Genomic DNA, 57,671 nt, shown 5'->3' with positions numbered 1-57,671 from the left:
CCGACGTCCTCGACGTGCCGGTGGTGCGTCCGATGGTGGCGGAGACGGTCTCGCTCGGCGCGGCTTACGCGGCGGGGCTGTCCGTCGGGTACTGGCCGGATCTCGAAGGCTTGCGGCGCAACTGGCACCGGGCCGGCCAGTGGCTGCCGGCGATGGACCCGGCCCGCCGCGACTCCGAGTACGCGCACTGGCGCCAGGCGGTGGAGCTGACGTTCGGCTGGATGCGCCCGGCCCCGGCCGCGGCGGCGCCCGGTTCGGACCTGGTCGAGGTGCTGCTGGCCGACCACCGCCGGTTCGAGCAGCTGCTGCGCGACCTGCGCAACTCCGAAGCCGACCGGCCCGCGCTGGTGGCGGAGCTGGCGGCGTTGCTGGTCGCCCACACCACGGCGACCGAGCGGATCGTCCGCCCGGCCGCGCCGGGCGAACCGTTCGCCGACGACCTGCTGGCCGTCCTCGAGGGCGACGACTTCGAGAAGGCGTTGCTGCGCCTGGAGAACGCCGTGGACGCGCACGTCCGCGGCGAGGAACGCGGGCTGCTGAACGAACTGCGCCGGAGTATGTCCACTTCGGACCGGACGGGGCTGGGCCGGGCGTTCGTCGCCGAACGCCGCCGCCAGCTCGACCTGGACTGCGGTGCGGCGGAACACATCCGCGGCCTGGGCGCCCGGCTGAAGCTCTGACACTGCCATCCGGGTGAAGCCGGGCCCGAACCCTCCTCCGGCACGGGCGCCCGGGAGAAGACTGCGGGCACCGATTCGCCACTGGAGGGAGCACTCGTGTCCGCAGCCGCCGACCAGGCCTTGCTGTCCCTGTCCACCCCGGCCGGGCTCGCCGATCCGTACCCGGTCTACGCGCGGCTCCGGGCGGAGGCACCGGTCTTCCGCAGCGAAGTCTTCGACGGCTGGGTGCTCAGCCGGTTCGCGGACTGCCAGCAGGTGCTCGCCGACGGCGAGAACTTCCGGGTCCTCGACGCCCAGTGGCGCGACCGGCACCGGCCGGGCTGGCGCGACAATCCCGCGATGACGTTGCTGGCCGCGCTCCTGCCGTGGAAGAACCCGCCGGAGCACACGCGCGAGCGCCGCCTGCTCGTCCGCGACTTCACCGTCCGGCGCGTCCAGGAACTTGAGCCCGCCGTCCGCCGGGCCACCGACCGGGTGCTGGACGGCTTCGCCGACGCCACGGCGGACGGGGCCGCGGCGGAGTTCGTCGGCACGGTCCTCTACCCGCTCGGGATGGCCGTGATCGGTGACCTGGTCGGCGTGCCCGAAGCCGACCACGATCGGCTTCGCCGCCTCACCGACCTGATCGGCCGGCAGGTCAACCCCGCGATGCCGGCCGAGCTCCGCGCCGAGGTCGACGCCGCCGCCGTCGAATTCCGGGCTTACTTCACGGAGCTGATCGCGCTGCGGCGGAAGGAACCGCGTGCCGACCTGACGTCCGCGCTGCTGGCCCGGCCCACCGCCGAGGCGGAGCTGATGTCGGAGGAGGAGGTGCTCAACTCCCTCCTCGTGTTGTTCGGCGGCGGCTACGAGACCACCGCCGGCGCGCTGGGCAACGGCATCCACGCACTGCTGACCCACCCGGAGCAGTTCGCCCTGCTCGCCGGCGATCCCGGGCTGGCGGCCGGCGCGGCCGAGGAGGTGCTGCGGTGGGACGGCGCCGCCCAGATGAGCCAGCGCGCGGCCGCCCGCCCGGCGGTGCTCGACGGCCGCGAGATCCCGGCGGGGGACATGGTCGTGCTCCTCGCCGGCGCGGCGAACCGGGACCCCGCGCGCTTCGCGGACCCGGACCGCTTCGACATCACCCGCGACGGCGGCCGCGGCCTGTTCTTCGGGCACGGCCTGCACCTGTGCCTCGGCGCGGCCTTGGCGCGCCTCGAGATGACCGTGCTGCTCGAACAGCTGGGAAAGCGGTTTCCGGCGCTGCGGATCGAAGGCGAGGTGCGGCGCCGTCCCAACCCGGCACTCCGCGGGATGGCCGCCCTGCCGCTGACCCGGTGAGCACTGCCCTGTCATGCGCTACGGACGGACGTAAGGCCGGGTCATGACCTCCATGTTGTGGCCGTCCGGGTCGTCGAAGTAGGCGCCGCGCCCACCGAACAGATCGTTCACCCGGCCGGGTTCGGTGTGGCGAGGGTCCGCGTAGTAGGTGACCCCGACCGCCGCCAGACGGACGATCACGGCGTCGAACCGCTCGTCGGGCACGAGGAAGGCGTAGTGCTGCGCCTGGATCGGCTCGTCCCTCTTCTCGTAGTAGTCGAGCGTCACGCCGTTGCCGAGGTCGACCGGCAGGAACGGCCCGAACGGCGCGCCGACTTCCAGGCCCAGGATCGCGGCGATGAATTCGGCGGACAGGGAACGGTCGCTCGCGTAGACAGCCGTGTGGTTCAGCTGGACGCCGGCAGGGGGGTATGGCTGGTGGTAGGACATCAGGGGGTGTCTCCGGTCTTGGGATCCGTGTGAAAGACGCCGTACGCGGGCGCCGGGAGCTGAAGACGCGGAGAAGACGGCGGGCCTCTGGCCCGCCTCGGGCTCACGCCGAGGCCGGGAAACCCACTCGTGCATGGCTCGAGGCCGACCCGGCAGTCACGCGACCGACCTTAGTGATCACCGCGGGCGAGGGCAACATCGTTTCCCCGGCCGCAGATCGAACCGCTGTCCCTGGTGAGCACGCGCGCTAAACGCCCTTGAGGCAGCGGCTGCTCTCCCGCACCACCAGCTCGGCCTCGACCGTTCCCCACGCCGGCACCGCCACGCCGTCGATGCGCGCCGCCAGGGTGGCCAGCGTGTGGCGGCCCGCCGCCAGGTAATCCTGGCGGACCGTCGTCAACGGCGGGGCGAAGTACGCCGCCTCGGGGACGTCGTCGAAGCCGACCACGTGGGCGTCGCGCGGGACTCGCATACCCGCCTGCGCGAACGCCGCCACCAGCCCCAGTGCCATGTGGTCGTTCGCCGAAAACACCGCGCCCACCCCGGATTCGACCGCCAGGGACTGGCCGGCGCGGAAACCCGAACGGGCGGACCAGTCGCCGCGGACCACCGGCGGGACCTCCGCTCCGTGGCGTTCGAGGGTCTCGCGCCAGCCGCGTTCGCGGGCGCGGGCCACCGGTCCTTCCTCCGGGCCGCCGAGGTGCCAGACCGTCGGGTGGCCGAGTTGCAGGAGGTGCTCGGTGGCCTGGCGCGCCCCCGCGTACTGGTCGGTGGACGCCGCGGGCACCAGCGGGATGCCGGCGACCGGAGCCAGCTCGGCGAGGAGGTGCCCGTCGAGCACCACGATCCCGGCCACCCCCTGCAGCTGCAGGCCGGCCACCGCGGCCAGCACCGCCGCGCCGCTGTTGACCGAGACGCTGAAGACGCTCAGCACGTAGCCCTGCTCGCGGGCGGCCGCGCGCAGGCCGTGCAACACCGGGCCCGACGCCGACGCCCCGGTCGCGATCACCCCGAGCGTGCCCCGCCGCTGGAGAGCCCGCGCGCGGAGCGGGCCGTCGGGACCTGCGTCGTCCACGGGCATGCGTAGATGTTAGCGATCACACCGACAGACGTGAACTTCGTTCACCTTCCATAAATAACGAAACGGTAACGGCGGAATCGCCGCTTGAACCGGCCCCGTTCCGCGGCCGTTCCCCCCAATGCCGGAACCAGTGACACCGGGCGGGTCCCCCGATACCCGCGACCCGGTGCCACTCCCCGGGTTCCGCGCGTCTCCAGCCCGGACACGCAGGCTCTCTTCAGCGTGCCCGGAAAAACCGAACGAGGTGAACATGGCCCGGAATACTTCCCGCACCCCCGCCACGGGCAGACATCGCATCACCCGCCGCACGAAGATCGCGACCGGTGGCCTGGCGCTCGCGCTGGCCGTCGGCGGCATCGTCGTCGCGACCACCGCCGGCCGCACCGGCGAGGCCAGCGCCGACGAGGCCGACCCGTCGTTCTTCCTCGACATCGCGAAGGTCCCATCGGGGGTCAACGTGAACAAGGCGCTGCAGCAGAAGGGCGCCCGCGGCACGTTCACCGTGGACTGCGGCCGCAACGAGAACCAGCACTTCAACCCCGACAACTTCATCGCCCAGCCCGGCATCAAAAACGGTGCCCAGCACCTGCACGACTACGTCGGCAACCTCTCCACCAACGCCGACTCGAACAACAAGAGCCTGGTGAAGGCGGGCACCACCTGCAAGAACGGTGACAAGTCGGCCTACTTCTGGCCCGTCGTCCGCATCGACACCGGCGACGCCGAGAAGAACCCGCCCGCCACGCAGCCCGACCGGGCAGGCAGCGCCAAGGACAAGGCGAGCACCCAGGTCGACTGCCCCGACGTCGCGAGCAAGCTGCCCGACGTCCCGGACCAGGCGATGGACGAGGTCAACCGCAACCTCGACCTGCTCGACACGCAGATCGACGAGGCCAACAAGCGGATCGCGAACGGCGATCTCAAGACCCCGCAGGACATCCAGAACGCCGTGGTCGGGCCGCTCAAGGACAAGCGCGCGGCCACCATCGACCGGATCGCCATCGCGATCGGCCGCCGGGCCGCGAAGCCGACCAACCTCGGCGGGCTCGCGCAGTGCGCGCTCAAGCAGAACGGCAAGGGCGGGATCGACAACGGCGGCCAGAACAGCAACGGCCAGCCCGCGGAACTGCCCGGCGTCAACGACAAGAACGAGGTCGGCGACAACGACGGCGAGATCCAGCGCGTCCAGTCGGCGACGATCACGTTCACCAGCGGCGGCGCGAGCAAGGTCGTCGCGATGCCGCAGTTCCTCCGCATCCTCTACGGCGACGCCAAGCAGAGCACCAACGGCCCGGCCAACGCCCGGCCCAGCTGGACCTGCACCGGCTTCGAGGACCGGCTCACCGACCACTACCCGATCTGCCCGCAGAACAGCAAGGTCGAGCGCATCCACGCCTTCCCGAACTGCTGGGACGGCAAGAACATCGACAGCGCCAACCACCGCACGCACATCGTGTTCGCCGACCAGCAGGGCAAGTGCCCCAAGGGTTTCCAGAACGTGCCGCAGCTGGTGATCAAGCTGGTCTACAACATCCCGCACGACATCCAGGTCAAGGGCCAGTACAAAGTGGACGCGTTCGCGCAGGAGAAGCACAACCCCCGCTCGGACCACGACGACTTCGCCAACGTCATGGGCCAGCGCCTGATGAACCAGGTCGTCAACTGCATCAACACCGGCAAACGCTGTTCGCAGTGACCCGCTGGACGGCTCTTCGGGGAGCATTCCCCGAAGAGCCGTTCACGGCTGCCGGGTCCAGGTCACCGTGTCGGTGTGCGGGTGGCCGTCCTCGAAGGACACCGCCCGGACGACGTTGGGGCCCGGCCGCAGGGTGACGCCGGCCCAGACGGCGATGTGGCCGCTCGGCACCCGGGTGCCGAGCGGGACGCCGTTGACCGACAGGCTCACCGGCGCGGTGCCGGCGTAGACCTTGACGTCGGTGGTGGCGGTCGTCCGGACGGTGTCGCGGGCCGAAGTGATGTGCAAGACGGGCCGGTCCGACCAGTTGGCCTGGTACCAGTAGTAGGCGTCCTTCCGGGTCACCCGGTCGTCGGTGACCAGCCCCTTGTCGTTGATCCCGGGGCGATCACCCTCGTTGCGGCCGTCCGAGGCGAAGTCGAACATCACCCAGACGAAGCTCCCCCACAGGTAGGGCCGGGCCTCGATCGCCCGCCACGACGCCTCGGCCACCTCCGCCTGGTACTCCTCCGGGTGCCAATGCCCGCCGGGGACCGGCGGGACGGGGTGCTGCTCGTGCTGCCGGACGCTCGCACCGGCCCCGTACTCGGAGACCGAGATCCGGCGCGCCGGATCGGCCCGGTGCAGCTCGTCCGCCCACTTCCCCAGGTTGTCCGCGCCCGGCAGGTACCAGCCGTAGTAGCGGTTGTAGCCGGTCAGGTCCGCGTGCCCGGCCAGGGCGTCGGCGTCGGACAGGCAGCAGTGCGCGTAGGTCGTGAGCCGGTCCGGGTCGTCGGCGCGGAAGACGTCCTGGACCGCGGCGAGCACGGCGTTGGCGGCCGGGCTGGAGACGTACTGCTCGTTGCCCAGGCCCCACATCGCCACCGACGGGTGGTTCGCGTTCTGCCGGACCAGCTCGTGCGCCTGGGCCGAAGCGTTCGCCGTGAACGCCGGGGAATCGGTGACGAAGCCGACCAGCGGCACCTCCGTCCACACGACCAGGCCCAGCCGGTCGGCGAGCTCGTACTCGCGGGGCGAGTGCTGGTAGTGGGCCATCCGGAGGGCGTTCGCGCCCAGCTCGGCGATCAGGCGGTAGTCGGCGTCGATGTCGGCGTCCGGCACCGCGGCGCCGCGGTCCGGGCGGCTGGGCAGCTGGGTGTTCACCCCGTGCAGCGGGTACGGGACGCCGTTGAGGAAGAAGCCGCGGTCCGGATCGGCGGCGAAGGTGCGCAGTCCCAGCGGGACGGTCACCGCGTCCCCGCCCGCCTCCGCGGTGACCGAGTACAGGTAGGGGTCCCGCACGCCGTTCCACCGGTGCGGCCGGATGACGCGCAGCGCAGTGGTCACCGGGACCGTCCGGCCGGGCTCCACGGTCACCGCACCCGCCGAGACCGCCACCACGCGGCGCGCGGCGTCCCGGACCAGGGTCCGGACCGGAATCCGCCGGGTCACCGCGGTGTCGTTGCTGACCCGGGTGGTCACCGAGAGGTCGGCCGCCGCCGCGGTGAGCGCTTTCTGCCGCACGGTGACACCCGGCCCGCCGTAGTCGAGCGCGTCGACGTGCACCGGGTCCGTGGTGATCAGCCGGACATCGCGGTAGAGGCCGCCGAACAGGGTGAAGTCGCCGTCGAGCGGGGCCACGTCCGCGGTCTTCCGGTTGTCGACCGCCACCGCCACGGGAACGGTTTGCCCGGGGCGGGCGAGCCCGGTGATGTCGAACCGGAAGCCGGAGTAGCCGCCTTCGTGGCGGCCGGCGCGGCGGCCGCCGACGTAGACGTCGGTGACCAGGTTCGCGCCGTCGAACTGCAGGAACACCCGCCGGTCCCCGGCCGGGACGGCCACCCGGGTCCGGTACCACCCGACGTCGCGGCGGTAGTCGCCGCCGCCGTCGGAGCCGTCGGCCGCGTTCCAGGTGTGGGGCAGGGAAACCGGGGTCCAGGACGAGTCGTCGAAATCGGGAGCCGCGGCGCCCGCGACGTCGCCGAGGTGGAACCGCCAGCCGGTCGCCAGCACGGTCTCGGTGCGGGCGCGCCCGGGTGCCGCCACCGCGGCCGGAACGCAGAAGCCGCACAGCAGCAGGGCGATCAGGGCGAAGACGAGCCGGCGCATGCCCGGGACTGTCACAGCCCGCCCGGCCGCGGGTCAATGCGGTTCGAGGACTTCGAAAACGCCTTCCGACGAAGGTATTCACCCACACGAAGAGGGGGCCTCCCCCGCACCCGGGAAAGGCCCCCTCGAACGACACCGGCTCAGGAAGCCGCGCGCCGCTTCGTCCAGATGTCGTAGGCCACCGCGGCCAGCAGCACGACACCCTTGACCAGCATCACCCGCTCGCTCGGGGCGCCGATCAGGGACATGCCGTTGTTGATCACCGCCATGATCAGGCCACCGGTGATCGCGCCGACCACCTTGCCGACGCCGCCCTGGACGGCCGCGCCGCCGATGAACGCCGCCGCGATCGCGTCGAGCTCGAAGTTGACGCCCGCCGTCGGGCCCGCCTGGTTGAGCCGGCCGGCGAAGATGATGCCGGCCAGCGCGGCCAGCACGCCCATGTTGACGAAGATCCAGAAGGTCACCTGCTTGACCTTGACGCCCGAGAGCGTCGCGGCCTGCAGGTTGCCGCCCACGGCGTAGATGTGCCGGCCGAACACCGACTTCCCGGCCACCAGCGAGTAGCCGAGCACCAGCACCGCCAGCAGGATGAGCACCCACGGCAGGTTCTTGAACCGCGCCAGCTGCACGACCAGCGCGAGCACCAGCACCGCGATCCCGGCGATCTTGAGCACGAATACCGGGAACGGGTCGACGTCCTGGCCGTAGCCCATCCGCCCGGCCCGCTTCCGCCACTGCGTGAACACGATCCCGGCCACCGCGGCGACGCCGGCGAGCACCGACACCAGGTCGGCGCCGCCGAGCGGGCCGAGGCCGATGTTGCCCAGGTAGCCGGAGGTGAAGCCGTTCGACAGCGTGCGGATCGCGTCCGGGAACGGGCCGATGCCCTGGTTGCCCAGCACCGTCAGGGTCAGCGCCCGGAACGCCAGCATGCCGGCGAGCGTCACGATGAACGCCGGGATGCCGAAGTAGGCGACCCAGTAGCCCTGCCACGCGCCGATCGCCGCGCCGACGACGAGGGTGATCAGCACGGCCAGGAACCACGGCACGTGCGAGTTCACCATCAGCACCGCCGACACCGCGCCGGTCATCGCGACGACCGATCCGGCGGACAGGTCGATGTGCCCGGAGATGATCACCAGGATCATCCCGATCGCGAGGATCAGCACGTAGCTGTTCTGCACGATGATGTTGGAGATGTTCTGCGGCTCCAGCAGCGCGCCACCGGTGAGCACCTCGAACAGCACCACGATCAGCGCGAACGCGACGTAGATGCCGCTCTGGCGCGGGTTGATCGAGATCCTCCGCTTGGAGCGCTCAACCGGGGGCACGGCGGGCCGCGCTTCGGTCGTGGTCATTCCCGTTCCTTAGTCATGTACTGCATCAGCAGTTCCTGAGTGGCTTCTTCGCGCCTGGCCTCGCCGGTGATCCGGCCCGCCGACAGCGCGTAGATCCGGTCGCAGAGCCCGAGCAGCTCCGGCAGCTCGGAAGAGATGACCAGGACGGCCTTCCCCTGGGCGGCCAGCTCGTTGATGATCGTGTAGATCTCGAACTTCGCGCCCACGTCGATGCCGCGGGTCGGCTCGTCCAGGATCAGCACGTCCGGATCGGTGAAGATCCACTTCGCCAGCACGACCTTCTGCTGGTTGCCGCCGGAGAGCTTCCCGGTCACGCTCTGCACGCTCGGTGCCTTGATCCGCAGGTCACGGCGGTATCGGTTGGCGGTGTCGTGCTCGGCGTGCTCGTTGACCCAGCCGCGCTTGGCCAGCTTGCCCAGCCCGGCCGCGGACACGTTGCGCTGGATGTCCTCGATCAGGTTGAGCCCGTAGCGCTTCCGGTCCTCGGTGGCGTAGGCGATGCCGTGCCGGACGGCCTCCTGCACCGACCGGACCTCGATCTCCTGGCCGTGCTTGAGGATCCGGCCGGAGATGTCCTTGCCCCAGGACCGGCCGAACACGCTCATCGCGAGTTCGGTCCGGCCCGCGCCCATCAGCCCGGCGAGGCCGACGATCTCCCCGCGCCGCAGCGAAAGCGACGCGTGGTCGACGACGACCCGCCCGGCCTGGGTGGGGCTGTGCACGGTCCAGTCCTCGATCCGCAGCACCTCTTCGCCGATCTCCGGCTCCCGTGGCGGGAACCGGTGCTCGAGGTCACGGCCGACCATCCCGGTGATGATGCGCTCTTCCGTCAGCCCCGCCGCGTCGAGCGTTTCGATCGTCTTGCCGTCACGCAGGATCGTGACGGTGTCGGCGATCGCCGTCACCTCGCCGAGCTTGTGCGAGATGATCACGCACGTGACGCCCTCGTCCCGCAGCCCGCGCAGCAGCTCGAGCAGGTGGGCCGAGTCGTCGTCGTTGAGCGCCGCGGTGGGCTCGTCGAGGATCAGCAGCTTGACCTCTTTGGACAGTGCCTTGGCGATCTCGACGAGCTGCTGCTTGCCGACACCGAGTTCCTGCACCGCCCGCGTGGCGTTTTCGGCGAGGCCGACGCGCTTGAGCAGCGCGCCGGCCTCGTGGTTGGTGCGGTTCCAGTCGATCCAGCCCCGCTTCTGCTGTTCGTTGCCGAGGAAGATGTTCTCCGCGATCGACAACTGGCCGCACAGCGCGAGTTCCTGGTGGATGATCACGATCCCGCGCCGTTCGCTGTCGCGCACCGACCCGAACTCGCACCGCTGCCCGTCGAAGGTGATCTCGCCGTCGTACGTCCCGTGGGGGTAGACGCCCGAGAGCACCTTCATCAGGGTGGACTTCCCGGCGCCGTTCTCCCCGCAGATCGCGTGGATTTCCCCGCGGCGCACGGAAAGAGTGACGTCCGACAGCGCCTTGACCCCGGGGAAGGTCTTGGTGATCCCGCGCATGCCGAGCAGTTCGGTCATTTCAGCTGACCTGCCGTGTAGTAGCCCGACTCGACGAGTTCCTTCTCGTAGTTGGCCTTGTCCACGGTGACCGGCTGCAGCAGGTAGGACGGGACGACCTTCTTGCCGTTGTCGTAGTCCTTGGTGTTGTTGACCTCGGGCTTGCCGCCCTTGAGCACCGCGTCGGCCATCTTGACGGTGGTGTCGGCGAGCTTGCGGGTGTCCTTGAAGATCGTCGAGTACTGCTCACCGGCGATGATGGACTTGACCGAGGCGACCTCGGCGTCCTGCCCGGTCACGATCGGGTAGGCCTGGCCGCCGGTGCCGTAGCCGTTGCTCTTCAGCGCCGACAGGATGCCGATCGACAGGCCGTCGTACGGCGAGAGCACGCCCTGGACCTTCGCGCCACCGGTGTAGGTCTTGGTGAGCAGGTCTTCCATGCGCCGCTGCGCGGTGGCCGGGTCCCAGCGCAGGATGGCCGCGCGGGCGAAGTCGGTCTGGCCGCTCTTGACGACCAGCTTGCCGCTGTCCATCAGGGGCTTGAGGACGGACATCGCGCCGTTGAAGAAGAAGGTCGCGTTGTTGTCGTCCGGGGAACCGGCGAACAGCTCGATGTTGAACGGACCGGCGCCGTCACCCAGGCCCTTGACCAGCGAGTTCGCCTGCTCGACGCCGACCTTGAAGTTGTCGAAGGTGGCGTAGTAGTCGACGTTCGGTGAATTGCGGATCAGCCGGTCGTAGGCGATGACCGGGATCTTCTTGTCGGCCGCTTCCTGCAGCTGGGTGGTGATGGCGGTGCCGTCGATCGAGGCGATGACCAGGAGCTTGGCGCCCTTGGTGATCTGGTTCTCGATCTGGTTCACCTGGGTGGGGATGTCGTTCTCGGCGTACTGCAGGTCGACCTTGTAGCCGAGCTTCTCCAGCGCCGACTTGATGTTGTCGCCGTCGTGGATCCAGCGCTCCGACGACTTCGTCGGCATGGTGACGCCGACCAGGCTGCCCTCGGCGCTGGCGCCGGGCGCGGCCGTCTGGTCCGCGGTCTTCTGGCTCGAGCCGCACGCCGACAGCGTGAGCGTGAGCCCCGCGACAGCGATCGCCGCGATTCCTCTGGTGAACTTCATCGTTCTTTCTTCCTTTCTCAGAAGCTTGTGCCTCAGAAACCCTGGGCGAGCCGGTGGTAGGCCTGGTTCCACCGGATGCGGTCGGCGAAGTCGTGCGGGGTCGTGTCCTTGTCGATGACCAGGAGCTCGACGCCGAGCAGGTTCGCGAAGTCGCGCAGGGTCTCGGTGCCCACGGCCTGGGTGAGCACGGTGTGGTGCGGGCCGCCCGCGGTGATCCACGACTCCGCGGACGTCGCCAGCGACGGCGCCGGCTCCCAGACCGCCCGGGCGACCGGCAGGTTGGGCAGCGGCTCGTCCGGCGCGACGACGTCGATCTCGTTGGCCACCAGCCGGAACCGGTCGCCGAGGTCGACCAGGCCGAGGACGACACCGGGGCCGGGTGCGGCGTCGAACACGAGCCGGACCGGGTCCTCGCGGCCGCCGATGCCCAGCGCGTGGATCTCGCAGGACGGCTTGGCGGCGGCGATGGTCGGGCAGACCTCCAGCATGTGGGCGCCGAGGATCTTCGGCTTCCCGGGCCCGAAGTGGTAGGTGTAGTCCTCCATGAACGACGTGCCGAGGGTCTTCCCGACGCCCATCGCCTTGACCGCGGCCAGCAGCGCCGAGGTCTTCCAGTCGCCCTCGCCGCCGAAGCCGTAGCCGTCGGCCATCAGGCGCTGCACCGCGAGGCCGGGCAGCTGCCGCAGGCCGCCGAGGTCCTCGAAGTTCGTGGTGAACGCGCCGAACCCGCCGTCGGTGAGGAACTTGCGCATCCCGGCTTCGATGCGGGCGGCGTACTGCAGCGACTCGTGCCGCGCTCCCCCGGCCGCCAGCTCCGGCACAACGTTGTATTCCTCGGCGTACCGCTGCACCAGTGCGTCCACGGTGCCCTTTTCGGACACCGCGTCCACGAGTTCCACGAGGTCGTTGACGCCGTAGGTGTTGACCGAGACGCCGAACCGCAGTTCGGCCTCGACCTTGTCGCCTTCGGTGACGGCGACGTCGCGCATGTTGTCGCCGAACCGGGCCAGCCGCAGGTTCCGCAGGTGGTCGGCGCCGATCGCGGCCCGCGCCCACGCGTCGATCCGCGCGACGACGGCCGGGTCGGACACGTGCCCGGCCACCGTCTTGCGCGGCACGCCGAGGCGGGTCTGGATGAACCCGAACTCCCGGTCGCCGTGCGCGGCCTGGTTGAGGTTCATGAAGTCCATGTCGATGGTGGACCACGGGAGCGCCTCGTTGAGCTGCGTGTGCAGGTGCAGCAGCGGCTTGCGCAGGGCGTCGAGCCCGGTGATCCACATCTTCGCGGGCGAGAAGGTGTGCATCCACGCGATCACGCCGACGCAGGCGGCGTCGGCGTTGGCCTCCTGCAGCACGCGGCGGATCGAGGAGGCCTCGGTCAGCACCGGCTTGCCGACGATCTCGGCCGGGAGCGAGCCGGAGGAGGCGAGCAGTTGCTGGATGCGCAGCGACTGGCCGGCGACCTGCTCGAGGGTCTCCTCGCCGTAGAGGGCCTGGCTGCCGGTGAGGAACCAGAGCTGGGGTTTCGATGCCGAAGTCATCGTTCTCCTTGGGAAGATCAGTGCTGGCCGTAGACGTTCTGGTACCGGGCGTAGAGCCGGTCGACGTCCTCGGGCGGGAGGGGTTCGGGCGTGCCGAGCTCGAAGGCCTTGTGGACGGTGCGGGCCACCTCTTCGACCAGCACCGCGGCCTTGACCGCGGCGCGGGCGGTGCGGCCGACGGTGAACGGGCCGTGGTTGCGCATCAGCACCGCGCGCGAGCGGCTCGAGCGAAGCGTTTCGACGATGCCGCGGCCGATGGAGTCGTCGCCGATCAGGGCGAACGGCCCGACCGGGATCTCCCCGCCGAACTCGTCGGCGATCATCGTCAGCACGCACGGGATCGGCTCGCCGCGGGCCGCCCACGCCGTGGCGTAGGTCGAGTGGGTGTGCACGACGCCGCCGATCTCCGGCATGTGCCGGTAGACGTACGCGTGCGCGGCGGTGTCCGACGAGGGCGCGAGCTCGCCTTCGACGAGCTCGCCGTGCAGGTCGGTGACGACCATGGTGTCGGCGGACAGGTCGTCGTAGGACACCCCCGACGGCTTGATGACCAGCAGGTCCCGGTCGGGGACGCGCGCCGAGACGTTGCCCGCGGTCCAGACGACCAGCTCGTTGCGGGTCAGCTCGCCGTGCAGCTTCGCGACCGTCTCCCGGAGTTCGGTGACGGTGTCGAGCACTTCACCGGTCAGCGACATCAGGACTGTCCTTTCGCGACGGCCTTCGAAACGGCCCGGCGGCGGGCGGCCAGGCGGTGCATGACATCGTTGCCGCCCCGGCCGAAGTAGTCGTGCAGCTGCGTGTATTCGGCGTACAGCTCGTCGTAGGCGACGACGTGCGCGGGCACCGGCCGGTACACCGCGCGCTCGACCGAGCCCATCGCGGCGGCGGCCTCGCGGATGTCCGCGTGGGCCCCGGCGGCGACGGCCGCGTGGATGGCCGACCCGAGCGCGGGTCCCTGCGCCGAGCCGATGACCGACAGCGGGAGGTTGGTGACGTCGGCGTAGATCTGCATCAGCAGCGCGTTCTTCGTCAGCCCGCCCGCGATGATCAGCTCGGTGACCGGGACGCCGGCGGCGTTGAACGTCTCGATGATCTTCCGGGTGCCGAAGGCGGTGGCCTCCAGCAGGGCGCGGTAGGTGTCCTGGGGACGAGTGGCGAGCGTCTGCCCGACGATGACGCCGGAGAGCTCGTGGTCGACCAGCACCGACCGGTTGCCGCTGTGCCAGTCCAGCGCGATCAGGCCGTGTTCGCCGATCTCCTGCTGGGCGGCGAGGCGGGTGAGGTGCTCGTGCCCTTCGGAGGACGCCGGGACGCCGTGCTCGACGAACCAGCCGAAGATGTCGCCGACGCCGCTCTGGCCGGCCTCGTACCCCCAGAGCCCGGCCACGATGCCGCCTTCGACGACCCCGCACATGCCGGGGACCTCGCGCAGCTCGGCGCCGTTCATCACGTGGCAGGTCGAGGTGCCCATGATCGCCACCATCTGCCCGGGCTCGACGGCCTGGGCGGCGGGCGCGGTGACGTGCGCGTCGACGTTGCCGACGGCGACCGCGATGCCTTCGGGCAGCCCGGTCCAGGCCGCGGCTTCCGCGGTCAGCGATCCGGCGCGGGAGCCCAGCTGGCCCAGCGGGTGCTCCAGCTTGTCGGCCACGAAGGACTCGAAGCCGGGGGCGAGCTCGCGGAGGAAGTCGCGGCTGGGGTACTGGCCGTCCTGCAGGATGCCCTTGTAGCCGGCCGTGCAGGCGTTGCGGACGTAGGTGCCGGCGAGCTGCCAGACGATCCAGTCGGCCGCCTCCACCCAGTGCCGCATCGCGGCGTAGACCTCGGGCGCCTCTTCGAACAGCTCCAGGGCCTTGGCGAACTCCCACTCCGAGGAGATCAGCCCGCCGTAGCGCGGGAGCCACTTCTCGCCGCGGGCGCGGGCCAGGTCGTTGATCCGCACGGCCTGCGGCTGCGCCGAGTGGTGCTTCCAGAGCTTCACGTACGCGTGCGGGTTGCCCTCGAACTCGGGCAGTTCGCACAGCGGCGTCCCGTCCGCGGTCGTCGGCACCATCGTGCACGCGGTGAAGTCGGTGGCGATGCCGACGACGTCGGCCGCGTCGACGCCGGCGTCCCGCAGCGCCGCCGGGACGGCGTTGCGCAGCACCCCGACGTAGTCCGCCGGCACCTGCAGCGCCCATTCCGGCGGCAACTCGCGGCCCGTGGCGGGCAGCGTCTCGTCGAGCACCCCGTGCGGGTACTCGAAGACGCCGGAGCCGAGTTCGGCCCCGTCAGCCACGCGCACGACCACCGCGCGGCCCGACAGCGTGCCGAAGTCGACGCCGACGGTGAGTGGTTCTCCCACGGTGTCTTCCCTCCTGGTTGGTGACCGGGACGCGGCGCGGGCGGCGGTGAACGCGCCGCGTCCCGGGGTCTTAGCGGCCGGTGAGGACCAGCGTCGTCACGGAGTTGGCCGGCAACGTCAGCTTCGACGTCGCGGCCAGGCCGGTGATCTCCCTGGTCTGCGGCACGATGGCGGTCGGCGCGGCGAGGCTGTTGCGCCCCGCCGGATCGCCGGTGAGCGTGGTGAGCGTGCCGGTGCCGTCGACGGCGGTGACGCCGGTGAGCGCCAGCCGTGCGGTCTGCACCTGCGGAGTCGGGTTGACGAGTTTGACCGTGAAGGTCTTCCTTCCGCTCTTCGTGGTCACGTTGACCACCTGCCGCAGGGGGCTGCCCTGGTTGAGGCGGCTGGTGACGATCTGCTTGCCGAGGGTGCTGGAGAACATCTGCTGCACCCAGTACGACGGCGAACCGTAGCTGCTGCCGGCGTCGAGCCCGATCAGGTTGACCGGCCAGTTGGGCTGGTTCTCGTGCACCAGCACCGGCGCGTACATCGAGCCGATGACGACGTCGCTGTTGCGTTCGAGCCCGGTGAGGAACGCGGCCTCGCCGATGGCGGCGGCCAGGGTGCCGGTGGGCCGGCCGTCCTGGGCGCCGTACTCGCCGACGAGGATGTCCGGGCCGCTGCGGTCGGCGGTGTCGTAGCGGGTCGAGTTGTCGGTGAACCACTGCGGCGACTGGTAGTAGTGGTCGTCCGCGGCGTCCGGGCGCACCCCGGTCGACGTGCTCGACGCGGCCCCGCCCTGCAGGCCGCCGGTGGTGGCGATGACGGTCAGCTGCGGGTACTTCGCCTTGATGGCGTTGTTCAGGTCGGTGAAGCGCCAGGCGTAGCTGCCGGAGGTGTCGAACCAGTCCTCGTTGCCGACCTCGACGTAGTGCAGGTCGAACGGCGCCGCGTGCCCGTCGGCGATCCGCTTGGCGCCCCAGGTCGTCGAGCTGTCGCCGATGGCGTACTCGATCTCGTCGAGGGCTTCCTGGACGTACTGCGGGTAGTCGGCCTGGCTGACGTGCTGGCCGTTGAGGGTGTAGCCGGCGAACAGCGCGAGCAGCGGCTGGGCGCCGATGTCCTCGGCGAGCTTGAGGTAGTCGAGGATGCCGAAGCCGTCGGTGGACCAGTAGCCCCACGCGGTGTTCTGGTGGCCGGGCCGCTGCTCGAGCGGGCCGATGGTGTTCTTCCACGCGAACCGGGTGTCGAGCGTGTTGCCCTCGAGGTAGTTGCCGCCGGGGACGCGGAACAGGCCGAGCTTCATCGCCGCGAGCTTCTGCCCGAGGTCGGCGCGGACGCCGTTGGGCCGGTTCTTGAAGGTCGGCGGGAACACCGACACCTGCTGGAACCAGGCGTCCCCGCTCAGCGCCTTCTTGCCCTTGTTGACCAGGGACACGACGATCCGGTTGTCGGTGGACGCGGTGATCGTCGACGGCGTGGTGAAGCTGAAGCTCTGCTGCGCCCAGGCCGGGCCGACCGGCTGGAGGTCCTTGCTCGCCAGCACGGTGCCGTCCGGCTTCTCCAGGCTGACCCGGACGCCGCCGGTCCACGTCCCCTTGGCGAAGAGGCTGCCGGTGTACTTGGTGGACGGCTTCGCGGCGACACCGTAGAAGCCGACGTTCGCGGCGGCCACCCGGCCCGCGGCCGGGACCGCGTCGGCGTGCAGCTTGAGCGAGCGGTCGAGCGCGGTGTTCAGCGGGTTCGCGGTGTCGGCCGAGTAGGCACCGGCCGCGCCCGCCGAGGTGACCAGCGACCAGTACGGCACCGGGGTGTCGCCCGCGCCGCTGCCGGGCTGGTAGCCCTCTTTGAAGGTGCGGTTGCGGACGAGCTCGGCGTAGAGGCCGCCTTCGACGGAGTGGCTGATGTCTTCGAGGATCGAGCCGTAGGTGGTCGGCCGGGTGTTGGCGCGGACGACGTTGGCGTCGACGGCGAGCTGGTTCGCCCCGGCGAGGGTGCCGATCCGGTCCGCGGTGAGCGGGAAGCGGCGCAGCTCGACCTCGTCGACGGCACCGGTGAACCCGGCGCCGACGGTGAACGGCGCCGCCGCGGTGCCCGAAGCCGGGCAGGCGGAGACGTCGAGGGTCGTGCCGGTGGGCGTGCCGCACGTGCTGGTGACCGCGGCCGCGTCGCCGTCGGCGTAGACGGTGAGCCGCTGGGAGGCGCGGTCGAGGACGAGGGCGGCGTGGTGCCAGTTCCCGTCGGCGAGCCCGCCGCCGTTCGTGGTCACCTGGATCGTGCCGACGCGGGCGGTGAGCTTGCCGCCGGTGACGCCGAGCGCGTAACCGTCGCCGTGGTCGGCCAGGGTGCCCGCCGCGGTGGTGCGGAACCACGCGGCCAGCGACAGCGAGCCGGTGCCGGTGTCGAACGCGGGCGAGGTGCCCATGTCCACAGTGGACTTGCCGTCGAGCTGGACGGCCTTGCCGGCCGCTCCGGCGGTCCAGGTGGCGCCCTTCAGCGTGCCGTCGGCGGCGTTCGCCGAGGCGTCGCGGGCGACCGTGCCGGTGCCCTCGTCGAAGTGCCACGAGCCGCTCGCGGCCAGCGCGGCGACGGCGGACGCGGTCAAGGGCGTCGGGTACGCGCGCACGTCGTCGACGCCGCCGGCGAACCAGTCGACCGGGTTCCCGGCCCACTTGCCGCGGCCGATCTCCAGGTGCCCGGCCGCGGTCCACGGCGTCGTGAACGGGACGCTCTGCTGGAGGGTTCCGTTGACGTAGAGGGAAAGCGTGCCGGCCGCCCGGTTGTAGACACCCACGAGGTGCTGCCACTGGCCGGCCTGCGCGGGCAGCGTGGACACCGCCGAGGACGCGGCGGAGTCACCGTCGGCCGCGCGGCGGGCGAAGGCGAACCGGCCGTCCGCGGCGCGCTGGAGGTAGAAGCCGCTGATCGTCGAGCCGTCGACGCTCACGGCGGTCCGGAAGCCGGCGGCCGCGGTGGGCTTGACCCACGCCGACACCGAGAAGCTCTGCGCGGTGTCCACGACCGGAGCCGGGACGTCGACCGCGGCGTCGGTGCCGTTCAGCGCGACGCCGTGCGGACCGACGACGCTGTCGCCCCAGGCCGCGCCGCCGGTGAGGGTGGCGGTGCGCGCGTCGAGGGAGTCGTCCGCCGTGGTCGTGCCGGTGCCCTCGTCGAGGCCCCAGTGCCCGGCGATGGCCAGGCGCGCCGCGGCGGCCGCGGTCAGGGCGCCCGAGTAGGCGCGGACGTCGTCGATCGTGCCGTCGACGAAGTCCACCGGGTTGCCGCCGTACTTGCCGCGGCCGATCACCAGGTGCCCGGTGCCCGCCCACGCGGTGGGCGCGGCGACGGTGGCCTGCCGGGTGCCGTCGACGTAGAGCGACAGCGTCGACGCGCTCGCGTCGTACACGCCGGCCAGCTGGTACCACTGGCCCGCGACGGGGTCGAAGTTCGCCGAGGCGACGACGCCGTCGGCCGGGGCGTCCCCGGCCAGGCGCGTGAAGGCGAACCGGCGGGAGTCGTCGCGGAACTGCAGGAAGAAGTTGCTCACCTGGGAGCCGTCGACGCTGACGAACGTCTGGAAGCCGGCCGTCTTGTCCAGCTTCACCCAGCTGCTCACGGAGAAGCTCTTGGTCGTGTCGAGCACCGGCGCCCCGGCGTCGGCGAAACCGTTCGCGCCATCGGTCGTCAGGGCGCCGCCGCGGATGCCCGGCCCCCAGCCCGCTCCCCCGGCCAGCGTCGCCGGGTGGCTGCCCGCCGTGTCGGCCGCGGTCGTGCCGCTGCCGTCGTCGAACGCCCAGTGCCCGGCCAGTGCCGGGTCGGCGTCCGCCGAGGCGGCCGGAGCCACCGCCACCGGAACGCCGGCGCACAGCGCCAGGGCGGCGAGCACGGCCATGGGCCGCCGCAGTCTGCGGAGCATTGCTCTCCCTTGAGTGTGAGCGCTCACATGGTCCACCCGGGCGGCGGACCGGGTGTCAGCGGGTCCGTCTGGTGACGAGGCGTTGCAGGACGATGAAGACGAACAGCAGGGCCCCGGTGATGATCGAGGTCCACCAGGAGTTGAGGGTGCCGTCGAAGGTGATCAGGGTCTGGATGATGCCGAGCACCATGATCCCCAGCACCGTCCCGAGCACGTAGCCGGAACCACCGGTGAGGATGGTGCCGCCGATGACGACCGCGGCGATCGCCGTCAGCTCCAGGCCGACGCCGTTGAGCGGGTCGCCCGAGGACTTGTAGAGCACCAGCAGCAGCCCGCCGAGCGCCGAGCAGACCCCGCTGATCGTGTAGACCGCGATCTTGGTGCGGCCGGTCTTGAGCCCCATCAGCATCGCGGACTGGGCGTTGCCCCCGATCGAGTACACCGTGCGCCCGAACCGGGTGAACGCCAGGACGTAGGCCGCGGCGGCGACGACCAGCAGGGAGACCACCACGCTGATCGAGATGTGCAGCTCGCCGCCGAGCGGGATCTGCGTCTGGGCCAGGGTGGCGATCGTCGCGTTGTCGATCGAGTAGGCCTCGGTGGTGATCGTGTAGCAGAGGCCGCGGGCGAAGAACATCCCGATCAGCGTCGCGATGAACGGCTGGATCTCGAAGAAGTGGATCAGCGCGCCCATCCCGGCGCCCAGCACCGCGCCGACGACCAGCACCACGGCGATCGCCGCGTACGCCGGCCAGCCGTGCTTCTGCATCAGGTCGCCGGAGATCACCGTGGACAGCGCGACCACCGACCCGACGGACAGGTCGATGCCGCCGGTGAGGATCACGAACGTCATGCCGACGGCGACCACGAGCAGGAAGGCGTTGTTGATGAACAGGTCGAGGATGACCTGCCCCGAGCCGAACGCCTCGTAGCTCGACGCGCCGAAGATGTACGCACCGATGAGCAGCGCCATCGTCGCGAGGATCGGCAGGTGCCGCTGCTGCGGCCGGTAGCCCTTGACGCGGGCGAGCGTGGTCATGCCGTGACCTCCACCTTCTCGGGAGCGGGCGTGGCGGCCGGCAGGCCCGGCCGGTGCGTCCGGCGGCGCCGGAGCTTCCGGCGGAAGGCCGGCGACTGCAGGAGGCACACCGCCAGCACGACCAGGGCCTTGAACAGCATGATCGCCTCGGGCGGGATGCCGAGGGCGTAGACGGTGGTGGTGAGCGTCTGGATGAGGAGCGCGCCGATCACCGAGCCGCCGAGGGAGAACCGGCCGCCGGTCAGCTGGGTGCCGCCGACCACGACGGCGAGGATCGCGTCGAGTTCGATGAACAGGCCGGCGTGGTTGCCGTCGGCGCTGTGCACGTTCGCGCTGATCATCAGCCCGGCGATGCCCGCGCACAGCGCGCAGAAGACGTAGACGAGCCAGGTCAGCCGCGCCGAGCGGAGCCCGGCCAGCCGGCTGGCTTCGGGGTTGCCGCCGACGGCCTCGACCAGCAGGCCGAGCGCGGACCGGCGGACGAGCACCGACGCGAGCACGAACACCGCCAGCGCGATGAGGATGGCGCCGGGCAGGGTGAACAGGAACCCGCTGCCGATCCACTCGAAGGAGTGGGAGTTGACGGTGATGATCTGGCCGTCGGTGATCAGCTGCGCGATGCCCCGGCCGGCGACCATGAGGATCAGCGTGGCGATGATCGGCTGGATGCCCAGTGCCGCGACGAGCCAGCCGTTCCACACCCCGAGCACCAGGGACAGGCCCAGCGCCAGGCCGAACGCGATCAGCGTGGTGCCGGCGCCGTCGGGGTTGTCGCTGACCCAGAGGCAGGCGAGCGCGCCGCTGATCGCCACGACCGAGCCGACCGACAGGTCGATGCCGCGGGTGGCGATCACCAGCGTCATGCCGATCGCGATGAGGATCAGCGGGGCGCCGTTCTTGAGGATGTCGACGAGGTTCCCGTAGAGGTGCCCGTCGCGCAGCTCGATCTTGAAGAACGACGGGCTCGCGATCAGGTCGCCCACCAGCAGTACCAGCAGGGCCACCACGGGCCAGAACAGCCGGTGTTTCGTCAATCCCTTCAAGGCAGTCACGCCTGCACCCCCTCGGCCATCGTGGCCATGATGTCGTCCGCGGTGAGGCCCTGGTTGTCCCGCTCGGCCACGACCTTGCGGTCCCGCAGCACCACGACCCGGTGGCTGAGCCGCAGGACCTCTTCGAGTTCGGCGGAGATGTACACGACGGCCATCCCGTCGCCCGAGAGCTGGGTGACCAGCCGCTGGATCTCCGTCTTGGCGCCGATGTCGATGCCGCGGGTGGGCTCGTCGAGGATCAGCAGCCGCGGTTCGGTGATGAGCCAGCGGCCCAGCAGCACCTTCTGCTGGTTGCCGCCGGAAAGGTTGCCCACCAGCGCTTCGGGGTTGGCGGGCCGGATGTCGAGCGCCTTGATGTACTTCTCGGCGATTTCGTCCTGGCGGCGGCGCGAAAGCGGCCGCGCCCAGCCGCGGGAGGCCTGGAGCGCGAGGACGATGTTCTCCCGGACGGTGAGCTCTTCGACGAGTCCCTCGGCCTTGCGGTTCTCCGAGAGGAACGCGATCTTGTGGTCGAGCCCGGCCCGCGGGGTGCGCAGCGCGGTCGTGGTGCCGTCGACCTGCACCGAGCCGCTGTCGGCGTGGTCGGCGCCGAAGAGCAGCCGGGCGAGTTCGGTGCGCCCGGAGCCGAGCAGGCCGGCCAGCCCGACGACCTCGCCGGCGTGGATGGCGAGGTCGAAGGGCGCGACCCCGCCCTTGCGGCCGAGGCCTTCGGCGGCCAGCAGCACCGGCGCGCCGGCGACCTCGGCCCGGCTGGGGCCGGAGTCCTCCAGGTCCTCGAGGACCTGGAGTTCCTTGCCGATCATCTTGGTGACCAGCTCGACCGGCGTGATCTCCGCGGTGGGGTACTCGCCGATCAGCTTTCCGTTGCGCAGCACGGTCATCCGGTCGGCGATGGCGAAGACCTGGTCGATGAAGTGGGACACGAACAGGATCGCCATCCCGCTTTCGCGCAGGGACCGGACGACCTTCAGCAGCTGCTCGACCTCGCCGGCGTCCAAACTGGACGTCGGCTCGTCGAGGACGAGCACCCGCGCGTCGACGTCGAGCGCGCGGGCGATCGCCACCAGCTGCTGTACCGCGATGGAACAGGTGGACAGTTCGGCCGAGACGTCCACGTGGACGTCGAGCCGGGCCAGGAGTTCCTCGGCCCGCCGCCGCATCGGGCCCCACTGGATGCGGCCGAAGCGGCGGGGTTCCCGGCCGAGGCAGACGTTCTCCGCCACGGACAGGTTCGGGCAGAGGTTGACTTCCTGGTAGACCGTGCTGATGCCGGCCTGCTGGGCCTCGCCGGGCCCGGTGAAGGCGACTTGGCCGCCGCTGAGTTCGATCGTGCCCGCGTCCACCCCGTACACCCCGGTCAGCACCTTGATGAGGGTGGACTTGCCGGCGCCGTTCTCGCCCATCAGGGCGTGGACTTCGCCGGGGTACATCCGGAAGTCGACCCCGTCGAGGGCGAGGACGCCGGGGAACTCCTTGCGGATACCGCTCATCCGCACCATGGGTTGCGGTTCAGGCATTTGGTGTGCTCCGGGGTGGACGCGGGTCGGGATCAGTACTGGCGCTGCGGCAGCGCGGTCTTGGCCGCCGCCTGGTCGAACTCGGTTTCCTTGGTCTCGATGCGGGCGGGCACCTGCTCGCCGGCGGCGACCTTCTTCACCAGGTCCATCAGCTGCGGGCCGAGCAGCGGGTTGCATTCGACGATGTGGTTGATCTTGCCGTCGGCCAGCGCCTGCATGCCGTCCTTCACGGCGTCCACGGAGACGATCTTGATGTCCTTGCCCGGGACCTTGCCCGCGGCTTCGATGGCCTCGATGGCGCCGAGGGCCATGTCGTCGTTGTGGGCGTAGAGGACGTCGATCTTGGGCTGGGACTTCAGGAAGGCCTCCATGACCTCCTTGCCCTTGGCGCGGGTGAACTCACCGGTCTGCGAGGCGACGATCTTGTACTTCGGGTCCGCCGCGATGACGTCCCCGAAGCCCTTCTTGCGGTCGTTCGCCGGCGCGGAGCCGGTGGTGCCCTGCAGCTCGACGATGTTCACGTCACCGGTGGCGCTGCCGTACTCCTTGGTCAGCCACTCCCCCGCCTTCTTGCCCTCGGCGACGAAGTCGGAGCCGAGGAAGGTCTTGTAGAGGGACTTGTCCGGCGAGTCGATCGCCCGGTCGGTGAGGATGACCGGGATGTTGGCCGTCTTGGCCTCCTTGAGGACGGTGTCCCAGCCGGACTCGACGACCGGCGAGAAGGCGATGACCTTGACCTTCTGCTGGATGTACGAGCGGATCGCGGAGATCTGGTTCTCCTGCTTCTGCTGCGCGTCGGAGAACTTGAGTTCGATCCCGGCGGTCTTCGCCGATTCCTGGATCGACTTCGTGTTCGCCGTCCGCCAGCCGCTCTCGGCGCCCACCTGGGCGAACCCGAGCGTGGTCGCCCCGCCCGAGCTGCCGGACGAACCGCCACTCCCGCAGGCGGTGAGCAGCACGAGTCCGGCCGCCGCGGCCGCCGCGGCGGCCCATCGCTTATTCAGCACGTTCACTCCTCGATCGACGATGATCAGTGGGAAAACCTTTGTGGGGACTATTCGGGGGTGAAACCTGGTGTTGCGTGTTAGCGCTAACAATCCCTCGGGAACCACCGGTCCCCGCCGGCCGCCGCGCTAGCGCGGTCCGGTGCTCTCGCGCACGATCAACTCGGGGACGACCAGGGCGCGCGCGTGCCGGTCGCCTCCGTCCATCCGCCCGGCCAGCAGGCCGAACGTACGCCGTCCGACTTCGATGAAGTCCTGGCGCACCGTCGTCAGCGGCGGCGTGAAGTACGCCGCCTCGGGGACATCGTCGAAGCCCGCCACGCGCACGTCCCGCGGCACCGAGATGCCCGCTTCGGCGAACGCGCGCAGCAGGCCCAGTGCCATCTGGTCGTTGCCGGCGAAGACGGCGTCCAGATCCTTTTCCTTGGCGAGGGATCTCCCCGCCTCGTAGCCGGACCGCGAGCTCCAGTCGCCGCGGATCACCTGCGGGGCCCCGACTCCGTGGCGTTCCAGGGTTTCCCGCCAGCCGAGCTCGCGGTCGCGGGCCTCCAGCCAGTCCTCCGGCCCGGCGATGTGCCACACCGTGCGGTGGCCCAGCGCCAGGAGGTGTTCGGTGGCGCGGCGGGCGCCGTCGCGCTGGTCGACCGAGATGACCGGCACCGGTGCCGTCTCCCCGCCGCCGACCGCGACGACCGGGAAGTCCGCGGGTGCCGCTTCCAGCGCCCGGCCCGCACTGACGTGCGGGGCGATCACGATGACGCCCTCGACCGCTTGGCGGCGCAGGTTCTCCACCGCGTCGGCGATCGACGACCGGCCAGGACGGCTGACACTGGAGATCGTGATCGCGTACCCGGCTTCCCGGGCGGCGTTCTCGATGCCGTACAGCGTGCTGGCCGGACCGTACAAATTGGATTCGAGCGCGACCACGCCGAGCGTGCCGGTCCGTCCGGTGACCAGCGCGCGGGCCGCGGAATTGGGCCGGTAGCCCAGTTCCTCGATCGCCGCGAGCACCCGGGCCCGGGTTTCGGGGCGCACCGGGCCGGTTCCGTTGATCACCCGGGACACGGTCATGTGGGACACGCCCGCCACCCCCGCGACGTCGGTCAGGCTCGGCTGGCGCGTCCCGGCGTTGGTCGCCTTCAGGGGGCCGCCGGAGCGGGGTCGTTCGGCCACCGGCGTCCCCTTCCGTCCGCTCCGACATGGTCTGCGTCACTGTTCGGGTGACGACGAGGAGTTAGTGTTAGCGATAACACCCACGGGGTCAAGACCGGGTCGCGTAACGGTCTAGTCACATGCCCTTCACATGGCCCCGACGACGAATTCGACGGCGCGACCTGCGCGGAGCGTCGTTTGAAATTCACCGCCCGTCAGCACCGCCCGGTGTTCAAGCCCATGTTCGCCGGTCTCGCGGGGCGTTTACCACACGCCGCCAACGGGCGATTCGAGGGCTCCGGGCGGCGAGTCAGAAGGCCACGGTGGCGGCGACGGGCAGGTGATCGCTGCCGGTCGCGGGCAACGTCCAAGCCGCCACCGGCCGCACGCCGTCGACGAAGATCTGGTCGATCCGGGCCAGCGGCAGCCCCGCCGGCCAGCTGAAGCCGAAACCGTCGCCGGCCTCGTCCTGCGCCGAGCGCATCCGCCCGGTGATCGGCGCGAGCGCGCGGTCGTCGGCGGTGCCGTTGAAATCGCCGACGAGCACGGTCCGCGGCGCGGATTCCGCGGCGACGGCGTCGGCGAGCAGGCCCATCGCGGCGTCGCGGCCGTTCGCGGTGAACCCGGCGTCGAGGCGCACGCGCACCGAAGGCAGGTGCGCCACGAAGACCGCCACCGGGCCCTTCGGAGTGTCCACAGTGGTCTGCAGCGCGCGGGTCCACGGCATGATCGCCACCGGCCGCGTGGCACGCAGCGGGAAGGTGCTCCACACCCCGACGGTGCCCTGGACGGAGTGGTACGGGTAGCCCGCGGCGAGGGCGTCCTCGTACTTCGGGACCTCGGACTTCTTCAGTTCTTCGAGCGCGATCACCTGGGCGCCGGAGGCGGCGAGGGCGCGCGCGGTCCCGGCCGGATCCGGGTTCTCGTCGTTCACGTTGTGCGAGACGATCGTGAGGTCCCCGCCCGGCTCGCGCTTGTCGAAGAGCCGGCCGCCGAAGCACCCGCCCCAGACCAGCGCCGGCAGCAGGAGGGCCACGAGGGCGAGCGCCGAGCGCCGCAGGAGCGCCGCGGCCAGCAGCGGCACGACGAGCAGGCCGGTCCAGGGCAGGAACGTCTCCAGCAGGCTGCCGCCGTTGCCCGCCCAATTGGGCACCAGCGGGTGCGCGAGCGGCAGCAGCGCCGTCAGGACGGCGAAGGCGGCGATGACGCGGCCGCGGCGCCACGCCCCGGCCCGGCGCGCGGGGACGGCCGGCAGCCGGATCGGCCCGGTCGTCGCGGTCATCGGGTGGCCGCCGGCAGCTCCCGCTGGATCGCGGCGATGAGCTTCTCGCTGTTCTCGAGCGCGGCCCGCAGCCCGGCCGCCGGGCTCCCGCCCGGGTTCTGGTGGAGGACGACGCCGAGGATCAGGGCACCGTCGCGGGCCCGCGCGGCCCACATCAGCGCCCCGCCGGCGGCGGTCGACGAGCCGGTCTTGAGCCCGATGACGCCGTCCCGGCCGAGGAGGGTGTTCGTGTTGACGACCGTTCCCGGCACGCCGTCGATCCGCAGGCTCGGGGTGGCGGCGATGGCGCGGATGACCGGGTTCTTCATCGCTTCCCGGGCCAGCCGGAGCTGGTCGGTGGCGGTGCTCGTGGTCGAGTCTTCGACGCCGCTGGCGCCGGTGTAGCTGGTGCTGGTCATCCCGAGGGCGGCGCCCTCGCGGTTCATCTTCGCGACGAAGGCGTCCTGGCTGCCGGCGTCCCACCGGGCGAGCAGGCGGGCGACGTTGTTGCCGGAGGGCACGAGCATCAGGGCGAGCAGGTCGCGTTCGCTGAAGAGACGCCCCGCCCGGACCGGCGCACTCGATTCCTCGGCCGAGGTGGACTCGGCTTCGGCCTGCTCGTCGACGGTGATCTCGGGGCCGGCCTCGCCGGGGCCGAGCGGGTGGTCCTTGAGCACGACGTAGGCGGTCATGACCTTGGTGACGCTGGCGATCGGCACGGGCCCCTGCTCACCGCGGCTGCCGAGCGACCCGAGGTTCTGCACTTCGGCACTCGACTGCCCCTCGGCGGGCCACGGCAGCGAAAGGTCGACGTCCGGCCGGGCGGCGAGAGCGCGCCCGGCGGTCTCGGGCGGGAAGACAACCCAGAGGCCGGCGGCCAGCCCCACGGCCACAGCGGCGGCCAGCCCCGCGGCGACGGGTGGGATGCGGGGACGGGCCATCGGTTTCCTCCGGGGTGCACTCGGTGCGCTCGGTGAAGCGCACACCGGTCACTTTGGCCGGAGAAGATCGCCGCTTTGTCGGGGATGTTCGACAGGTTTGAACCAGGAATGTCCCGATCTTGTAATGGAGGGGAAGAGGAAGCCGGGCGGGCCGGGCGGGGACGGAGGGCGGCAAGGGCCGGGAGCTGCCCCGGGGCGGGTGCAAGGCGAGCGGGGCCGCGACGGGGCTGCGCGGGAGCTGGGGCAGAGCGGGTCGCGGCGGAGCCGGGCCGGACCGGTCCCAGAACTGAGCGGAAGACCAGCCGGGCCGGGGCGGGCCGGGCCGCGTGGCGGAGTGGCCGGGCCGGGGTGGGCCGGGCCGGGCCGGGTGGCGGAGTGGCCAAGCCGGGCCGGGGTGGGCCGGGCCGCGTGGCGGAGTGGCCAAGCCGGGCCGGGCCGGGCCGCGTGGCGGAGTGGCCGGGCGCGGCGGGCGCGACGCGAGGCGGGCCGAAGCCAGGCCAGGTCCGGGCCGTCCCACCGGCCGGCGCGCCGAAGGGAGCTTCCCCCTCACCACCCGCGAGGAAAGCCCCCTTCAGCCGCCGCCGGCCGGTGATCCGGCGGGCGGGGTCACCGGGCCGTGCGCTGGATGCAGTCGAGGCCCACGCCGAGCGGTGTCGCCAGGTACTGGCAGATGTGCGACGAGTGCGCCTGGTCCGTCTGCGTGCAGGCGACCGGCACGCCGAGCAGGTTCACCGAGCAGTACGCGTAGAACTGGGTCGAGCTGCCCGGCACCATGTCCGCCGAGGCCGGAGCGGCCGTGGCGACCGCCGCGGAAACCGTGAGCGCAGCGGCCGTCGCCCAAGAAGCGATCCGGGTGTTCATCGTGCTCTCCTTCCGCCAAGCTTTCCCCTGCGTGCCAAGGGGTTCACCGGACAGAATTCCCCGTCGAACACCTCTTCAGCGGTGCGTCACCGTAAAGTGTCATATTCACATATGTGATCATTGTTCATCCTGTTGACCGAAGTCGGGGCGGTGACCTATAAAGGAAAAGTCCGGGTGTCCGCCGCAACACCTCCGCAGTACCGCTTTCCGGAGGCCATCGGTGTCCCCACTCCCCTCGTCCCGTCGCGCCGTTTTCCTCGGCGCCGTCAGCATTTCCGCCGCCGTCGCGGTCACCGCCGCGCTCGGCGGACCGGCACCCGCCCGCGCGGCGGGGGTGAACCTCTCCGCCGTCTTCGCGCAGACATCGGTCTGGACCAGTGGTTACGGCGGCGGCTACACCGTCACCAACCGCGGAGACACCGCCGCCACCGGCTGGACCGTCGAGTTCGACCTGCCCGCCGGTTCGGCTGTGAGCAGCTCCTGGAGCTCCGTGCGCACGCAGTCCGGCCGGCACTACCGGTTCACCAACGCCGGCTTCAACGCCACCATCCCGCCCGGCGGCACCGAGAACTTCGGCTTCAACGTCGCCGGCACCGGCCTCCCCGCCGGCTGCACCGTCAACGGCCTCCCGTGCGACGGCGGCAGCCAGGTGACCACGACCCCGCCGACCACTCCGACCACCGCCACGACCACCCCGACGACGACCACACCGCCCACGACGACCCCGCCCACTGGCGACGTCGTCGACGTCTCGACGGCCGCCCAGCTGCAGGCCGCCCTGGCGAACGCCGCTCCCGGGCAGGCGATCCGGCTCGCGGCCGGCACCTACCGCGGCTCGTTCGTCACCACCAAGGCCGGCACCGCGGCCAGGCCGATCACCCTCTCCGGCCCGGCGAACGCCGTCCTGATCAACGACGGCCCCGCCGGCGACGCCCCCGACTGCCCGGCGCCGACCGCCGGCTGGGACTCCGGTTACGGCCTCTGGCTCGCGAGCGCGCCGTACTGGACCCTGCGCGGGTTCACCGTGCAGGACTCGAAAAAGGGCATCGTCGCGGACAACTCGCCGCACACCACCATCGACGGCGTCACCGTCCACCACATCGACGAAGAGGGCGTGCACTTCCGCCGCTCGTCGGCCGACAGCGTGCTGAAGAACTCCACGATCACCTACACCGGCCTGGTGCAGCCCGGCTACGGCGAAGGCGTGTACCTCGGCTCGGCCAACTCGAACTGGGGCTGTCACGGCAACTCCGGCGGCGTCGACCGCGGCGACCGGATCCAGGTGCTGGACAACCACATCGGCCCGTTCATCGCCGCCGAACCGATCGACGTCAAGGAAGGCACGTTCGACGGCGTGATCCGGGGCAACACCTTCGACGGCCGCGGGATCTCCGGCCAGAACTCGGCGGACTCCTGGATCGACGTCAAGGGCATCGGCTACACGATCGAAGGCAACACCGGCACGTTCGCCCCGCCCGGCACGTTCGCCAACGGCTACGAGAACCACAACACGAGCACGAGCCCGTCGTTCGACAACGGCTGCGGCAACGTGTGGCGCGACAACAAGTCCGACCTCGGCGGGGTGGGCGACTACGCGATCAAGATCAGTTCGGTGTCCAAGTGCGCGGCGAAACCGAACGTGGTGTACGCGTCGAACACGGTCACGAACGCCCGCTCGGGGCTGACGAACATCCCCGTCACCCCCTGAGCGGCTCCGCGTGCCGTGAGGCCCGGCGGCCTCACGGCACGATCGCGTCGACGTACCCGCCGTCCACCCGCACCGCCGCGCCGGTGGTCGCCGACGCGAACGGGGAACTCAGGTACACCACCAGGTGGGCGATCTCCTCGGGCTCGATCAGCCGCTGCAGCAGCGATTGCGGGCGGTGCTGCTTCATGAACTCGCGCTGGGCCTCCTCCCACGGCAGGTCCTTGTCGACGAGCTCGTAGACGAAGTCCTCGACACCGCCGGTGTGCGTCGGGCCCGCGATCACCGCGTTGACCGTGACACCGGTGCCGGCCGCGTGCTTGGCGAACCCGCGGGACACCCCGAGCAACGCCGTCTTCGACACTCCATAGTGGATCATCTCGGCCGGGATGACGATCGCGGAATCGCTGGCGATGTACTGGATGCGGCCCCAGCCGCGGTCGGTCATGCCCGGCAGGTAGGCGCGGGTGAGCCGGACCGCGGCCAGGACGTTGACCTCGAAGTAGTGCCGCCAGTCGGCGTCGGTGATTTCGAGGGGCTCCTGGGCGCCGAAGATGCCGAGGTTGTTGACCAGGATGTCGGCGTCCGGCACCTCCTCGACCACCTGGGCCGCGCCGGCCTCCTCGGAGACGTCGCCCGGGGCCGGCAGGAAGTCCGCGTCCGGCACCTCCTCGCGCAGCCGCGCGATGGCCTTGTGGACACCCGTCTCGCTCCGGCCGTTGATCGCGACGCGCGCGCCCGCCGCCGCGAGGCCCGTCGCGATCGCCGCACCGATGCCCTGGGTGGATCCGGTGACCAGTGCCGTCTTCCCGCTCAGGTCGACCCGCATCGTGAAAGCCCTCTCTCGCTCGAGTGCCTCCCCTCGGGCGATTCAAGCACAGCTGGCCGGAGCGCACCGGCTGGAAAATCCGGTTGCCCCCGCCGACGGGCGGCGGCCACGATCTGCGCCATGACCACGCCTCGCACCCCGCTCCCGCCGACCGTCGCCGCCACCACCGCGCCGGTCCGGCAGCAGCCGTGCCGCCCGCGGAGGTCGATCACGCCGGTGCCGTGAGCGCCGCGCTGGTCGCCGGCCTGGTCGCCGGCTACGGCATCGCGATCCCGGTCGGGGCCGTCGGGACGTACCTGGTGGCCCTCACCGCCCGCACCTCGCTCCGGACCGGCCTGGCCGCGGCCCTCGGCGTCGCGACGGCGGACGGGGTGTACGCGCTGGTCGCCGTGCTCGGCGGGGCCGCGATCGCGGGCGTCATCGCCCCGTTCGCCGGGTCGCTGCGGCTGATCTCGGCGGCGATCCTGGTCGTCCTCGCGGCGCACGGCGCCCTGCGCGCGCTGCGGTCCCACCGCGCCCCTGCCACCCGGCCGGTGTCCCCGCTCGGCCCCGGCCGCGCCTACGTCAGCCTGCTGGGCGTCACGCTCGTCAACCCGGCCACGGTCGTCTACTTCACCGCGCTCGTGGTGGGCGGCCGCGCCGGTACCGTCGTCCCGCTGCTCGACCAGGCGGTGTTCGTGCTCGCCGCGTTCGCCGCGTCGGCGAGCTGGCAAGCCGCGCTCGCCGGCGGCGGCGCACTGCTCGGGCGCGTCCTCACCGGCCGGCGCGGCCGGCTGGCGACCGCGCTCGTCTCGAGCGCCGTGATCACCGCGCTCGCCGTCCGGCTTGTCCTCACCTGAGGGAAAACCATGAGCCTGCACCGGTTTGCCCGGTTTCCGGGCGCACTCCGGAAGACGTCCGGCGGCCCGGCACCCGGTTAGCGTCCAGGGGACGGACACGGGAGGTGGCCATGGCGATGCCGATGTCGATGTCGGGATGGGACACCGCGGGTGCGGTGCTGCTGGTGCTCTGGGCGCTGGCGATGTGGACGGCGGTCGGCGTCCTCGTCTACGCGAACCGCGGGCCGGTGCGGCCCTGGGTGTACCGCGGTGCGGTCGGGGTGATCGGCTTCGGCATCCTCGGTCAGCTCGGCCACGTCCAGGAGCACGTCGCCCAGGTCGGGTACTGGCTCGGCCACCCGAACGCCCCGGCCTGGATGACGCCGTGGGGCACCGGCCTGGCCAACGGCCTGCAGCAGGTGCTCCCGGACCGGCCGACGTTCGGGATGGAGTTGCTGCACCTGACCGGCAACTTCCTCTTCCTCGCCGGCCTGGCCGGGGTCATGGTGATCACGCGGCGGGCGCTGGGCACCCGCGCCCGCCGCTGGGCGAAGATGGGCGTCTGGATGCAGGGCCTGCACGGCCTGGAGCACCTGGTCCTGACGCTGTCGATCGGGTTCGGCGCGCCCCGGGCGATCGGGCTGTCGACGTTCTTCGGGCTCATCGACCCGGGCCCGGGGCTGGCCACCTACCGCGTCTGGTGGCACTTCATCGCGAACGTCGTCGGCTCGATCATCTTCGGGCTCGCGCTGTACCACTTGTGGCGCGAACGCCGCGAGGTCCGCGCCACCTTCTTCCTGCGGCCGGTGCCCACGGTCACCGAGCGGGCGGCGTAGCGCAGGTCAGCGTCGGCACCGCCCAGTCCGCGTGGTCCTGCCCGTTGCCGTCGCCGCCGTCGTCCACCAGCAGGTCGAGCACCTGGGCCCCGGTGACGTCGACGTCGACCGGCACCGCGGCCTGGCCGCCGCGGACCACCGGCGTCGTCACCTTGGTGACGCCGTCGGCCGAGACGCTGAAGCGCACGCTGCCGCCGGTGCCGGTTTCGCCGTCGACGCCCACCGAAGCCGTCAGCCGGGTGCACGCGCCCGCCAGGTAGAGCTGAACGTCGCTCGCCGCGTGGACCCCGAGCCCCTTGGCGTAGGCCACCCCGCCGATGGTCATCGGCTTGCCGTCACCCGCGCTCGCTTCGCCGTTGCTGGTGTCGCGCTCCACCGGGCCCCACCCGTTCGTGGCGGTGAGGAACGGCAGGGAGCCGACCGGCACCTGCCCGGCGGGCGGCGCCGCGGGCACCGCGCCCACGATCCGTTCGCCGGACACCGAGCCTGGACGACCCGCCTGCCGGTAGGCCACGGCGACCTTCAGCGCGGCGGTGTCCACTGTGGCGGGTGGGGTCACGGTCCAGGTGAACGTGGCCGGCTTGCCGCCGTCGATCCGCGCCACCGAGGGCGGTGAGGCGGCGCCGACGGTCCACCCGGCCGGCGCGGTCAGCGCCGGCTTGACGTCGAACGCCGGCGGCGCGCCCGCCGGCACCCGCACGGTCGCCGACGCGGTGAACGGCTGCCCGCCCGACGCCGTGTCCGGCGCGGTCAGCGACACCCCGGCCGTGGGCGCCGGCGGCATCGCGTACCGCACGGGGTCGTAGCCGGGCGAGGAGTTCTGCCGGACGGTCAGCGGCGAGCGGTAGCTGCCGTAGTTCGTCCAGGCGATCGAGCCGAGGCCGCCGGTGCTGCCGTCGAGGTTCCACACCGCGACGGCGATGGTGTTGCGGCCGTTCGGGTTCAGGATTCCGTTCGGGATCGGGAAGCTGTGCTGCGGCCCGAGGTAGTTGACGTACTGGCCGAGCTGCCAGCCGTTGACGAAGATCAGCGCGCGGTACTGCCGCGCCGGGTCGTCGGTGATGGTCAGGCCGAGCGAAGTGTCCTGGCCGCGCGGCAAGTCCAACTCTGCCGCCGTCCGGTACCACGAGACGCCCGGGGTCGTGTCCTTCGCCGGGAGCGAAGCCGGTGCCCAGCCGCGGTCCGGGAACCCGGGCAGCGACCAGCCCGCGCGCTCGCCGTAGAGGCCGCCGGTGTTGAGCGGGCCGCGCACCGGGTCGAGCCCGGTTTCCCCGCCGCGGACGCCCTGCAGGCGCCAGGTCACCGACGTCAGTGCGGCGCCGGTCAGCCGCGCCGCGGTGAGCCCGCGGGCGGCCTTGTTGCCGTTGCTGGCCCCGTAGTCCTCTTCGTGCCCCATGTTCACGGTCAGCACGGAGATCTCGTTGTCGCCCTGGTGCAGCGACCCGGCGGGGAAGGTGAACGTGTGCTGCGGGCTGGTCGAGCTGCCGAGGAAGACCCCGTTGAGCCACGCCGAGAACGCCCCGGCCGGGCCGCCGCTCTGGCTCGCCAGGGTGATCCCGGTCTGTTTGCCGTCACCGGTGAAGTGGCCGCGGTACCAGGTGTTGCCGGTGTGGAAGCCGTAGTCGTCGGCGAAGAGAACGGGTTTCGTGCCGAGCGCCGTCGAGCTGTTGGTGGTTTCCTTGTCCGCCACCGGCCACGCCGAGTCGTCGAAGCCGGGCTGGCTCTCCGGGGACTCCTGCTGGTGCTTCCAGCCGGTCAGGGCGGGCAGCGTCACGGCGTTGGCAGCCGGGGCGGTCCCGGTGAGGCTGCCGCTCGAGGTCGGCTTCGCCGGGACCCAGGCACCGTTCCACAGCACCGCCTTCGCCGCGCTGAAGACCTCGAACGCGCCGTCGGTGCCGGTGTCGCCGGTCAGCGACAGCAGCCCGTACTGCTCGGCCGCGGTCCGGACCAGGTGGGTGCCGCGGACCAGGACCGGGCCGCTCGCGGTGTCCTGGCGCCAGAACGTCGCCGCCGTCGCCTTGTCGGCGAGCAGCAGGAGCAGCGGCCGCGCGCCCGGCGCGGTGACGAGCACGCGGGTCAGGCCGTCGTGGGTGTAGTTCAACCGCAGGTCGCCACGGGCGGCGTCCCATGTGGACGTCGCCGCGCCGCCCAGAACCTGCACGGCCGGCTGCTTCGCGAACCGCAGAACGGTCTCCCCCGGGCCGCCCTTGTCGCCGTAGAGCACCGCGACGTCCCGGTCGCCGATGGCGGCGCTCGTCATGATCTCCGAGGTCGAGTACTGCATCCGCGTGGCGCCGAGGTCGTAGCCGGCGACGAGGATCTTCGACTGCCGCCCGTTCAGCGTGACACCAGTACCGGGCTGCTGCGGCACGACCGGGTAGTAGTCGGTGCTGCCGGACAGCAGATCGATCGCGTCCACCACGACGAACGGCGAGGTGGCCTGCGCGTTCTTCTGCCCGGTAACGACGAGCTTCAGCGTGTGCGGCCCGGCGGCCAGGTCGCGCACCTCGTAGCCGGTGATCTGGTTCTGCTTGCCGGCCGCGTAGAGGTCGACCGAGGAGACCTTGGCGTCGTCGAGGTAGACGTCGGCGATACCGTGGCTCGGGTCCTTCGACGTCACCCAGCGAATTCCGGTGCCGGTGAAGGGAATGCTGACGCTGTCCCCGGTGACGTTGGAGAACGACTCGGTGTGCTGGTAGTCGCCGCCGGTGTAGTTCACCTCCGGGCCGACGTGGCTCCAGGTGCCGGTGTAGCCGACCTCGGCCGCGCGGTCGTCGTAGGTGTAGCCGGCGTGCGCGGCGAGGTCGAGCGCGACGCTGGTGGTGTTCGTGGCGGTCGACGTCGAGTCGCTGTGCCGCAGGGTGTGGAACTGCGTGCGGGTGTCGGGGTTGATCCGGGCGGTGTCGGTGAGCGCCGGATCGCTCAGCGGCGCGCCCGCGAGCCCGTCGGTCTTGGTCAGCGGGGCGACGGACTGGGTGAAGTAGCCGATCAGCTTGTCCTCGGCGTACTTCGGGTCGAACTGGCGCGCCTCGGTGATCGCCGCGCCGTAGTCGTAGGAGGTGTAGTTCTGCGGGATCGCGCTCCAGCCCCAGGACGTGCCGCCGTGCAGCATGTAGAAGCTCTGCCCGGTGGCGCCGACGGCGATGTTCTGCTTGTAGAAGACGTTCGCGAACTGGTCGTTGATCAGCTGGGCGCACTTTTCGTAGCCCGGGCCGCCCCACGGGTCGAACGCACCGCCCTGGAACTCGGCGGTGATCAGCGGCTTGCCGGGGACGTGGTCGTAGCTGATGTCCGGCACGCCGTTCCAGCGGGTGGGGTTCGAGCAGTCGAAGCCCTGCGGGTAGGAGTCGGCGGCATCGACGTCGAGCGCGGCGGCACCGGCGTTGAAGGTGCCGTTGTTGTTGCCGACCAGCGGAACGGTGATCCCGTCGGCGCGAGCCTTGTCCTCCAGGTGCTGCATGTAGGCGCGGCCGTCGGCGTTGCCGTTGTAGTACTCGTTTTCGACCTGGTAGGCGAGCACGCTGCCGGTGCCGTTCGTGAGCTGGTGGCGCGCGATGATGCGGTCGATCTGCGTCTGCCACTCGTCGGAGTACTTCAGGTAGACGGGGTCGGCGCTGCGGGTGTGCCCTGGCGTGGTGGACAGCCAGGTCGGGAACCCACCGCCATCGACCTCGGCGTTGATGTACGGCCCGGGGCGCGCGATGACGTAGAGCCCGGCCTGCTGCGCCATGTCGAGCAGCTTGTCGAGGTCCCGGATCCCGCTGAAGTCGTAAACCCCCTGCTTCGGCGAGTGGTAACCCCAGTCGAAGTAGAGCGACGTGGCGTTGAAGCCGGCCGCCTTCATCTTCTGGAAGATGTCGAGCCACAGGTCGGGGCTGGGCAGCCGGTAGGAGTGGAACTCGCCGGACCACAGGTAGGTGCGGGTGCCGTCGACCAGGAAGGAGTACCCGTCGTAGGTGACGGTGTGGGTGGGCTGTGCCGCTGGCGCGGGAGCGGCCGCGGCCGCCGAGGGAACGGCCACCCCGGCAAAGGCGAACAGGACGGAAAGAAGGACGGTGAACAGCGTCCGGCAACGTTGGGCGGCGCGCATGCGGGGGGCCTCCAGGGCGGCGGCGGGGACCACAATCGAACACGAACACTTGCCGAACACACAGAACTCGTCAAGATACAACACCAGGATGGATCAATGCCGAGGTGTTGTTAGCGCTAACAGTAGGCCGTCACCAAACCAAGCCCACGCAGCGCAGACCCCCCGCAACCCCGATCCGAAGCCAGAACACGGCCGCCGTAGTCACAATCGGGCTTCGGGGTTGCGGACACCGAGGCTTCGAGGTGGCGGAAACCGGCCCAGCTCTCCAGCCAAGCGACGAGACCCAGGCCGCCCGCTAGCGTCACCGAGGCCGGGTGCTCTCCCGGACAACCAGCTCCGCGGGCACCAGATGCCGAGCCCCGGCATCCCCACCCGCCATCCGCTCCTCGAGCAGCCCGAAAGTCCGCCGACCGACCTCGATGAAGTCCTGCCGCACCGTGGTCAGTGGCGGCGTGAAGTACTCGGCCTCGGGAACATCGTCGAACCCGGCGACGTGGACGTCCTCCGGCACCCGGATCCCCGCCTCGGTGAACGCCCGCAGCAGGCCCAGCGCCATCTGGTCGTTGGCCGAAAACACGGCCTTGAGACCCCGCTTGCCGACCAGCGCCCGGCCGGCCTCGTACCCCGACCGCGGGCTCCAGTCGCCGCGCACCACCGCCGGCACGCGCAGGCCGCGGCCCTCCAGGGTCTCGCGCCAGCCGCGTTCGCGGTCGCGGGCCTCCAGCCAGTCCTCCGGTCCGGCCAGGTGCCAGACCGTCCGGTGCCCGAGGGACAGCAGGTGCTCGGTGACGCGGCGGGCCCCGTCGTACTGGTCGACCGAGAGCACCGGCACCGGTGCCGAATCGCCGCCGCCGACCGCGACCAGGGGGATGTCCGCCGGCGCCGCGTCGAGCGCCCGCCCGGCCGTGACGTGCGGGGCGATCACGACGATCCCCTCCACCGCCTGGCGCCGCAGGCTCTCCACCGCGTCGCCGATCGACGTCCGGCCCGGCCGCGTCACGCTGCAGATCGCGACGCCGTACCCGGCCTCGCGGGCCGCGTTCTCGATGCCGTAGAGCGTGCTCGCCGGTCCGTAGAGATTGGACTCGAGCGCGACCACGCCGAGGGTGCCGGACCGGCCGGTGACCAGTGCCCGCGCCGCGGTGTTGGGCCGGTACCCGAGCTTCTGCACGGCGGCGAGCACCCGCTCGCGGGTCTCCGGGCGCACCGGCCCGCTCTCGTTGACCACGCGCGAAACGGTCATGTGCGACACGCCGGCCATGCCGGCGACGTCGGCCAGGCTCGGCTGCCGCGGCCCCGGCGGAGACGTTCTCGTCTGCTCCCCCGGCTTCGCCCGGTCCACCACCCTGACCCCCTGAATCTCGTACCGTGTCCCCACCCACGAGACGGTACCGCCGAATCGGCGCGTTCCGGACGTCCCGCGCCGGGTCAGGACCACCCGAGCGGACCAGCAAGCGCTTTCACGACCGCGGTGACGCGCTGGGTGGCGATCGCCCGGCTCGTGGCGGCCGGCTGGGCGGTCAGCACGACCACGACGTACCGCCGGTCGCCGACCACCCCGCTGGTGTGCACGTCGCGGCCGGGGTCGCAGCAGGACCAGCTCTGGGCCACGGCCCAGTCGGTGGCGGTGACCGCGGCCGGGACGCCGAAGAGCTGCTCGAAGCCGTCCGCGCCGCGGCGGGCCGCGCTTTCTAGGGCCCGCAGGACGATCTGCCGGGTGGCGGCGGGCGCGGCGTCGAGGAGGTACCGGTAGCACCGCACGACGTCGGCGGCGGAGACGAGCGTGCTGCCCCAGCGGCCGGGCTCGGCGGGCGGGCGGGTCGAGGTCAGGCCGATCCGCGCGGCCCAGCCGGTGACGATCGCGGGGCCGCCCAGCTGCGCCCACAGCCGGCCGGCGATCTCGTCGTCGCTGCGCGAAAGCATCCCCGCGACCACGCCCGCCGGCTCCCCCTGGCGCAGCGCTTCGAGCGCGATGAGCAGCTTGACCAGCGACGCGGCCGGGTAGGTGACATCCGGCTGGTGGGAGACGAGATCGCGGCCGCTCCGGCGGTCGTGGACCAGCACGCTGAGCTTCCCGGGCACGAGGTTCGCGAGCGCGGCGCCGTCGGGCAGGCCGGTCACCGGTGTCTCCGGTGGCGCCGCGGTCGCCGTCGTGGCCGCGCTCGTCGTCAGGGCGGGCGGCGCGGGCCACGGCCGCGCCTCGGCGGGGCCCGGCGGCCGTACCGCGGCGGCCACCACGAGTACCGCCGCCACCGCGCCGGCGCACGTCCCGGCGAGCAGCGTCGCGTTCCGTCGGTGCATACCGGCTGTTGTCCGCACCGGGCCCGGCTGTTCCACGAATGTGGCCTGCGTCTCATCCGCACGGGTGAGCGGGGACGCGGGCGGCGGGCCGGGACAACCAGTACCGTGACCAGAATCGTCGAACGGCTGGACCGGCCCGACCTCGCCGCACGGGATCCGAGAGAGATCTTCGCGCGGCTCTTCGACGAGTACGCCCCTCCCCTGCGCGGCTACCTCGCGGGCCGGGTGGGCGTGCACGTCGCCGACGACCTCGTGGCGGAGACGTTCGTCGTCGCGCTGCGAAGACGGGCGAGCTACGACCCGAAGAAGGCGCCGATCCGCGGCTGGCTCTACGGCATCGCCACCAACCTGCTGCGCAACCACCTGCGCCAGGAGGTCCGCGGGTTCCAGCTGACCGCGAAGGCCGGTGCCGGGGACCGCCCGGCCGAAAACCACGACACCGCGGTCGCCGGCCGGGTCGACGCGGCGGCCCGGCTGCGCGTGCTCGCCTCCGAACTCGCCGGACTGTCCGAACAGGACCGCGACGTCCTGTTGCTCACCTCCTGGGCCGGTCTCGAACCGGCCGAAGTCGCCGAGGCGCTCGGCGTGCCCGCGAGCACGGTGCGCTCGCGCCTGCACCGCGTGCGTCACCGGCTCCAGGCCCTGCTCGTCCCCACCGAGGAGAACCAGTCATGAACGAGCTCGACGAGACCCTCGAGCTGCTCCACCGCGACGCCCGCACCGCGCCGGCCGACCTGTCCGCGGCTCGCGCCCGGCTGCTGGCCGAGCTCGACGCCAGTCCCGCCGCCGACGTCGTCCCGCTGCGCCCGAAGCGCCTTCGCCGGTTCGCGCTGCCGGCCGCGGCCGCGGTGGCCGGCGTGGTGGCGGTGACCGCCGTCGTCGTCGCGCAGCAGCGCCCGCCGGCTCCGGCACCCGGCCCGATCGCCGCGCCACCGGTCGGGACCACGACCGCGGTCCCGACGTCGGCCGCCCCGGACGTCCGGCTGATGTCGGCGGTCCAGGTGCTCACCCGGGCCGCGGACCTGACCGTCGGCGCGGCCGACCAGCCCGTCGGCCCGGGACAGTTCCGCTACGTCGGCGAGCACACGTGGGTGCAGCGCGGCGTCCACACCGGCGACGCCGCCGGCTACACCTACCTGTGGGAGCAGGAGGTCGACCTGTGGATCCCGGCCGACGAGCACGACGTCTGGCAGCAAACCCGCAAGATCCTCGCCACCGGGAAGTTCCTCGGTGGTTCGGTACCGCAGTCGCAGGCCCCGGAGCCGGCGATCGAGGACACCGACCAGGGCCAGTGGCAGGGCCGCTGCGGCGACTTCTTCCCGAAGTCCAAGCCGCCGAAGAAGTGCGGTGACGCGAGCGACTGGGACAGCCCGGCGTTCTACGCGACCTTGCCGCACGACCCGGCGGCGCTGTACGCGAAGCTGCAGCAGCTGACGAAGGCCCGCGGCTCGACGCCGTCGGTGATGTTCCACTTCGGCATCGAGATCCTCCGCGCGGGCCAGATGCCGGCGCAGCTGCGGGCGCAGTGGTACCGGGCGCTGGCGAAGATCCCGGGCATCACGGTGCAGGCGGCGGAGGCGAACCTCGACGGCCGCACGGGCATCGCGCTCGGGCTGGACGACCGGCACGAAATCCGGCAGCTGATCATCGACCCGGCGACCGGCGGGTTCATCGGCGAGCGCACGATCGCCGGAGCGGAGCCCGACGAGCCGTGGATCAAGCCGGGCACCCAGCTCGGGGCCAGCGCGATCCGGACGGCGGTGACCGGTCGCCTCGGCGAGGTGCCGCCCAAGTGACGAACCTGGCGTAACAACCCCGCTCCCAGCGCCCCAAGGCCCCCTTGGGGCGCTGGGATTTGGGCGCCAAGGCGTCAGCCGTGGGCGAGGCGCACGCAGCACGAGCCCGGTTGCGGGTCCAGCCGGGCCCGCAGCCCGCTCTCCCCCGCGCCGGCCAGCATGCCCTCGACCAGCCCCAGGTTCATCTCGCACACCAGGCGCGTGTGGACCTGGGCCAGCCGGTGGAACGGGCAGTTGACGAGCGTCACCTCGCCGTCCTCGAGGCGCGGCTCGAAGCCGTTCTCCTCCAGCGTGCCCACGATGTCCCGGCCGCCGGCGGCCAGCTCCGTCCCGCGCTCGCGCGCGCAGCGGGTCAGGATCTCCCGCGGGGAACCGCCGGTTTCGTCGGCCTCCTCCAGCGCGGTCGCCAGCAGCCCGCCCGCCAGCTCGTACTGGCGCTCGGGCAGGGAAATGCTCACCTGGCGGTCCGACCGCCGGTACAGCTTCGCCGGGCGGCCCGCCCCCGGGCCGCTGCGGCCGGTCCGGCGCTCGTGGCCGACCGCCAGCAGCCGCTCCTCCACCAGGCGGTCGAGGTGGAACGCGACCGTCGCCCGGGGCACGCCGAGGGCGGCGGCGACGTCGTCGCGGCTCACCGGCTCCCGGCGGCGGACGACGTACTCGTACAACCGGCGCCGGGTCGGCTCGTCGAGCGCTGCGGCCGCGGCCAGCGCCTGGGTCTCCTGCATCGCCGGATTCTAAAACAAAGACGTGTTGACGAAAACCCCGGGGAGCTTCTAACGTCGGTCCGACTTGTTTTTAGAAGGAGGCACCCTCGTGAGCGTCGATCCCGTCAGCGCCCCGGTTCCGCTGCGGCACCTCGGTGTCGTCCACGACCGCGACACCGTCGACCTGGACGCGGCCGAACGCGCGGTCGCCGACCTGTTGCGGGCCCTCGGGAAGGACCCGTCGTCGGAGCACCTCGGCGACACGCCGCGGCGGGTGGCCCACGCCTACGCGGAAATGCTGCAGCCGCGGGACTTCCAGCTGACGACCTTCCCCAACGACGAAGGCTACGACGAGCTCGTGCTGGCGAAGAGCATCCCGGTGCAGTCGCTGTGCGAGCACCACCTGCTGCCCTTCCGCGGCGTCGCCCACGTCGGCTACCTGCCCGGCGAACGGATCCTGGGCCTGTCCAAGCTCGCCCGCGTCGTCGAGATGTTCGCGCGCGACCTGCAGGTGCAGGAGCGGCTGACCAAGCAGGTCGCGGACTGGCTGCAGGAGCACCTGGCACCCAAGGGCGTCGGCGTCGTGATCGAGGCCGAGCACCTGTGCATGTCCCTGCGCGGGGTGCGGGCGACCGGCGCGCTGACCGTGACGTCGTCGCTGCACGGCCTGCTGCGGGAAGAACCCAAGACGCGGCAGGAGTTCTTCGCCTTGAGCGGGGTGAGCGCGTGATGGCCACCTTCGTCATCGCCGGCGGCGGGCTGACCGGCGCGAAGGCCGCGGAAACCCTGCGGGCCGAGGGGTTCGACGGACGCGTCGTCATCGTCGGTGCCGAACCGGACCTGCCCTACGAGCGGCCGCCGCTGTCGAAGGGGTACCTGCTCGGCCAGGACGACCGCGCGTCGGTGTTCGTCCACGACGAGAAGTGGTACGTCGACCAGCGCATCGAGGTACTGACCGGCCGGCGGGTGACCGCGCTGGACCGGGCGGCGCACGAGGTGGAACTGGCCGGCGGCGAACGCCTCGGGTACACGAAGCTGCTGCTGGCCACCGGGGCGTCGCCGCGGCGGCTGCGGGTGCCCGGCAACGACCTCGACGGCGTCCACTACCTGCGCCGCCTCGCGCACGCCGACCGGTTGCGCGACGCGCTGGCCGCGGGTGGCCGGGTCGTCGTGGCGGGCGCGGGCTGGGTCGGCCTGGAGACGGCCGCCGCCGCACGCCACTACGGCTGCCCGGTCATGATCGTCGAGCCCGGGCCGGCCCCGCTGCACGCCACGCTCGGGCCGGAGGTGGGCGGATTCTTCGCCGACCTGCACCGCCGCCACGGCGTCGAGCTGCGGTTCGGCACCGGCGTGACGGGCTTCGCGGGAGACACCGCGGTCTCGGCGGTGCTGACGGACGACGGCGAGATCCCGGCCGACGTGGTCGTCGTCGGCATCGGCGCCCGGCCCGAGACGCAGCTGGCCGCCGAGGCGGACCTGGCCGTCGACGACGGTGTCCTGGTGGACGCGGGCCTGCGCACGGACGACCCGGACGTCTTCGCGGCCGGCGACGTCGCGAGCGTGTGGCAAGAGCGCTACGGACGTCGCGTCCGCGTCGAGCACTGGGCCGCGGCGACGAACGGCGGCCCGGCGGCGGCACGGGCGATGCTCGGCCGCGAGGTGGTCCACGACGACCTGCCGTACTTCTTCTCGGACCAGTACGACGCGGGCATGGAGTTCACCGGCTGGTTCCCGCCGGGCGGTTACGACCGCGTCGTCACCCGCGGCGGCGCCGAGGCGTTCCACGCGTTCTGGCTCACCGGTGGCCGGGTGGTCGCGGGACTGCACGTGAACCAGTGGGACGAGGGCCTGGACGCGGTGCGCGAGCTGATCCTCAGTGGACGGACCGTGGACGCGGACCGGCTCGCCGACCCGGCCCGGCCGCTGACCGACTGAGGTCAGGTCCGCCGGGCGGTGACCGCCGACGTGCGCAGCGCGGCCAGGCTGGTCCGGGCCGCGTTCGCCGTCGAGACTCCGGCGCAGTGCGGCCGGTTCCGGCCGGCCCGTCGCGCGGCGCGGGTGATCACCAGCGGCGGGGCGACGCGCAGGGTGCGCTCGTGCGTCTCCTTGCACAGCACGCCGCGCGCGATCAGCGCCTCGGACGCCGCCCGGCCCGACGGGCCGCCCGGGGCGATGTCGATGCCGGCCCACAGGCCGCGGCCGCGGACCTCCGACAGGCCCTGCCCGATCAGCTCGTTCAGCCGCGCGTGCAGGTGGGCGCCCAGCTCGGTGGCGCGCTGCTGGAACTCGCCCGTGGTCAACAGGCGAACGACCGCCCGCCCGACCGCGCAGGCCAGCGGGTTGCCGCCGAAGGTCGAGCCGTGCTCGCCCGGCTTCAGCACGCCGAGGACGTCGCGGCGGCCCACCACCGCGGACACCGGCAGGATGCCGCCGCCGAGGGCCTTGCCGAGGGTGTACACGTCCGCGCGGACGCCCTCGTGGTCCAGCGCCAGCACCGTGCCGGTGCGGGCCAGCCCGGACTGGATCTCGTCGGCGATCAGCAGCACGCCGTGCTCGTCGCAGGCGGCGCGGACGTCGGCGAAGTAGCCCTCCGGCGGCACGATGACGCCGGCCTCGCCCTGCACCGGCTCCAGCAGCACCGCGGCGGTGCGCGGGGTGATCGCGTCGCGCAGCGCGGCCGCGTCGCCGTACTTCACCGTGACGAAGCCCGGCGTGAACGGGCCGAAGTCGGCGCGAGCGGTCTCGTCGGTCGAGAACGACACGATCGTCGTGGTCCGGCCGTGGAAGTTCGAGCCCGCGACGATGATCTCCGCGGTGCCGTCCGGCACCCCCTTGACCCGGTGCGCCCACTTGCGGGCGATCTTGACCGCGGACTCGACGGCCTCGGCGCCGGAGTTCATCGGCAGCACCAGCTCGGTGCCGGTCAGCTCGGCCAGCTCGCGGCAGAACAACCCCAGCTGGTCGTGGTGGAACGCCCGCGACGTCAGCGTGACGCGCCCGAGCTGCTCGACGGCGGCGGCGATCAGGTCCGGGTGGCGGTGCCCGAAGTTCAAGGCCGAGTAGCCGGAGAGGAAGTCGAGGTAGGACCGGCCCTCGACGTCGGTCACCGAGGCGCCGGCGGCTTCGGCGATCACGACGGGCAGCGGGTGGTAGTTGTGCGTGCTCCATTGCTCGTCGAGCTCGATGAAGCTCGCTGCGGTGTTGGCGGCGGTCTCCCGGCCGGCGAACGTCGTCATGTGTTCAGGTTAGAGGCAGAACACGCAGACTTCAGCCGGGAATCATTGCTTTAACCCGGTGTTCGTTGCGCAATATGCGCGTTACACCCCCGAAACAGTGCGTGCCGATTGACGCGGACATTGGTAAGCTGTAACTTACCGTTCGTGGCGACTTACGGAAGCGACCAGCTGGCCGCCCTCGCCGACCCTTCGCGGCGCGCGATCTTCGAAGCGCTCCGGGACGGGCCGCGCGCGGTCGGCGAGCTGGCCGCGGACCTGCCGATCAGCCGCCCGGCCGTCTCCCAGCACCTCAAGGTGCTCAAGGAGGCCGGCCTGGTCACCGATCGGGCCGCCGGCACCAAGCGGCTCTACCGGCTCGAACCGGCCGGGATCGCCGCCCTGCGCGCCTACCTCGACGGGATGTGGTCGGACGCGCTGAAGGCCTTCGCCGAACTGGCCGGACAAACCGAAGAGGAGCAGTCGTGACCCTGGAACCGATCCGCAAGAGCGTCACCGTCGCGTGTTCGCGCGAGCACGCGTTCAAGACCTACACCGAAGCCTTCGACAGCTGGTGGCCCCGGCAGCACCACATCGGGGCGGGCGAGCTCGCCGAAGCCGTCCTCGAGCCGAAGGAAGGCGGCCGCTGGTACGAGCGGACCGCCGGCGGCGCCGAGTGCGAGTGGGGCGAGGTGCTGGTCTGGGAGCCACCCGCCCGGGTGGTCCTGTCCTGGCGGATCGACGGCGACTGGCGGATCGACCCGGACCCGGCCCACGCCAGCGAGATCGAGGTCAGGTTCGTCGAGGAGGGGCCGCGCAGCACCCGCGTCGAGCTGGAGCACCGGGGCTTCGAGCGGCACGGCGAAACCGGCGCGAAGGTCCGCGAAGGCGTCTCCGGCGAGGGCGGCCACGGTGCCCTGCTGAAGCTGTTCGCCGAGAAAGCCGCCGCCTGAACGGGTAGTTTCGGTGGATGGCCAAGAAGGACGACGGAAGCCGGGTCCGGAACGCGCTGCGCGTCGGTGACGAGCTGCCCGACCCGGGCTCGGCCCCGGTCGGGCCCGGCAAGAAGGCCAAGGCCCTCGCCGGGCTCGAGAGCGCGGGGGAGCGGTTGTCCGCCCTGCAGGAGGCGCTCTTCGCCGAGGGGACCGCCGGCAGCAGCCGCCGGGTGCTGCTCGTGCTGCAGGGCATGGACACCTCCGGCAAGGGCGGCACGGTGTCGCACGTGCTCGGCCTGGTGAACCCGATGGGCGTCCGGTACGCGGCGTTCAAGAAGCCCACCCCGGCCGAACTGCGGCACCACTACCTGTGGCGGATCCGCAAGCAGCTGCCCGCGCCCGGCCAGATCGGCGTCTTCGACCGTTCGCACTACGAGGACATCCTGGTCCCGCGCGTGTCCGGCCTGCTCACCGCGGCCGAACGGAAGCGCCGCTACACCGAGCTCAACGAGTTCGAGGCGGAACTGGCCGAGGCGGGCACCACCGTGGTCAAGGTGTTCCTGCACATCTCGCCGGAGGAGCAGCTCAAGCGGCTCAAGGCCCGGCTCGTCACGCCCGAGAAGCGCTGGAAGTACAACCCGGGTGACCTGGAGGCGCGGTCGCACTGGCCGGCCTACCAGGAGGCCTACGCCGACATCTTCGAGAAGACGTCGACCCCGCACGCGCCCTGGTACGCGGTGCCCGCCGACCACAAGTGGTACCGCAACTGGGCCGTCGCCGAACTGCTCATCGAGACGCTGGCCGACCTGAAGCCGCGGTTCCCCGAGCCGGACTACGACGTCGACGCCGAGCTGGCCAAGCTGAAGGGTGTTGGCGTCCGGTCGTGACCGTCTGGAAGAGTGCGGGCGTGACCGATGTCGACGACCTCCCGTTCCTCCGCAAGCAGGCCCGGACCCAGCGCTTCACCCTCGGCGCGCCGAAGGAGTTCCGGGTCGCCCCGGACGGCTCCCGCGTGCTGTTCCTGCGCGCGGAGTCGGGCACCGACCCCCGGCACAGCCTCTGGTCGGCCGACCTGGCGACCGGCGCCGAGACGAAGCTCGTCGACGCCGCCGAGCTGCTGCCCGGCGAAGAGGAGCTGCCCGCCGAAGAGCGCGCGCGGCGGGAACGGGCCCGGGAGACCGGCGGCGGGGTCGTGCACTACGGCGTCGACTCGGCCTTCACCGTCGCGGTGTTCTCGCTCTCGGGCAAGCTCTACACCCTGGACCTCGCTTCGGGCGAGGTGACGCTGCGCGTCGACGGTTCGGTCATCGACCCGCGGCCCAGCCCGGCCGGCACGCACGTCGCCTACGTCCAGAACCGGCGGCTGCACGTGCTGGAGCTGGCCACCGGTGACGACCGCGTGCTCGTCGAGGAAGAGGGCGAGGACATCGCCTGGGGCCTCGCCGAGTTCATCGCGGCCGAGGAGATGGACCGGACCCGCGGCTACTGGTGGGCCCCCGACGGCCGCAGCATCCTGGCCGAACGCTCCGACCGCGGCCCGGTCCCGCGCTGGACCATCGCCGACCCGGCCAACCCGCAGCACCCGGCCAACGTCGTCGCCTACCCGGCCGCGGGCACCACGAACGCCCTCGTTTCGCTGGCGGTGCTCGGCCTGGACGGTTCGCGCGTCGACGTTGCGCCGGGCGAGTGGGAGTACCTGGCCTCGGTGCACTGGTCGGCCGGCGGTGCGCCGCTGCTCGCCGTGCAGCCGCGTGACCAGAAGCGGATGGACGTCCTCGCGCTCGACGTCACCGACGGCTCGGCCTCGGTGGTGCACACGGCGACCGATCAGCACTGGATCGACATCGTCGGCGGCGTCCCGGCGTGGACGCCCGACGGGCGGCTGGTCGTCGAGGGCATGGTCGACGGCGACCACCGGCTGTTCGTCGGCGGCGAGGCCGTCACGCCGGCCGGGCTGCAGCTGCGGGCCGTGCTCGACGTCGGCGCCGAGATCCTGTTCAGCGCGTCCGAGGCCGACCCGACGCAGATCCACGTCTTCCGGACCGAGGGCTCGTCGGTGCGTCGCCTGTCCACTGTGGACGGCGTGCACGTCGGCGCCGGGTCCGCCGCGATCACCGTGCTGTCGTCGTGGAGCCTGGAGCACAGCGGCCCGCGCGTCTCGGTGCTGCGGGACGGCGCGCCGGTCGCGTCGATCGGATCGTCCACCGTGGACCCGGACATCGTGCCGAACCTGACCTGGCTGACGCTGGGGGAGCGCGGCCTGCGCGCGGCGCTGCTCCTGCCGCGCGGGTACGAGCCGAGCGAGGGCAGGCTGCCGGTGCTGCTCGACCCGTACGGCGGCCCGCACGCCCAACGCGTCCTGCAGAGCCGCAACGCCTTCCTGACGTCGCAGTGGCTGGCCGACCAGGGTTTCGCGGTGCTCGTCGCGGACGGCCGCGGCACGCCGGGCCGCGGCGCGGTGTGGGAGCGCGAGATCGCCGGGCGCCTCGCCGACGTCACCCTGCAGGACCAGGTGGACGCGCTGCAGGCGGCGGCCGCTCAGTTCCCCGAACTGGATGTGGAGCGAGTCGCGATCCGGGGCTGGTCCTACGGCGGCTACCTGTCGGCGCTGGCGGTGCTGCGGCGCCCGGACGTCTTCCACGCGGCGGTCGCGGGCGCGCCGGTCACCGACTGGTCGCTGTACGACACGCACTACACCGAGCGCTACCTCGGCAAGCCGCAGGACGAACCGGAAAGCTACGCGCACAACTCGCTGATCGAGAGCGCGGCGGAGCTGAGCCGGGCGCTGCTGATCGTGCACGGGCTGGCCGACGACAACGTGTTCGTCGCGCACTCGCTGCGGCTGTCGTCGGCGTTGCTGGCGAAGGGGCGTTCGCACGTCTTCCTGCCGCTGGCGGGCGCGACCCACATGACGCCGCAGGCCGAAGAGGTCGCGGAGAACCTGATGCGCACGCAGGTGGACTGGCTGCTGCGTGAACTGTCCGCCGTCGAGAAGGAGATTGCATGAGCCGCTGGGGCCTGACGATCCCGCTGACCGGAGTGCCGCTGACGGCGCACCGCGAACTGGTCGAGCAGCTGCCGGACCTGGGCTACACGGACGCGTGGACGGCCGAAACGGCGGGCACCGACGCGTTCACGCCGCTGGTGCTGGCCTCGCAGTGGGCACCCCAGCTGCGGCTGGGCACGGCGATCGTGCCGGTGTACACGCGCGGCCCGGGCCTGCTGGCGATGCAGGCGGCGACGGTGGCGGAACTGGCGCCCGGCCGGTTCGTCCTCGGCATCGGCGCGTCGTCCCCGGTGATCGTCTCCCAGTGGAACGCGGCTTCCTTCGACGAGCCGTTCGCGCGCTCCCGCGACACGCTGCGGTTCCTGCGTTCGGCGCTGGCGGGGGAGAAGGTCAGCGAGAAGTACGAGACGTTCACGGTGTCGAAGTTCCGGCTGGAGCGGCCCACGGACCCGCCGCCGTCGATCATGCTGGCGGCCCTGCGGCCGGGCATGCTGCGGCTGGCGGCGCGCGAAGCCGACGGCGCGATCACGAACTGGCTGGCGGCTTCGGACGTCCCGAAGGTGCGTTCGGTCGTCGGTCCGGACGTCGAGCTGGCGGCCCGGATCTTCGTCTGCCCGACCGAAGACGCCGAGGCGGCGCGGGGCCTGGGCCGGATGCTGATCTCGAGCTACCTGACGGTGCCGGTGTACGCGGCGTTCCACGAGTGGCTGGGCCGCGGCGAGGCGCTGGCCCCGATGCACGAGGCGTGGGCCGCCGGCGATCGGCAGAAGGCGAACCAGGTGATCCCGGACTCCGTCGTGGACGAGCTGGTGATCCACGGGAGCGTGGATTCGTGCCGGGAGCAGGTGCGGTCCTACGTGGACAACGGCCTGACGACGCCGATCATCGCGCTGCTGCCGACCGGGGAGGACCCGTTCGAGCAGGTGCGTGGCCTGGCGCCGCGCTGATATTTGCGTTGCCTTCCTCCGGGGCCGGGTGTTTCCTGGCCCCGGAGGAGGAACGCATGCGACGGAAGACGCCGCCGGAGAAGAAGCGGCTCAGCTACCTGAAGGACCGGCGCGACGACTACGGCGAGAACGCCAAGTCGACGCGCAAGAACCTGCCGCGCAGCAAGGCGTTCGCCCGCCGGAGCAACCGCGCGCGGGAGAGTCTCGCTCTGCGGGCGGCGACCGGGGTGCCCGACGAAACCCGGGCCGAGGCGGCCGAGCAGCGGCTGCTGCGGACCCGCCGCCGGGGGAAGCACAAGTGGGCCGACGTCACCTTGGCCGAGTACGTCGAGGGGAAGCTCGAGCGCCGCGCGGGCCGGGAAAACGGCCGGGCGGGGCGGCTCGACGAGGCGCTCGGCCGCGTGCAGCGGCGGATGCGGCGTCCGGACCGCTAACCGAAGGTGCCGGTCGCCAGCAGGAGGCCGAGGGCGCCCGAGGTCAGGCCCGCGAGGATGGTGACGACCACGTTCAGCACCGCGTACAGCCGCGTCTTCTCCAGGAACAGCCGGACCGTCTCGTAGCCGAACGTCGAGAACGTCGTCAGGCCGCCGCAGAAGCCCACCGCCACCAGGGCGCGCACCGACGACGGCTCCGCGCCGTGCAGGAGCCAGCCGCTCAGGAACCCCAGGATGAACGAGCCCGCGACGTTCACCGTCAGCGTCCCGAAGGGGAACGGCGAGTCGCGCCACTGCTGGACCTTCCGGTCGGTCAGGTAGCGCAGGACCGAGCCCGCCGCGCCGCCCAGGGCCACCAGGACCGGCGTCACTCCGCCCGCCCCCCGTGGCGCACCACCTCGACCTGGTCGAGCGTCACCAGCCCTTCGCCGATCAGCTCGTCGAGCTGCGGCAGGAACGCCCGCAGCTTCGCCTCTTCGTCGATGATCACGATGACCACCGGCAGGTCCTCCGACAGCGACAGGATCCGCGTGGTGTGGATCAGCGACGAAGCGCCGTAGCCCTCGACGCCGCGAAGGACCGAAGCGCCCGCGAGACCCGCGTCCCGGGCCCGGCGGACGATCTCGTGGTAGAGCGGCTTGTGGTGCCAGTGGTCGTCTTCGCCGAGGTAGATCGTGAGGCGGGTGTGCAGTCCGTCCATCAGCGTCCCTTCCGCACCGCGCGCGTCGCGGCCAGGCCGACCGCGACCGCCGTCAGGCACAGCACCACCGACGCGGCCAGGTACGCCAAGGATCCCACGAGCCGCCCGGTCGTCGCCGCGTCGAGGGTGTCGGTCACGAACGTGGAGAACGTCGTGAAGCCGCCGAGGATGCCGACGCCGAGGAACGGCCGGAGCAGGTGGTGGGGGCGCGCGGTGGTCGTCAGGACCGCCATCAGGACGCCGATGAGCAGGCAGCCGAGCACGTTGGTGAGCAGCGTGGCGACGGCGAACTCGCCGCGCGCGTGCGGGATCGCCACCGACAGGCCGTAGCGGGCGAGACTGCCGAGCGCGCCGCCCGCGGCGATGGCCAGCAGGACATCCCAGCGCGGCACGCTGATCACCTCCTCGCGGTGAACCTACTCCCGATGGCCGACGCGTCACCGCCACCCGGTCGAGCATGCTGAACGGGGATGACAGGCAGCCGTCGATCGCCGTACTGTTGCGCAGCGTAGGCAAGGCAACCCTAAGGAAGGCGGGCACATGCGGGCAGACGGGCTGGCCGGTGGCGAAGGTGGCGCGGACCGGCTCGGCGAGCTGATCCCGCTGGCCCTGCGCGGAATGGCGGCGGGCGTGGCCGAGCGCGGCGGCCCGGTCCCGGCGGGCGGCCCGGCCGCGGTGGCGGCGGCGCTGGTGGCGGAGCGTGGCGAGCCGGGGCCCGTGGTGGCCGATGCGGTTGAGTCGGCGGGCGGGGATTTCGGGGGCGCGGGGCTGCACCGGGCGGCACCTGCGGCCGCCGCCGACGTTGGCGAGTCGGGCCGCGCGGATTTCGGGTCCGCGGGGCTACACCGAGCCGCACCCGCTGCCGAGCGCGGGGAGCCGGGGCGCGCGGATTTGGGGCCCGCGGGGTCGCACCGGGCCACACCTGCCTTGTCCGCCGGGAGCGGTGACCTGCCCCGCCGCGGAGTCGGCGCCGAAGCCGCGCTCGAACAACTCAGCCGCCTGCTCGCCGCCGGCTCCGCTGATCCCGCCGATCCCGCCTGTGCCGCCCACCTGCACTGCCCGCCCCTCGCCGTGGCCGTTGCCGCCGATGTCGTCGCCGGCGCGCTCAACCCCTCCATGGACTCGTGGGACCAAGCGCCCGTCGCCGGCGAACTCGAACGGGAATTCACCACCGGCATCGCGCGGCTCTGCTACCCCGGCGCTGACCGGCCCGACGCGGTCGTGACCACCGGCGGGACCGAATCCAACCTCCTCGGGCTGCTCCTCGCCCGCGAAAACGGTGTCGTCCAGCCCGTCTGCGGGGCCAACGCCCACCACAGCGTCGCCCGCGCCGCCTGGCTGCTCGGCCTGCCCGCCCCGATCGTCGTCCCCTGTGAAGGCGACCGGCTGCTCCCCGATGCGCTCGACAAGATCCTCATCCCCGGCTGCGTCGTCGTCGCGACCGCCGGGACCACCAACACCGGCACCCTCGACCCGCTGCCCGAAATCGCCGCGATCTGCCGCCGGCACGAGGCCCGGCTGCACGTCGACGCGGCCTACGGCGGCATGGCCCTGTGCAGCGAAACGCTCAGGACCAAACTCGACGGGCTCGACCTCGCCGACTCCGTCGCGCTCGACCTGCACAAGTTCGGCTGGCAACCGGTCGCCGCCGGGCTCTTCGCCGCGCGCGAAGCCGCCGATCTCGGGGCGCTCACCGTCCGCGCCGAGTACCTCAACGCCGACGACGACACCGAAGCCGGCCTGCCGGACCTGCTCGGCCGGTCCATCCGGACGTCGCGGCGGCCGGACGCCTTCCGGATGGCCGTCACCGTGCACGCGCTCGGCACCGACGGCCTCGGCGCGCTCGTCGAACGCTGCTGCGCCACCGCCACCGAGCTCGCCCGGCGCGTCGAGGACCACCCGGGCCTGCGGCTGTGGGGCCCGCCCGAACTGTCCACCGTGGTCCTGCGGCCGGTCGTCGCCGACGAGGCGGGCGGCGACGAGCTCGTCGCGCGCGTCCGCCGCGCGCTCCTCGAAGCGGGCACCGCCGTCATCGGCCGGGCCGCGCTGCCGACCGGGCCGGGCGGGGCGAGCCAGCTGTGGCTCAAGCTGACGCTGCTGCACCCGCACACCACCGCCGCCGACTACCTCCCGCTGCTCGACCGGATCGCCGCCACGGCCGGCGCCGAGCTCGTGGCCGGCCGGGAAAGCCCGGTCGCTTCGTGAGGCGCCACCACCTCGCCGGCGTCGGGATCGGGCCGTTCAACCTCTCGCTCGCGGCGCTGGCCGCCGGCGTCGACGGCCTCGACGCCGTCTTCTTCGACGCCCGCCCGGAGTTCCGCTGGCACCCCGGCCTGCTCGTCGACGGCGCGACGCTGCAGGTGCCGTTCCTGGCCGACCTGGTGACGCTGGTCGATCCGACGAACCCGTTCTCCTTCCTCAACTACCTGCGCGACCGCGGCCGCCTGCTGCCGTTCTACTTCGCCGAGCGGTTCCACCCGCTTCGCGTGGAATACGACGACTACGGCCGCTGGGCCGCCGCGCGGCTGCCGTCGTGCCACTTCGGCCACGAAGTGACCGGCATCCGCTGGTCCGGTGACGCCTTCGAACTCACGATCGCCGGGACCGAACCGGTGCTCGCGGACCACGTCGTGCTCGGTGTCGGCTCGGTGCCGTCGGTGCCGGCGCCCCTGCGGGACGTCGTCGCCGATCCCGGCGTCCTGGCGCTGCACTCGGCCGACTACCTGCCGCACCGGGACGAACTCCTCGCGGCGGACAGCGTCACGGTCGTCGGTTCCGGGCAGTCCGGCGCCGAAGTGGTGCTCGACCTGCTCCGGTCGAGATCCACTGTGGACGGACTGCGCTGGCTGGCCCGGACGCCCGCGTTCGCGCCGATGGAGTATTCGAAGCTCGGGCTCGAGCAGTTCACGCCGGACTACACCGCGTACTTCCGCCGCCTGCCCGAAGCGGTCCGCGACCGGCTGCTGCCCACGCAGTGGCAGCTCTACAAGGGCATCGACGCCGAAACGATCGGCGCGATCCACGACGAGCTGTACCGCCGCAGCGTCACCGGGCCGCCGGGAACCTTGCTGACCCCCGGCGTCGAAGTCGTGTCCGCGTCCACAGTGGACGGCGCGATCGAACTCGGCGTCCGGCACGCGGAGCAGGACCGCGGGGCCACCCTGCGCACCGCCGCCGTCGTCGCGGCCACCGGGTACGCGGAGGCACCCACCGGGCCACTGCTGGCCGGGCTCGGCGACGCCGTCCGCCGCGACCGGCGGGGCCGCCTGGAAGTCGGCGCGGACTATCGCGTCGCGCTCGACGTGCCCGGGGCGCTGTTCGTGCAGAACGCCGAACGGCACACGCACGGGCCCGGCGCCCCCGACCTCGGTCTCGGCGCGTGGCGGGCGGCCGTGATCCTCAACGCCGTGTGCGGCAAGACCGTGCACGAGCTGCCCGACCGCACCGCGTTCACCACGTTCGGCCTGGAGGACAAGTGACCCTGGATGAGGCGGCCGCCTGGCGTGCGGCCGGCGCGCTGATCACGCACAAGATGCTCGGCGAACTGTCCTACGAGCACATGCTGGAGCCGGTCGCCGACGGCGGGGAGTACCGGCTGGAGCTGCCCGGCGCCGGCTACACGTTCCGGGCCCGGCGCGGCGCGTTCGACGCCTGGACGGTCGAACCCGGCAGCGCGCACCGGAACGGCCAGCCGGTCACCGACCCGCGCACGCTCGTCGTGGACGCGCGTGAAGTCCTGGGCCTGAGCGGGCTGCGGCTGGCCGACGTGCTCGCCGAGCTGACCTCGACGGTCGCCAACGAGGCCGCCCGCCTCCGGCGCGCCCCGACCGCGGCCGAACTGTCCACGATGGACTACGACGTCGCGGACGGGCACCTCACCGGCCACCCGCGGCTCGTGCTCAACAAGGGCCGAGTTGGGTTCTCCGCCCGCGACCGGGCCCGGTACGCGCCCGAGGCGGGCGCGGACGTCCGGCTGCGCTGGTTCGCCGTCCACCCGGACCACGCCGAGTTCCGCTGCGTCGACGAGCTGAGCCGGGACGCCCTGCTGGCCGCCGAACTCGGCGAACTGCGCGAAGAGTTCGCCGCGAAGGCACCCGAGGACTACGTCTGGGTGCCCGTGCACCCGTGGCAGGCCGACGAAATCCTCGGCACGCTCTACGCCGCCGAACTCGCCACCGGCGTGGTGATCGACCTCGGGGAAAGCGCCGATGCCTACCGCCCGCACCAGACGGTCCGGACCCTGGCCAACGTGAGCACCCCCGGCCGCCACGACGTCAAGACCGCCGTGTCCGTGCGGAACACGCTGGTCTACCGCGGGCTCAACTCCGCGGCCACGCTCGCCGGGCCGTCGGTGACGACGTGGCTGCGCCGGATCGGCGCGGCCGACCCGCTGCTGACGGAGAAGTACCGGTTCGGGCTGCTCGGCGAGGTGGCGAGCGTGTCGGTGCAGCACCCGCTGTTCGGGCACCTCGAGGAACTGCCGTACCGGTTCCACGAAACCCTGGGCGCGCTGTGGCGCGAGCCCATCCGGCTCGCGGCGGGGGAGCGCGCGATTTCGTTCGCCGCCTTGCCGTACCGCGGCCCCGACGGCGTGTCGATGCTGGCGCACCTGATCGGCGGCGGAGACGCCACGGGCTGGCTGACGCGGCTGTTCGATCTGCTGCTCACGCCGTTGCTGCAGTGGCTGCTGCGCCACGGCGTCGGGTTCTGCCCGCACGGCCAGAACCTCGTCCTGGTCGTCGACGCGGCCGGGGTCCCGCAGCGGGTGCTGATCAAGGACTTCGCGCAAGGTGTCGACCTGCTCGACGAGCAGCTGGAAAGCTACGAGTCGCTGCCGCCCGAGGCGGCGGCGGACATGCTGCGCTGGCCCGCGCACCTGCTGGCCCAGTCGCTGTTCAGCTCGGTGTTCTCCGGCCAGTTCCGGTTCTGGGCCGAGCTCCTGTTCGACGAGCTGGGCCTGCCGCGGGCGGCGTTCTGGGCGCCGGTCCGGGAGATCGCCGGCCGCTACCGGGACGAGAACCCGGACGTGGCCGCGCGGTTCGACGCGTGCCGCCTGTTCGCCCCGGACGTCGAGCGCGTGACGCTCAACCGGGAGCACTTCGCCGGGCAGGGCTTCGACAAGGTGGAGCGCGACGACGAATTCGACGTCCGCTGGGGCCGGGTGCCGAACCCGCTGCACGCCCCGGATCCGGGTGGCGCCTGGTGACGGCGTTCGCGCGGCCGGCCGGCCCGCGGTCACTGGCCGCCCGGCGCGCGGCGGCCACGGTGGGCGAGGCGGTGCTGCGCGGCGTGCTCGCCGAGGACGGCGCCCGGCTGCTCCTGCTGGTGCCCGATCCGCACGCCCGGTTCGCCGCGGTGGAGCTCGGCGCGCCGTTCGCGCCCGAGGTCCTCGAAGACGGCTACGGCATCTGCAGCTACGTGTTCGCGTGGACGCCGTCGCGCGATCCGCTGCCGGCGTCCGGCGTGCTGGGCGGGTACCTCGAGGGCTTCGGCGACGTGCGGGTGCGGCCGGACGCGGCTTCGGCGATCCCGCTGGGTGACCGGACGTGGGCGGTCGTGGGTGACGCCGAGTGGCCGTCCGGGGCCGCCGCGGAGCTGGCGCCGCGCGAGGTGCTGCGCGGGCAGCTCGCGGCGCTGGAGGGGCTGGGGCTGGTGCCCTCGGTGGGGATCGAGCACGAGGTGGTGTTCCGCGACTCTCTTGGCGCGCCGCTCACGGCGCACGGTGTCGACTACGCCCTCGGCGGGACCGAACGGCTGGCGCCGCTGCTGCGCGACCTGCGGACGGACCTGGCCGACGCCGGGCTCGGCGTCGAGTCCGCGCGGGCCGAGTGCCACCCGGGGCAGTACGAGATCGTGCTGCGCCACCGCGACGCACTGGCCGCCTGCGACGACGTCCTGCTGCAGCAGCTGATCGTGCGCCGGGCGGCCGCGCGGCACGGCGTCACCGCGGACTACCTGGCGGCGCCGGAGCCGGGGCAGGGGAATTCCGGGCACGTGCACCTGTCACTGTCCGCTGTGGACGGCTCGGAGCCGGATCTGCTGGGCGGGTTCCTGGCCGGGGTGCTCCGCGACGCTCGCGCGTTGACGGCGGTGTGGGCGCCGACGTGGAACTCCTACGTCCGGCTGCGAACGGCGCCGTTTTCTCCGCGTGAGGTGCGCTGGGGGCACGATGACCGGACGGCGTCGGTGCGCGTGGCCGGGGCGTCGGCGAACCGCCGCCTGGAGTTCCGCTTCGCCGGTGCGGACGCCCAGCCGCACCTGGTGGTCGCGGCGTTGCTGGCGGCCGGACGGTTCGGGCTGGAGGAAGGGCTGACGCCGCCGGAGCCGGGGGTGCTCGCCGGGACGTTGGCGGGTTCGCCGTGGGAAGCGTTGTCGCTGCTGGAGCGGGTGGGGGAGCTGCTGGGGGCGGATGTCGCGGCGCAGCTTTCCGCTTTGCTGACCGAGGAGATCGACTCCGGGCTGGGGGCGGTGACCGATTGGCAGCGGCGGCGGGGTGCACTGCGTTCGTGATTCGCCCACCGCGGTGGGCGTAACGACGGTGTTCTCGAGGGCGACTCCTGCGGGCGTACCGCGCTGACGGACCGCTGGGAGCTCACGGTGCCCAAAGAAGGCTTGTTCACCAGGATCGGGGCCATCGCCGCAGTTGCCGCCCTGGTGCCGGCCTACTTGGCCGTCGCGGGCGACAAGGACTGGTGGCCCTTTCCGCCGCCCGTTGCGGGTGTGGCGCAGCCGGCCTCCTCCGGTACCGCACCTGGCGGACCGGCTCGGTCCGCCCCGGCGCCGGAGGACGCCGAGACCGAGCTGGCCGGCTTCGTCGTCGGGTACTACCGCTCGATGCCGGACACCACGGCGGGGTGGCCGCTGATCGGGCCGAACCTGCGGGGGCGCGGGCGGGCGAGTTATGACCGGTTCTGGGGCCGGTACCGCGGTGCGGAGGTGCTGGCCCAGCCTTCGGTGCGGGACAACCAGGTCAGTGTGCGGATCGCGTTGTACCCCCGGGATGGGGGTGTGGCGGTGGTTGAACGGCATGTGCTCACGGTGATCCACTATGACGGCGGTCTTCGCATCGATGCCGATGAATACCTTGGGCGGGGGTGATGGTGCCCCGAAGCCCCTTTGTTTCCGGTGCCTTGGCGGGGTTCCTGGTTCCGCCACCCCGAAGCCGTCATTGTGACTACGGCCGGCGGCATCGTGTCAAGGCACGCTTATTTGAGTACCAGAAGTGATAACTTTATCTGCATGTTGTCCATTTTGGATAAGATGCAAGTTGACATCGATATTGGCATAAGTGATAGCAGCGATTGCTGGTTCGACAATTGAAGGACCGTGAATACCAACAAACCAGAAGAAGGCATAAGCACCAAAGATAAGTGTAATTCCAAGGTAACCATCTGCAGCTGAGAAAAGAGGAGCAATAAGGGTACCGATTGATTCTGCAACAGTTACACCAAGAGTTCCCTTAACAAGGAGTTCAAGTC

The 57,671-nt window shown here is 71.9% G+C and carries 47 protein-coding genes and 2 pseudogenes (1 of these 49 running past the window's edge); 21 read left to right on the top strand and 28 right to left on the bottom strand.

All coding sequences use genetic code 11. The features are described 5' to 3' along the window. Both glpK and AB0M30_RS40045 read left to right on the top strand, forming a co-directional pair. On the top strand, nt 1-680 hold the 3' end of the coding sequence (glpK, locus tag AB0M30_RS40050; RefSeq protein WP_364595529.1) for a glycerol kinase GlpK. It extends 1,270 nt beyond the left edge of the window; the window shows 680 of its 1,950 coding nt (coding positions 1,271-1,950); its start codon lies off the left edge, out of view; it ends in the stop codon at nt 678-680. Nucleotides 681-776: 96 nt separating this feature from the next. Further along, nucleotides 777-2,000 carry a cytochrome P450 gene (locus tag AB0M30_RS40045; protein ID WP_364595526.1) on the top strand — a complete coding sequence of 408 codons (1,224 nt, stop codon included), beginning with the start codon at nt 777-779 and terminating at the stop codon, nt 1,998-2,000. Nucleotides 2,001-2,018: 18 nt separating this feature from the next. On the opposite strand, the gene AB0M30_RS40040 is transcribed toward AB0M30_RS40045, so the two are convergent. Continuing rightward, nucleotides 2,019-2,429 carry a VOC family protein gene (locus tag AB0M30_RS40040; protein ID WP_364595523.1) on the bottom strand — a complete coding sequence of 137 codons (411 nt, stop codon included), beginning with the start codon at nt 2,427-2,429 and terminating at the stop codon, nt 2,019-2,021. 247 nt (nt 2,430-2,676) lie between these two features. Then, complete coding sequence (locus tag AB0M30_RS40035) at nt 2,677-3,510, bottom strand: substrate-binding domain-containing protein (protein ID WP_364595520.1); 834 nt, start codon at nt 3,508-3,510, stop codon at nt 2,677-2,679. Nucleotides 3,511-3,760: 250 nt separating this feature from the next. Here AB0M30_RS40035 and AB0M30_RS40030 point away from each other — a divergent pair, with 250 nt between their 5' ends. Then, nucleotides 3,761-5,206 (top strand): DUF1996 domain-containing protein, encoded by a 1,446-nt coding sequence (locus AB0M30_RS40030; RefSeq protein ID WP_364595517.1) that lies wholly within the window; start codon nt 3,761-3,763, stop codon nt 5,204-5,206. A 42-nt stretch (nt 5,207-5,248) separates the two neighbouring features. On the opposite strand, the gene AB0M30_RS40025 is transcribed toward AB0M30_RS40030, so the two are convergent. The 16 genes from AB0M30_RS40025 to AB0M30_RS39950 form a co-directional block, all read right to left on the bottom strand. Then, nucleotides 5,249-7,294 carry a glycoside hydrolase family 2 TIM barrel-domain containing protein gene (locus tag AB0M30_RS40025; RefSeq protein ID WP_364595514.1) on the bottom strand — a complete coding sequence of 682 codons (2,046 nt, stop codon included), beginning with the start codon at nt 7,292-7,294 and terminating at the stop codon, nt 5,249-5,251. A gap of 140 nt (nt 7,295-7,434) precedes the next feature. After that, nucleotides 7,435-8,655: a multiple monosaccharide ABC transporter permease gene (gene mmsB, locus AB0M30_RS40020; protein ID WP_364595511.1), complete on the bottom strand. Its 1,221-nt coding sequence runs from the start codon at nt 8,653-8,655 to the stop codon at nt 7,435-7,437. Next, entirely contained in the window at nt 8,652-10,172 is a 1,521-nt protein-coding gene (gene mmsA / locus AB0M30_RS40015; protein WP_103339094.1) for a multiple monosaccharide ABC transporter ATP-binding protein, read from the bottom strand. The genes mmsB and mmsA overlap by 4 nt, the downstream gene beginning before the upstream one ends. Beyond that, a complete protein-coding gene (gene chvE / locus AB0M30_RS40010) occupies nt 10,169-11,272 on the bottom strand; it encodes a multiple monosaccharide ABC transporter substrate-binding protein (RefSeq protein ID WP_360185555.1) in 1,104 nt (367 codons plus the stop codon). The genes mmsA and chvE overlap by 4 nt, the downstream gene beginning before the upstream one ends. A gap of 32 nt (nt 11,273-11,304) precedes the next feature. Next, entirely contained in the window at nt 11,305-12,813 is a 1,509-nt protein-coding gene (gene araA / locus AB0M30_RS40005) for an L-arabinose isomerase (protein WP_364595507.1), read from the bottom strand. A gap of 17 nt (nt 12,814-12,830) precedes the next feature. Continuing rightward, the gene (locus AB0M30_RS40000; RefSeq protein WP_103339091.1) at nt 12,831-13,508 is read right to left on the bottom strand and encodes an L-ribulose-5-phosphate 4-epimerase; all 678 of its coding nucleotides are present in this window, start codon (nt 13,506-13,508) and stop codon (nt 12,831-12,833) included. After that, nucleotides 13,508-15,157: a ribulokinase gene (gene araB / locus AB0M30_RS39995; RefSeq protein ID WP_364595504.1), complete on the bottom strand. Its 1,650-nt coding sequence runs from the start codon at nt 15,155-15,157 to the stop codon at nt 13,508-13,510. The genes AB0M30_RS40000 and araB overlap by 1 nt, the downstream gene beginning before the upstream one ends. A gap of 70 nt (nt 15,158-15,227) precedes the next feature. Next, a complete protein-coding gene (locus AB0M30_RS39990) occupies nt 15,228-19,052 on the bottom strand; it encodes a LamG-like jellyroll fold domain-containing protein (protein WP_364595501.1) in 3,825 nt (1,274 codons plus the stop codon). 55 nt (nt 19,053-19,107) lie between these two features. Beyond that, the gene (gene yjfF, locus AB0M30_RS39985; protein ID WP_364595498.1) at nt 19,108-20,091 is read right to left on the bottom strand and encodes a galactofuranose ABC transporter, permease protein YjfF; all 984 of its coding nucleotides are present in this window, start codon (nt 20,089-20,091) and stop codon (nt 19,108-19,110) included. Beyond that, a complete protein-coding gene (locus tag AB0M30_RS39980; protein ID WP_364595606.1) occupies nt 20,088-21,134 on the bottom strand; it encodes an ABC transporter permease in 1,047 nt (348 codons plus the stop codon). The genes yjfF and AB0M30_RS39980 overlap by 4 nt, the downstream gene beginning before the upstream one ends. A gap of 5 nt (nt 21,135-21,139) precedes the next feature. Continuing rightward, on the bottom strand, nt 21,140-22,642 hold the full coding sequence (locus AB0M30_RS39975; RefSeq protein WP_364595603.1) for a sugar ABC transporter ATP-binding protein: 1,503 nt from the start codon (nt 22,640-22,642) through the stop codon (nt 21,140-21,142). 50 nt (nt 22,643-22,692) lie between these two features. Then, the gene (locus tag AB0M30_RS39970) at nt 22,693-23,673 is read right to left on the bottom strand and encodes an ABC transporter substrate-binding protein (RefSeq protein ID WP_364595495.1); all 981 of its coding nucleotides are present in this window, start codon (nt 23,671-23,673) and stop codon (nt 22,693-22,695) included. Nucleotides 23,674-23,793: 120 nt separating this feature from the next. Then, entirely contained in the window at nt 23,794-24,837 is a 1,044-nt protein-coding gene (locus AB0M30_RS39965) for a LacI family DNA-binding transcriptional regulator (RefSeq protein ID WP_103339084.1), read from the bottom strand. Between the two features lie 289 nt (nt 24,838-25,126). Continuing rightward, on the bottom strand, nt 25,127-26,098 hold the full coding sequence (locus AB0M30_RS39960) for an endonuclease/exonuclease/phosphatase family protein (RefSeq protein ID WP_364595492.1): 972 nt from the start codon (nt 26,096-26,098) through the stop codon (nt 25,127-25,129). Next, complete coding sequence (locus AB0M30_RS39955) at nt 26,095-27,018, bottom strand: serine hydrolase (RefSeq protein WP_364595489.1); 924 nt, start codon at nt 27,016-27,018, stop codon at nt 26,095-26,097. Before AB0M30_RS39955 ends, AB0M30_RS39960 begins: the two co-directional genes overlap by 4 nt. Before the next feature lie 606 nt (nt 27,019-27,624). Beyond that, a complete protein-coding gene (locus AB0M30_RS39950) occupies nt 27,625-27,879 on the bottom strand; it encodes a hypothetical protein (protein WP_364595486.1) in 255 nt (84 codons plus the stop codon). 220 nt (nt 27,880-28,099) lie between these two features. Here AB0M30_RS39950 and AB0M30_RS39945 point away from each other — a divergent pair, with 220 nt between their 5' ends. Continuing rightward, the gene (locus tag AB0M30_RS39945; protein ID WP_364595483.1) at nt 28,100-29,587 is read left to right on the top strand and encodes a cellulose binding domain-containing protein; all 1,488 of its coding nucleotides are present in this window, start codon (nt 28,100-28,102) and stop codon (nt 29,585-29,587) included. A gap of 31 nt (nt 29,588-29,618) precedes the next feature. Here the strand turns inward: AB0M30_RS39945 and AB0M30_RS39940 are convergent, their stop codons facing one another. After that, entirely contained in the window at nt 29,619-30,413 is a 795-nt protein-coding gene (locus AB0M30_RS39940; RefSeq protein ID WP_364595480.1) for an SDR family oxidoreductase, read from the bottom strand. Nucleotides 30,414-30,634: 221 nt separating this feature from the next. Between AB0M30_RS39940 and AB0M30_RS39935 the strand changes: the two genes are divergently transcribed. After that, nucleotides 30,635-31,252 carry a LysE family transporter gene (locus AB0M30_RS39935; protein WP_364595477.1) on the top strand — a complete coding sequence of 206 codons (618 nt, stop codon included), beginning with the start codon at nt 30,635-30,637 and terminating at the stop codon, nt 31,250-31,252. 110 nt (nt 31,253-31,362) lie between these two features. Next, nucleotides 31,363-32,067, top strand: coding sequence for a DUF6008 family protein (locus tag AB0M30_RS39930; RefSeq protein WP_364595474.1), 705 nt, complete (start codon nt 31,363-31,365; stop codon nt 32,065-32,067). Here AB0M30_RS39930 and AB0M30_RS39925 read toward each other — a convergent pair. From AB0M30_RS39925 to AB0M30_RS39915, 3 genes are all read right to left on the bottom strand, one after another. Then, nucleotides 32,048-36,157 carry a beta-galactosidase gene (locus tag AB0M30_RS39925; protein ID WP_364595472.1) on the bottom strand — a complete coding sequence of 1,370 codons (4,110 nt, stop codon included), beginning with the start codon at nt 36,155-36,157 and terminating at the stop codon, nt 32,048-32,050. The two genes, AB0M30_RS39930 and AB0M30_RS39925, sit on opposite strands and share 20 nt — an antisense overlap. A 301-nt stretch (nt 36,158-36,458) precedes the next feature. Next, entirely contained in the window at nt 36,459-37,502 is a 1,044-nt protein-coding gene (locus tag AB0M30_RS39920) for a LacI family DNA-binding transcriptional regulator (protein ID WP_103339076.1), read from the bottom strand. 83 nt (nt 37,503-37,585) lie between these two features. Continuing rightward, complete coding sequence (locus AB0M30_RS39915; RefSeq protein WP_364595469.1) at nt 37,586-38,458, bottom strand: hypothetical protein; 873 nt, start codon at nt 38,456-38,458, stop codon at nt 37,586-37,588. Nucleotides 38,459-38,563: 105 nt separating this feature from the next. Here AB0M30_RS39915 and AB0M30_RS39910 point away from each other — a divergent pair, with 105 nt between their 5' ends. Together AB0M30_RS39910 and AB0M30_RS39905 are read left to right on the top strand one after the other, a co-directional pair. After that, a complete protein-coding gene (locus AB0M30_RS39910) occupies nt 38,564-39,133 on the top strand; it encodes an RNA polymerase sigma factor (RefSeq protein WP_364595466.1) in 570 nt (189 codons plus the stop codon). Beyond that, on the top strand, nt 39,130-40,254 hold the full coding sequence (locus AB0M30_RS39905) for a CU044_5270 family protein (protein ID WP_364595463.1): 1,125 nt from the start codon (nt 39,130-39,132) through the stop codon (nt 40,252-40,254). The genes AB0M30_RS39910 and AB0M30_RS39905 overlap by 4 nt, the downstream gene beginning before the upstream one ends. Before the next feature lie 74 nt (nt 40,255-40,328). Here the strand turns inward: AB0M30_RS39905 and AB0M30_RS39900 are convergent, their stop codons facing one another. Next, complete coding sequence (locus AB0M30_RS39900) at nt 40,329-40,979, bottom strand: helix-turn-helix domain-containing protein (protein WP_364595461.1); 651 nt, start codon at nt 40,977-40,979, stop codon at nt 40,329-40,331. 121 nt (nt 40,980-41,100) lie between these two features. On the opposite strand from AB0M30_RS39900, the gene folE reads away from it, so the two are divergent. After that, complete coding sequence (gene folE / locus AB0M30_RS39895) at nt 41,101-41,688, top strand: GTP cyclohydrolase I FolE (protein WP_364595600.1); 588 nt, start codon at nt 41,101-41,103, stop codon at nt 41,686-41,688. Further along, nucleotides 41,688-42,893 carry an FAD-dependent oxidoreductase gene (locus AB0M30_RS39890; protein WP_364595458.1) on the top strand — a complete coding sequence of 402 codons (1,206 nt, stop codon included), beginning with the start codon at nt 41,688-41,690 and terminating at the stop codon, nt 42,891-42,893. The genes folE and AB0M30_RS39890 overlap by 1 nt, the downstream gene beginning before the upstream one ends. Nucleotides 42,894-43,009: 116 nt before the next feature. On the opposite strand, the pseudogene rocD reads toward AB0M30_RS39890, so the two are convergent. Then, nucleotides 43,010-44,194 (bottom strand): annotated as a pseudogene (rocD, locus tag AB0M30_RS39885) (ornithine--oxo-acid transaminase); the annotation flags it as partial. A gap of 144 nt (nt 44,195-44,338) precedes the next feature. Between rocD and AB0M30_RS39880 the strand changes: the two are divergent. From AB0M30_RS39880 to AB0M30_RS39855, 6 genes are read left to right on the top strand one after another with little or no spacing between them, the layout of a single operon-like run. Continuing rightward, on the top strand, nt 44,339-44,659 hold the full coding sequence (locus AB0M30_RS39880) for a metalloregulator ArsR/SmtB family transcription factor (protein WP_364595455.1): 321 nt from the start codon (nt 44,339-44,341) through the stop codon (nt 44,657-44,659). Continuing rightward, nucleotides 44,656-45,123: an SRPBCC family protein gene (locus AB0M30_RS39875; protein WP_364595451.1), complete on the top strand. Its 468-nt coding sequence runs from the start codon at nt 44,656-44,658 to the stop codon at nt 45,121-45,123. The genes AB0M30_RS39880 and AB0M30_RS39875 overlap by 4 nt, the downstream gene beginning before the upstream one ends. Nucleotides 45,124-45,140: 17 nt before the next feature. Further along, on the top strand, nt 45,141-45,992 hold the full coding sequence (locus AB0M30_RS39870) for a PPK2 family polyphosphate kinase (RefSeq protein WP_364595448.1): 852 nt from the start codon (nt 45,141-45,143) through the stop codon (nt 45,990-45,992). 20 nt (nt 45,993-46,012) lie between these two features. Then, nucleotides 46,013-48,112 carry a prolyl oligopeptidase family serine peptidase gene (locus AB0M30_RS39865; RefSeq protein WP_364595597.1) on the top strand — a complete coding sequence of 700 codons (2,100 nt, stop codon included), beginning with the start codon at nt 46,013-46,015 and terminating at the stop codon, nt 48,110-48,112. Next, nucleotides 48,109-49,059 carry an LLM class F420-dependent oxidoreductase gene (locus AB0M30_RS39860; protein WP_364595445.1) on the top strand — a complete coding sequence of 317 codons (951 nt, stop codon included), beginning with the start codon at nt 48,109-48,111 and terminating at the stop codon, nt 49,057-49,059. Before AB0M30_RS39865 ends, AB0M30_RS39860 begins: the two co-directional genes overlap by 4 nt. Nucleotides 49,060-49,115: 56 nt before the next feature. Beyond that, the gene (locus tag AB0M30_RS39855) at nt 49,116-49,493 is read left to right on the top strand and encodes a hypothetical protein (protein ID WP_364595442.1); all 378 of its coding nucleotides are present in this window, start codon (nt 49,116-49,118) and stop codon (nt 49,491-49,493) included. On the opposite strand, the gene crcB is transcribed toward AB0M30_RS39855, so the two are convergent. Genes crcB through AB0M30_RS39840 form a run of 3 tightly spaced genes read right to left on the bottom strand, consistent with a single transcriptional unit; the run spans nt 49,490 to nt 50,594 of the window. Beyond that, entirely contained in the window at nt 49,490-49,864 is a 375-nt protein-coding gene (gene crcB / locus AB0M30_RS39850) for a fluoride efflux transporter CrcB (RefSeq protein WP_364595439.1), read from the bottom strand. The genes AB0M30_RS39855 and crcB overlap by 4 nt on opposite strands. Then, nucleotides 49,861-50,193, bottom strand: coding sequence for a DUF190 domain-containing protein (locus tag AB0M30_RS39845; RefSeq protein WP_364595436.1), 333 nt, complete (start codon nt 50,191-50,193; stop codon nt 49,861-49,863). Before AB0M30_RS39845 ends, crcB begins: the two co-directional genes overlap by 4 nt. After that, nucleotides 50,193-50,594: a CrcB family protein gene (locus AB0M30_RS39840; RefSeq protein WP_364595433.1), complete on the bottom strand. Its 402-nt coding sequence runs from the start codon at nt 50,592-50,594 to the stop codon at nt 50,193-50,195. Before AB0M30_RS39840 ends, AB0M30_RS39845 begins: the two co-directional genes overlap by 1 nt. 139 nt (nt 50,595-50,733) lie before the next feature. On the opposite strand from AB0M30_RS39840, the gene AB0M30_RS39835 reads away from it, so the two are divergent. From AB0M30_RS39835 to AB0M30_RS39815, 5 genes are all read left to right on the top strand, one after another. Next, complete coding sequence (locus tag AB0M30_RS39835) at nt 50,734-52,398, top strand: aminotransferase class I/II-fold pyridoxal phosphate-dependent enzyme (RefSeq protein ID WP_364595431.1); 1,665 nt, start codon at nt 50,734-50,736, stop codon at nt 52,396-52,398. Next, nucleotides 52,395-53,672, top strand: a complete 1,278-nt coding sequence (locus AB0M30_RS39830) for a SidA/IucD/PvdA family monooxygenase (RefSeq protein WP_364595428.1) — start codon at nt 52,395-52,397, stop codon at nt 53,670-53,672. The genes AB0M30_RS39835 and AB0M30_RS39830 overlap by 4 nt, the downstream gene beginning before the upstream one ends. Then, entirely contained in the window at nt 53,669-55,399 is a 1,731-nt protein-coding gene (locus AB0M30_RS39825) for an IucA/IucC family protein (protein ID WP_364595426.1), read from the top strand. Before AB0M30_RS39830 ends, AB0M30_RS39825 begins: the two co-directional genes overlap by 4 nt. Further along, on the top strand, nt 55,396-56,703 hold the full coding sequence (locus tag AB0M30_RS39820) for a glutamine synthetase (RefSeq protein WP_364595423.1): 1,308 nt from the start codon (nt 55,396-55,398) through the stop codon (nt 56,701-56,703). Before AB0M30_RS39825 ends, AB0M30_RS39820 begins: the two co-directional genes overlap by 4 nt. 87 nt (nt 56,704-56,790) lie before the next feature. Beyond that, nucleotides 56,791-57,291 carry a hypothetical protein gene (locus tag AB0M30_RS39815; RefSeq protein WP_364595421.1) on the top strand — a complete coding sequence of 167 codons (501 nt, stop codon included), beginning with the start codon at nt 56,791-56,793 and terminating at the stop codon, nt 57,289-57,291. A 108-nt stretch (nt 57,292-57,399) separates the two neighbouring features. On the opposite strand, the pseudogene AB0M30_RS39810 reads toward AB0M30_RS39815, so the two are convergent. Next, nucleotides 57,400-57,671, bottom strand: a pseudogene (locus tag AB0M30_RS39810) (PTS transporter subunit EIIC); the annotation flags it as partial.

It is taken from the genome of Amycolatopsis sp. NPDC051716, from assembly GCF_040681595.1.
In the GTDB taxonomy this organism is placed as follows: Bacteria; Actinomycetota; Actinomycetes; order Mycobacteriales; family Pseudonocardiaceae; genus Amycolatopsis.
This window is presented reverse-complemented; position numbering and strand designations above follow the sequence as displayed.

Bases quoted from the DNA above. Each gene is read 5' to 3' on its own strand.
- AB0M30_RS40040 (WP_364595523.1), bottom strand. From the start codon at position 2,429: ATGTCCTACCACCAGCCATACCCCCCTGCCGGCGTCCAGCTGAACCAC.
- AB0M30_RS40035 (WP_364595520.1), bottom strand. From the start codon at position 3,510: ATGCCCGTGGACGACGCAGGTCCCGACGGCCCGCTCCGCGCGCGGGCT.
- AB0M30_RS40030 (WP_364595517.1), top strand. From the start codon at position 3,761: ATGGCCCGGAATACTTCCCGCACCCCCGCCACGGGCAGACATCGCATC.
- AB0M30_RS40025 (WP_364595514.1), bottom strand. From the start codon at position 7,294: ATGCGCCGGCTCGTCTTCGCCCTGATCGCCCTGCTGCTGTGCGGCTTC.
- mmsB (WP_364595511.1), bottom strand. From the start codon at position 8,655: ATGACCACGACCGAAGCGCGGCCCGCCGTGCCCCCGGTTGAGCGCTCC.
- mmsA (WP_103339094.1), bottom strand. From the start codon at position 10,172: ATGACCGAACTGCTCGGCATGCGCGGGATCACCAAGACCTTCCCCGGG.
- chvE (WP_360185555.1), bottom strand. From the start codon at position 11,272: ATGAAGTTCACCAGAGGAATCGCGGCGATCGCTGTCGCGGGGCTCACG.
- araA (WP_364595507.1), bottom strand. From the start codon at position 12,813: ATGACTTCGGCATCGAAACCCCAGCTCTGGTTCCTCACCGGCAGCCAG.
- AB0M30_RS40000 (WP_103339091.1), bottom strand. From the start codon at position 13,508: ATGTCGCTGACCGGTGAAGTGCTCGACACCGTCACCGAACTCCGGGAG.
- AB0M30_RS39990 (WP_364595501.1), bottom strand. From the start codon at position 19,052: ATGCTCCGCAGACTGCGGCGGCCCATGGCCGTGCTCGCCGCCCTGGCG.
- yjfF (WP_364595498.1), bottom strand. From the start codon at position 20,091: ATGACCACGCTCGCCCGCGTCAAGGGCTACCGGCCGCAGCAGCGGCAC.
- AB0M30_RS39975 (WP_364595603.1), bottom strand. From the start codon at position 22,642: ATGGTGCGGATGAGCGGTATCCGCAAGGAGTTCCCCGGCGTCCTCGCC.
- AB0M30_RS39960 (WP_364595492.1), bottom strand. From the start codon at position 26,098: ATGACCGCGACGACCGGGCCGATCCGGCTGCCGGCCGTCCCCGCGCGC.
- AB0M30_RS39955 (WP_364595489.1), bottom strand. From the start codon at position 27,018: ATGGCCCGTCCCCGCATCCCACCCGTCGCCGCGGGGCTGGCCGCCGCT.
- AB0M30_RS39950 (WP_364595486.1), bottom strand. From the start codon at position 27,879: ATGAACACCCGGATCGCTTCTTGGGCGACGGCCGCTGCGCTCACGGTT.
- AB0M30_RS39940 (WP_364595480.1), bottom strand. From the start codon at position 30,413: ATGCGGGTCGACCTGAGCGGGAAGACGGCACTGGTCACCGGATCCACC.
- AB0M30_RS39930 (WP_364595474.1), top strand. From the start codon at position 31,363: ATGGCGATGCCGATGTCGATGTCGGGATGGGACACCGCGGGTGCGGTG.
- AB0M30_RS39925 (WP_364595472.1), bottom strand. From the start codon at position 36,157: ATGCGCGCCGCCCAACGTTGCCGGACGCTGTTCACCGTCCTTCTTTCC.
- AB0M30_RS39915 (WP_364595469.1), bottom strand. From the start codon at position 38,458: ATGCACCGACGGAACGCGACGCTGCTCGCCGGGACGTGCGCCGGCGCG.
- AB0M30_RS39905 (WP_364595463.1), top strand. From the start codon at position 39,130: ATGAACGAGCTCGACGAGACCCTCGAGCTGCTCCACCGCGACGCCCGC.
- AB0M30_RS39900 (WP_364595461.1), bottom strand. From the start codon at position 40,979: ATGCAGGAGACCCAGGCGCTGGCCGCGGCCGCAGCGCTCGACGAGCCG.
- AB0M30_RS39890 (WP_364595458.1), top strand. From the start codon at position 41,688: ATGGCCACCTTCGTCATCGCCGGCGGCGGGCTGACCGGCGCGAAGGCC.
- AB0M30_RS39870 (WP_364595448.1), top strand. From the start codon at position 45,141: ATGGCCAAGAAGGACGACGGAAGCCGGGTCCGGAACGCGCTGCGCGTC.
- AB0M30_RS39860 (WP_364595445.1), top strand. From the start codon at position 48,109: ATGAGCCGCTGGGGCCTGACGATCCCGCTGACCGGAGTGCCGCTGACG.
- AB0M30_RS39855 (WP_364595442.1), top strand. From the start codon at position 49,116: ATGCGACGGAAGACGCCGCCGGAGAAGAAGCGGCTCAGCTACCTGAAG.
- AB0M30_RS39845 (WP_364595436.1), bottom strand. From the start codon at position 50,193: ATGGACGGACTGCACACCCGCCTCACGATCTACCTCGGCGAAGACGAC.
- AB0M30_RS39835 (WP_364595431.1), top strand. From the start codon at position 50,734: ATGCGGGCAGACGGGCTGGCCGGTGGCGAAGGTGGCGCGGACCGGCTC.